We start from the raw sequence: 52,894 nt of genomic DNA on the forward strand, positions 1-52,894 counted from the left end.
ACAAGTCGTGCTTTCGCGAAACTGTGCATTGCCGTTGCCCTCAGTTGGTGAAGAGACTCTCCGAACTCCACTGCTGCCTCCACATAGAGAGCTAGCAGTATAGTTAACGGCTATCGAGATCGAGCGCAGCAACCCCTTCCCTACAGTTCATCACCCAGGGCTTGTCAGGATTATCCTACATCAATTACTGTATATCCAAACAGTATTGGTAGGTGGCACCGTGATTATCGAAGACGACAGCTTTGCGCTGGATATGCCCACGCGTGTTGAAATGCTGTACCACCGCTGGCTGGGCAGAAGGTGATCGAAGCAACGAGAGAGCGGAACCAACCGGCGGGTTCCGTTCTTTGTGTCCTCCAGCAGCGCATGCTTCGCCTTGACGTTCTCTCGACGCAATGTGAGAAGTTCGCTTCGTCACCACCAATGACTCGGGCCTACGAATGAGCTGGGAGATGCTGAGGAACCGCTTCAGCGAGGCGCGAGACAAGGCAGCGCGCAAGCTAATCGCCGATGGCAACGCGGACCTGGCCATCAAAGTTCGGCAGTTCCAGTTCCGCGATATTCGACCGAAGGCGGCGTCGGAGATTGAGGACATCAGCCATGCGAGCAGGCTGCTCGGGCACTCCAAGGAAGAGATCACCAAGCGCTTTTATCGCCGCGTTGGCGAGGTGGTCAGCCCGACCAAGTAAAGGCCTGATGCGGAAACGATGCCTAAAGATGCGGAAATGATCGGCTTTTTTAGCCCAAACGAAAAACCCCGCAGACGTTAATCTGCGGGGCTTTCAATAATGGAGGCCGAGGTCGGAATCGAACCGGCGTAGACGGATTTGCAATCCGCTATGCTATTTCTTTAATTTCAATAGCTTACAAGCTTTTAATTTCCGCACTGGCCTGGTTTTAGATGGCCTGCAACCCTTTAAAATAAAGGGGCGTGGGTGAAGTTGCGGAACTGATTTTCGCCATATTTCCGACCATAATCTGGCTTAGAGCGCTCCATCAATTCGCCATCATCTCGAAGGATTTGAAATGCCAAAGGATCCAGAAGTCGTTGTCACCAAGCAGCGCACCGTCCACACCTATTCCGAGCTGTGGCATGCGTCCAGGTGCGTGCTTGATGTAGGCCTGGCCGACCCCAGAGGCTGCTCGTGGCAGTTTCTCTCCAGCTCCCTCCTCACGGCATTTTGCTTCGAGGCGTACATGAATCATCTCGGCGTGCGCCACATGCCTGTGTGGAATGCTCTTGAGCGGCTGAGCCCGCTTGAAAAAATGGAGCTGCTGTGCCACGAGTTTGATGTGCACTTTCCACTTGGTTTTGGAGGTCGGCCACTGCAAACCGTGGACAAGCTTTTCCGTTTCCGGAATGCCATTGCACACGGGAAAACGATGGACTTGAGCTATAAGCCGAAGACCATGACAGTGAATGACTATCAGGTCGAGCACGAGAAAATGCTGCTTGCTGACTGGGAGGTGCTTATAGCCAATAGCGAATTTGCTCAGCGAGCTCGGGAAGATGTTCAAGCTGTCTTAACGAAGCTGCATGAGGCGTCTGGCGATGAGGATCATCTGTTTTCATATGGGGCTAGCCACCATAGCTCCACACTCGTCATCAGTTGATCAGCAGAATCCAGTAATGCAGCAGTATGGGTAAAGATCGTCTCTAAGCCTTTGAATACGCGGTGTATGCATCGCAAGTGTCTAATATGCATTCACCGCTTTCGACGGTTTTCGGCCAGCAAATAGGCCTCTTGCCACGGTAGTTTTAGACAACAAAAACCCCTCATCCGGTGCCCTATCGGCCGAACCGAGCGCCGTAACGTACACTGGAACCTAAATCATAGTTACCACTGGCAAAGCCAGTAAAATCAATACGTTGAGCCGCCCGCAGCCGTTCACGTTGTCTCAAAAGAAGTACAGAACTACACGCTGATAACCGGCGTAATTCACGTTCCGTACACGCTACCTCTCCGGCGTTCTGCCGACCGAACACAACCTGTCAATGATTCAGCGATTCAAAACCGCCGATGGCATTCAGCTGCAACTCCTCCAGTTCTTTCAGCAGCATCTCTGACTTTTGGCGCAGCCGCTCGACCTCTGCTGCAGGCGCGGATGAGTCCCTGGCTTCGTGATAACTGCACACCGCCTCCAATGCCTCCTGCAAAAGCGTGTCGCCATCCTCGATCATCTTGGCAATGTCCACTGCAATGCCCTCCCTTCAATCAACACGCGAGAGTATAGGCACGGTTTCTTTAGTCACCTCACGAACGTACGCCTGGCACGCCTGCAGCGCAATCAATCCCTGATCACCGTCTCCGGCGATGGCGACAATTCGTTGAGCAGCCGCTGGGACAAGTTCGCCTCTCGCGACTCCATGAACCACAACGCCGGCGCCGGTATTGACTGTCCCCACGGCCACCATCCCACGTTGAAATAGCGCAGCTGTGCTGGGTACCGACTTTCCATTGACGAGAAAGGTCAACTTGCGCCGCGGGTGACCGAGGTACCCAGTTACAAGACCACGACCGCACAACACGTTGTAGCCGTCATCACCGACATTGACAGCGGAGGCTCCTTCCGAAAAAGCGATCAGGTCCAGGAAGTGAAGCACATCCCCCACCTTTGCATTAGCGTTCCAGCTTAACCTCCAAGCCCCTGTTTGATGACCGGACTCCCTACAGCGAAGCCACCTCACAGCAGCATCTCGACAGGCTGGGTTCGCGTTGTTGTTGGTATCAAAAATAGAACGCTGCATCTCAGGTATTTCCTTTCTGCCACTACTGATCAAAGTGCAAAATGCACCTTTGCAAACAGGAGATTTACACGATGAAGAATACACAGAAAAGAAAAGTTACACTGACGTCCGGAGTGTTGACGGCACTACTTTTTCTCAATACCGCGCACGCTCAAGAATACCAAGCCAGCACAGCAGAGAAAGCTATCAAAATTGTCAACCTTAGCGTCCTTGAGTCCGACGTCAAAGCCACCATGGACAAAGGCGCCTTCGGTTACATCCGCGGCGGCGCCGAAGATGAAAACAACATGCGTAGCAATACTGCGGACTTCGACAAAAAGTACATCATGCCCCGCATCATGCAAGGCATAGAGCGTACGGAAATAGACCTGTCTACCGAGCTGCTCGGCATTAAGCTGAAAACGCCAATCATCCAAGCACCGATGGCAGCACAAGGCCTGGCCCACAAACAGGGCGAAATCGCTACCGCCAAGGGCATGGCCGAGGCTGGTTCGATATTCTCTCTAAGCACTTATGGAAATAAGACGATTGAAGAAGTGGCAACAGCCTCCAAAGGCAATCCTTTTTTCTTCCAACTCTATATGAGTAAAAACGAGAAGTTTAATGAATTCACTTTGGAGAAAGCCAAGCAATTCGGTGCCAAGGCGATTATCCTGACGGTGGATTCTCCAGTGGGCGGACACCGGGAAGATGACATCCGTAATAACTTCCAATTCCCACTAGGATTCGCCAACCTGGAGTTGTTCGCTAAACAGAACAGCGATGGCTCGAAGACCGGAAAGGGTTCTGGAATTAGCGAAATTTATGCCCAGGCGAAGCAAGCATTTACGCCAGCAGATATTGCTTACGTGAAGAAGTTATCGGGGCTGCCTGTCATCGTCAAAGGTGTACAGTCCCCCGAAGACGCCGATATGGCTATCAAGTCTGGCGCAGCGGCGATCTGGGTATCCAACCATGGAGGCCGTCAGCTGGATAGCGGCCCTTCGTCCTTTGAAGTGTTGCCTGCCATTGCCAAGGCCGTGAACAAGCGTGTGCCCATCATCTTCGATAGTGGTGTACGCCGTGGTTCCCATGTATTCAAGGCGTTGGCCAGCGGTGCTGACATCGTCGCGGTTGGCCGTCCAATTCTTTATGGCCTACACCTTGGCGGCTCTGAAGGTGTGAACTCCGTGATTCAGCACCTGAACAAAGAGTTGACCATCAATATGATGCTAGGTGGTGCGAGAAATATCGAGGCAATTAAAAGTACCAAGCTTTACACCGATAAGGATTTTGAGGGGTAGTTGTCCAAGACCGACCTGAACCCACAATACAAGCGTCCATTTATGGCTGAATGGGCGCTTTCGTTAATGGCTGCCGCGTAGCCCCCTTTGGCTTTTCTGCAGAACTCTGCTGATGCTGTGGTGCTTCGAGCTCCGTGGTAGTGACGTCCGCACCCATCCCCTGCTGCATCATAGGCTCGCTGGCGGCGATCTTCTTGACCAAGTCCTTTGTACTTTTCCCGTGTTCTGGCTAAGGCTCTCTAGGTTTCAATCACAGCCCTGTACGGCTATGGGCCACGCCATCCGCCTCTGAGTTACGACTTGAGTATCAGCTGATCCGATATGCCCAGCGTAGTGTAACCAAATGAATGAATTGGGAAATTTGGAAAGACATTTCGGCGTTCACCGCATAGAACTCTAAGGATCATCTGCTCAACCTACCGAACCCCGTGCGAGGGATCTATTGTTACTCGCTATTGGTTTTGGGAGGTAGGCAATGAAGAAGATTCTTGGCGTCTACACAAGCCCCAGACCTCATTGGGTGGGTGACGGGTTTCCCGTTCGTACATTGTTTTCTTACGACAGCCTGGGCGAGCACATCAGCCCGTTCCTATTGCTCGATTTTGCTGGGCCACAGGATTTCCCACCGACGACTGAACGGCGCGGCGTGGGAGAACATCCACATCGTGGCTTCGAGACCGTGACCATCGTTTATCAAGGTGAGCTTGAGCATCGTGACTCGACAGGCGCAGGGGGACGTATAGGCCCAGGCGATGTGCAGTGGATGACTGCAGCAGCAGGCATTGTTCATGAGGAGCTCCATTCCGAGGCTTTTGCGCGAAGCGGCGGGACCCTAGAGATGGTGCAACTGTGGGTTAACTTGCCAGCTCGGGACAAAATGTCAGCCCCCAGGTACCAAACCATACTTGACCAAACGATACCCGTTATCTCGCTAACCGGCGGCAGCACATTAAGGCTCATTGCCGGCACGTTCAAAAGCCAAATTGGCCCAGCAAAAACCTTCTCGCCGATCGATGTCTGGGATCTTCAGCTCAAACGCGAAAAGCCGGTTTCTATCCCTCTGGTAATGGGGCGCACGACGCTCTTGGTTGTGCTCCGCGGCACTGTTTTAGTCAACAGCACACAGCTAGTCAGGGAGGCGCAAACTGTAGTTTTTGATCAAACAGGCAACGAAATTCAGCTAGAGGGTAACAACGAAGCGCGAGTCATGCTGCTTTGCGGTGAGCCGCTCAATGAGCCCATTGTGGGCTATGGCCCTTTCGTGATGAATACCGACGCGGAGATTCGCCAAGCCGTGGAGGACTTCCAAAATGGACAGTTCGGCCAAATGAGTAACTAGAACACCAACTCCGGACCTGTTTTGTCCAGGTTCGACCCATCCCCACAAAGGATTTGTGGACCAGCGGTTTCAACCGTATTGGCCGGGACGCCTGATATCTCAACCGAGGAAACGAGCAATGAGCAACTTTTCCCAAGTCGCCAACTTCAATGGCCAGGTCCCGCGTATCGATCCTGATAACGCTGCAATGCTGCTGATCGATCACCAGAGTGGTCTGTTCCAGACGGTCAAGGACATGCCCATGACCGAGCTGCGGGCCAATGCCATTACCCTGGCCAAGATCGCCAGCCTGGCGAAGATCCCGGTGATCACCACCGCCTCCGTTCCACAGGGTCCCAACGGCCCACTGATTCCGGAAATCCACGAAGCGGCGCCACACGCCAAATACGTCGCACGCAAAGGTGAAATCAACGCCTGGGACAATCCCGAGTTCGTCGCCGCCGTTGAAGCCACCGGTAAAAAGCAGCTGATCATTGCCGGCACCATCACCAGTGTGTGCATGGCCTTCCCGAGCATCAGCGCCGTCAATGCCGGCTACCAGGTCTTTGCCGTGATCGATGCCAGCGGCACCTATTCAAAGATGGCCCAGGAAGTGACCCTGGCCCGTGTGATGCAGGCAGGTGTAGTGCCGATGGACACCGCTGCCGTCTGCTCAGAAGTACAACGTACCTGGAACCGTCCGGATGCCCAACAGTGGGCCGAGGCCTACAGCGCCGTGTTCCCGCACTACCAACTGCTGATCGAGAGCTACCTCAAGGCGCAACAGGTCGCCAAGGAAAACGAACAACTCGATTCATCCCGCTGATTCCTCATGACCGGCGTCTAGCGGCGCCGGAATTCCCACGCAAGGAGTTATGAACCATGAGCAAGCCCTACGTCCGTCTGGACAAGAACAACGCCGCGGTCCTGCTGGTCGACCACCAGACCGGCCTGCTGTCGCTGGTGCGTGATATCGACCCGGACAAGTTCAAGAACAACGTGCTGGCCGTCGGTGACCTGGCCAAGTACTTCAACCTGCCAACCATCCTCACCACCAGCTTTGAAACCGGCCCCAACGGCCCGCTGGTGCCCGAGCTGAAGGCGCAGTTCCCGGAGGCGCCGTACATTGCCCGTCCTGGCCAGATCAACGCCTGGGACAACGAAGACTTCGTCAAGGCCGTCAAGGCCACCGGCAAGAAGCAGCTGATCATCGCCGGCGTGGTAACTGAAGTCTGCGTGGCTTTCCCGGCACTGTCGGCTCTGGCCGAAGGTTTTGAGGTGTTCGTGGTGACCGACGCTTCGGGGACCTTCAACGCCCTGACCCGTGACTCAGCCTGGGACCGCATGTCGCAAGCCGGCGCGCAACTGATGACCTGGTTTGGCCTGGCGTGCGAACTGCACCGCGACTGGCGCAACGACATCGAAGGCCTGGGCACACTGTTCTCCAACCACATTCCGGACTACCGCAATCTGATCACAAGCTACAGCAAACTGACCTCATCTGAATAGGCAGCAGACAAGAAGCCTTGCCAACGCAAGGCTTCCTGCCCACGACTCCTCCAGAAGCAACATCTGCACATACTTGTATGATTTACTAATACCGCCGCTGTCTATTCTTCTGCTCAAGGGCATTGGTTCAAAGCAACTGGACGGCGGTCGTCTAAGTGAATTCTCAAGAGCTAGAAGGCCGTCCTAAACCTTAGACATATGATGATGTTAAATCATGCCCCTCGATGTTCCTGATGGACAGTGCCTATGTTTGATCTGAACGACATGTACCTGTACACCAAAGTTGTTGAGCATGGCGGATTCGCTTCCGCCGGCCGTGTGTTCGGCCTCCCAAAGTCACGATTAAGCCGCCGAATTTCAATGTTGGAAGAGCGTTTGGGTGTGCGCCTTATCCAGCGCTCAACTCGTCAATTTTCCGTAACTGAAGTTGGACTGGAGTACTACCACCTCTGTCAAGATATGGTGGCACAGGCTTGTGCCGCTGAAGATGCTGTCGAACGAAGCCGGTCCGAGCCAAGAGGAATTGTCAGAGTCGCTTGCGCATCGCCGTTGTTGGACACTCGAATTGCGCCAATGCTCGCGCATTACATGACACAGTATCCAGCAGTAGAATTGTTGGTAAAGAGCTTCAATCGACGCGTTGATGTCATTAGCGAAGGCTTCGACCTAGTAATAGGTGTTCACCATCAACCACTGGAAAACCGAGACTTGGTGATGAGGTCTTTGGCGCAAAGCCACTACAACCTGGTCGCGGCTCCATCCGTACTGGCTCCACGGCGCTCCCCACTAAAACCAGCGGATCTGGTCGACCTACCAAGCTTAAGCTGGGGCTTGGGCCTTCAGGACTACACTTGGGAGTTAGAAGGGCCTGGCGGGGCCGTCGCCTCAATTCACTACCACCCAAGGATGGTTTCTGATGATGTTGCTGTTTTGCGAGCAGCGGCTGTAGCAGGCGCAGGAATAGTACTGCTACCCGAAGAAGTGATAATAGATGACTTGAAGACTGGTAACTTACAAATTGTTCTGGAGGACTGGACTCCGAGGACAGGAGAGATTGTAGCCCTCTTCCCTTCCCGACGGGGCCTAATGCCGGCAGTTCGGGTGCTGATCGATTGTCTAGCGTTAGCATTTGAGCGAGACGCCCCGCTTGAACGGGGGCTCGCTCACCCAAGTGATCCCGTTCATCATCTATATAGAGACTAGGTAGCAATTAGGTGAAAGTGGCCGCTGGTGGCTGGTACCCCATTGCCACCACCCGGGGTGGTGAGTAGGACTGACCGCCGGAGATCAGGAGTAGCGTGGCGATCGCATAGACGAGCCTGGGTTACTTGAGTCAGTGAAGCGGGTGACAGGAAACCCTAGCGATCGCCGCTGGTACTCCTGCACTGCCCCAAATAATGACTCAGCTTCGATCCGCAAACGCTCCTCCACCTCAGGCGATGCATGGCGTTTGGACTCGTTGTAGCTGCGAAGCGCATCCATCGCCTGCCGCATCAGCGGCTCACCAGCGGCAACCTTCTCTTCTAGGTCTTTCATGCCCTGATCCCTACTATGTGATCAGGGCAGTATAAAGCCACTCTAAGACAAGGCCGCCCATTCGGGCTCAGACGTGCTACTTATCGCCCAAACATAGCAAGCGACATCATTCTTGCCTTCACTAAATCGACCCCATAAACGCTTACCTCGGTATCATTTTGATCTTCAAGGTAAGACAACCTATACGTCACAGGGATACTTTGGGGATTACCATTCAAATCAAATGCAAAATTTGCTGCACATGTATAAGAGTCAACTTCCTTATTATTTGATATTTCTTTGACACTAGAAATTTCAGAGTTAGAAACCAAGCCTTTATCGTACAGATCCTTACCCCACAAGGCTTTCTGGATATTCGACTCTATTGTTGACATAACTGACTGTTTAACACCACTATCATTACAATTTGCGGCCCCACCAGAACATCCCGCGAGAAAAAAACCGATTGAACCTGCCAATATTACTTTTTTCACTCATAACTCCTTTAGGGGTGTAAATGACGCTAACAAAGCCACAATAAGAAATCGAATGGTACGATCACGTTTTGCGCTTGGATGGGTAACATTCCTTGATCTGGGTTTGCGGCGGGTTGCTGGCAGAACAAGAGATTATGCATCTTGGACGAAAAACACGGTTACTAGATCGCCCTCAAATACTACTCTACTCGCGCTGAGCAAGCTTATCGCGAATAGCTACTTCTGTCTGATTCCTACTATTCGTGACAGAACCCATTGGGCCGAAAGCGACGTACGACATGCAGTTGTTGTGTGGGTCTGCTCTATCTGGCTCACTGGGCGATTGCACGCACATACGCCTGGCACGACGCCAGTGCAATCAGTTCTTCATCACCATCTCCGACAATAGCCACAATTCGCTGAGCAGCCGCTGGGGCAAGTTCGGCTCGGCGGCCCCATGAACCACGCCGCCAACGAGAACACCGAGCTGAAGAACAGCCAGATGAAAGGTTGCTCACTCGTCTGGGGCGGAATGCCACCGGAGCCATACCACTGATAGGTGTCGTAGAGCATCGATGACGTGCTCAATTTTCGACGAGCTGAGCCGCAATTTTAGGGCGTCAGCGCCTTCGTCGTGACCTTCAATGACTCTGACTTTCGATCTAGCTCGCTGATGCAATTATACAGAGCAGTCCCATCCAGACCACGACACGACGAAAAGCTCTCCACGACATCTTTGGAGCTATTGGCAAGGCTCCAGACCATCGTGCCGATTCCGCTGTAGAAAACCACGCCAACAAAAGCACAAGCCACGCTAAATAGGGTAAATGGATTCAAGAAATCGCTCCTACTAAGATGATGGCCCGATAGAATCACACATCATTGACACGCGGCAACTGCCACAACAAGCTGCCTCTCGTATCCGATTCGTTGCCGACGCTCCGCCAACAGTGCCCTCACTTTTACCTCCAAGCTGTCGCCCTTCTCCAATCCGGCGGCAGCCCACGGCGGCACTGCGACATCCAGAGCCCGACACGGCACCTGCACTGGAACCTCGACGCGCACGTAGCGAATCTCCGGTTCCACCTTCCCAGCACAGCCGGCCAGCGTCAGCACCAGCCCGCTCCAACAGATTAACCCCCGGATTACGAGGGCTTCAGCCCGAAAATACCTCGCTTCGCTCCTACAGGTGAGCAGATTCAGCAACAGCCTCATAGGCCAAGCTCCTTATCGATAATCGAGGTGGCAGCGGCGCACTGATCGCCACCGGTGCGCTCCTGCTGCAGGCGGTTTGCCGCAGCGAAATCATCCTGCGCCCTGGCGGCTGCCTCCTTCACTGCCAGCTCTGCCCTGGCTTGGCGCTCGTTCCCGGCCAAGACCAACTCGCCAAGCTTCAGGCCCTGCTCAGTGGCCAGCGCTTCGAGGTGGCCCCGGGCGCCTTTGCAGCTGACCAGCAGGCCATTGGCGTCATCGAGCTGCGGACGGTAGTACCCTGCCATCTGCCATATACCGAGGGCCGCACCCAGGCCGATCAGCAGCAGCGAGCCGAGCAGGTAGACCAACACCCGGCCTCCGCCGGCGGGCACCGGAATCACACTAGCACCTGCAGCGCTCGGTCATACAGCGCCTTGCGCTCATCTGCACCATGCGGCACCCGGCCGGGTTTTCCGGTGTTGATGATGCTGCCGATGTCTTGAAAGCGGCCGGCATCGGCTAGTTCATTCAGCCCGTGCTTCGCCCACCACCAGGCTGCGGACATGGCGGCATGCTCCGGCTGCTCGAGCAGTTGCGGTTGGTCTTCCAGCGGCAGGCCCAGGCCCGCGCCGGCGGCATCATAGTTTGCTCGGCCGGTGACCTGCAGCAGGCCACGCCCACGGAAGCGCCAGCCATCGCCCGGGTGGATGTTGCCCATGCGGGCGTTGTACACGACATTGGCAATGCGCTCCGGCTGGCGGGCGTACTCCTTGGCCAAGTCGGCATTGAAGCGGGTCGGCCACACCCGCATCAGTGCATCGGCGCTGTAGTTCAGGTTCTCCACCAGGTTGCGAAGGTGGCCAGATTCATGGCCGACCTGGGCCAGGAACGCCGCCTGACGCACCCGGCTGTCGATCTTGTAGCGCGCCATGGCCCGGTTTATTGCAGGCAGAAAAATGCCCGCGACTGGGCGGGCATTGGGAAGGATCTGCAGCAACTTCTGCTGAGTGATCGGCAGCATCAGGCTTCCCCTTCGATGGGCTCAGCCGTGACCGTGACCTCGGCGCTGTAGCGCTTGATCATTTTGGCAGTGAGCAGGCTTGCCGTGGGCTGTGCTTCGAGCAGTGCGCGAGCTGCCGCATCAGCGGCTTCCTCTGTCGCGTGCTCGATGTCCTTGATGGAGTCGAAGGCATTGCTGCGGTTGATGACAATGTAGGGCATGGGTTTCTCCGGGCAAAAAAATACCCGCAGTAAGCGGGCTGTTCGGTTCGGGCGGGTCAGCCCTTCAGCGTTTCAAGCTCAGTTTTGAGGGTGGCGACTTCCGCTCGTAGCTCCTTCACCGCGCCAATCAGGTCGGTAATGAAGGCCATGTGGTTGAGCTGTTGAATCCACGGGCGGCCGTTCTCATCGACAGCATCTTTCTCACCTGAGACGGCGAGCGGGTTTACCGCTTGGGCCTCATGGGCAATAACCCCCTGAAAAACAGTACCGTCGCCTTGCCACACATCAAAGTTGCCTATCTCGTAGTGGACAATCCGATATCCCTCAACTCGATCCAAGAAGGAGACATTTTCAACCGTTTCAATGTTCTTCTTGATGCGGTAATCCGACGCCGTGACTTGAAGCGAGCCCAGGCGGGTTATGTCCACCCACAGATCGCACGTGCCCGACCCAAAGCTGATGTTGAAGCAGTTTGCTGAGGCGGCGGCACTCTCACCAGACTTGCAAGAAACACCAGTAGGCGAGAATCGACTAGAGCAAGTGAGAAGGTTGCTGCTGAACGTGGCAAGGCGGGTTGTATAGTCTGACGCCGAGTTAGCATGGTGAAAATCGATGAAGGGAAGAGTGTTTACTAGCTCTAACCCTCTAAATGTCGGAGTGCTGGCTTCACCTAGCCCCAATCCGTTCCTGGCTGTCGCTTCAGAAGTACCCCCGGTACCGCCGCGCGCCAAAGGCAAGGTCGTTGGAAGTGCGGTTGTTTGATCATCCGTGTTTGACGTATTCGCCAGCCAGTTGTAAAGCTCGGTGAAGTTTGATTTGGCTTTCAGCCAGGCGCTGCGGCGATCATCACCGCCGGCGCCAGACGGCGCCGCGCCCAGGTTGATTACTTGTTTTGACATAACGAATCCTTAAAGGGGTTTCATTGGCCTGGATGCAAACAACGTTCTGCCATTGGCAGTCAGCGGATTAATACCCGAGCCGTTATCGCAGTACATCTGCAGGATGGACCGATTTCCTGGAAGAAAGCCGCCGAAGTTCGCACGGATGGGTTGGGTAGTCTGAATAATGTTTGTGCACGAAAACAGTGCATTGGCCAGCACATAGTCTTCGTAGCTTCCGGTCCACGGCATCTGCTGGCTGGGCGCGTAATAGCCAGTGCCCGTAATGGGGTTGCCGGTATTGGCAAAGGCGTTGGTTGACGGCTGGCTGTTCAACAGCGCTAGGTTGGCCGTGGTGACAAAAGTCCGATTGCCAATCGCATCTCGTACCGAAGCGCCATATGCCCCGGGCGGGGTAATTGGAGGCATATAGCTCGCACAAAACCAACGAATACGCTGCGGCTGAGACCATGATGGACCGTGAGCAGCGTTTCCATATTGAGCTAGCCTGAAACCGGTCCAGTTGCCAGGACTGCCGGCCACGCGGAATTTGCCGACCATCATATAGTCGTCAGCATTGATGAATATCAGCGGCCTTTCATAGGTAGTAATTGGCGCCGGGAATGTGTAGTAGTTATCACCTTCAATGTTCGGATTCCCGCCGCCAAATATCAGCGAAAACTTGCCTGAGTACCGAATAGACAAGACCTGATTGATCGAGTCGATCTGGGTCCGGACGTTGTTGTTGAAGGTCCGAATGCCGTATGAGCCAGGTGCAGAGAACGGCTCGCCACCCTGCGACAGAATCATCACCTGCCAAGTGAGGTTCTGCGGCTGCCGGAGCTGCAACTGACCGGGCGAATACCAGGCTTGCGGGGAAAACGTGTTCTCCCCGCGGTCCTCCAGGGTGTCAACGACCACGAACGACTGCGCCTGGATCTCGGGTATCGAAATGTACTGATCGAAGGCATCGTTTCCAGTTACCTGCAGCATCTTCAACGAGCGGATCGGTGTAATCGTCGTATCAAGGGTGACGACCCCAGACGCATCACGCGTCCGGAGCCCGTACTGAGCTGCCATCAGGTCATCCTCCCCACGGCCGTACGTTCAACGCCATTGGCGTCGTACACGTACAGCCCGCCGTTATTGAGCAGCGTCGAGCCGTTAGCGTCCTGCCCGCGGAGCGTGAATGTACCGGCTGCAAAATTGATCTCCAGCAGCGGCAGTCCTTGCGAGTTAAGCGCGGCTGATCGGATGGTCATACCGGCCACGATATTCTGGATGAACGCCGTGCTGATGAACGCCTGATTGAGAAACAATTGACCATTCTGGAAAACGAACAGATTTCCCTCTGCTCCATTAATCCCGTCGATGATCGCCACTCTCTGGGCGGACAACAGAATCTCGCCGATCTCGCCATCGCTTCCCTGAACAATGCCGGTGGCAACCTTCTTACCGTTGACGTTCGTTTCAGTTTTCCATGACGAGATCGCCGAAACTTTTCCGTCGACACCTGCAACAGTCTCGCTGACGATTTGTACTGACGCGCTGACTTCGCCGACCTGAGACTGTACGGTGTCAATTTTCTTGCCCGTGGCCACGCCATCCTCGACCCGGGCGGATTGCTCGGTCCAGACACCCACAAAGCTTCCCGTTGCCCCAGCCAGCCCGGACGTGTCTCCTTCCATCTCCGGATTCACCTGAACATAGAGCCCGTCAAGGCGCGAGGCCTGAGCGGTGATCGCAGTTCCTTGCTGGTTCACCGCGGTGTTGAGCTGACTGATCGCCGTGGCTTGGCCTGCAATCGCCCTGGACGAAGGCCCCGGTGAAAAATCGCTGGGTGCTGTTGCGGTACCGACCTGGCGTTCAACCATCAATGCATCGAGCCACGTTGTCCCTGCTGCTACTGGCTGGGGAATGAAGAAAAGCAGCAGCCCCCTATCAACCACCGCTGCAGGCATCGTGGCTACAAAGCTGTATCGACCAACACCAGCCGCAACCGAGACGTCAGAAAGGGTTGTCTCGATCGCAACACCCGCCGAGTTGGGCGCTCGAACCCTCACCCTGAGTACTTTCGCGACGTCGGATTTCACCGTGAATGACACGATGTACTTCACACCCGGCTCGACACGAAGGTTGTAGTCGGCTTGCGCCGATGCCATGTAGATGTGGCTTTGGCCACTTGCCGGTGACACGACCTTCAACATGGAGCCCGAGTAGGCACCCGCCTCCGCTTCCGTCGAGACAGTAATGCCTCCCGCCTTGTAGAACACAGGAACGGTTTCGCCGAAGGCGCAGTACTCGGCAGGAAGCAGGTTCGTCCCGCTCCCGCCGATACCGCCCACAGTGCTCTGCAATTTGGTCACTGCAGTGCCCTGGGCATTGAGTGTGTTGCCCTGCTGAGCAACGGTCGAACCCAGCGACTGCAAAGCAGTGTTGTCCGCCTTGCCAGCCACCGCATTACCTAACTGGATCAGTTGGCTGCTCTGACTGCTCAGGCCCTGCTCCGTTTGAGTAACGCGACCATCAAGCGACTGAGTAGCCGTCGCTTGGGAGTTCTCTTGGCCCGACCTTTTACGCGCAACAGGAGAGGATAAGAAAACATCCGTTGCATCCCCCAGCGACATGCGGAAGGTTAGCGCCATACGGACGCAGCCAGCAGGCACCGTCGCCTGTCCAGTCAACTTGCTCCAGGTCCCCGCTGTCGTGGTGATACGAACGCCATCACCAGCCGCAGCCGCCCAGTTGTGCCCAACGCTCGCACCAGCGCCATCGTAGAACTGAATCCACAGACCGTGTTGGCGGGATACCGTGCTATAGGCATACAGCTCAAAGTCGTAAATTTCACCAGCAGCAACAGCTATTTGCGAGGCGACTCCATTCTCAGGTGGCCGCATGTTGAGCGCCGAACTGAAACCGTAATAAGTGTTGCCGGTGCTGGTCGCAATTGCCGCCTTCAACACTCGAGGTGACGGGGCACCTGGTGGGACAGACGCATCATTTCGTGTCAGCACGATGACCGGCGGAGAGCCACTCAACCCATTACCGTTCGTGAACGTAGGATCAAACAGCAGGTTTTCACCGGCCACGCTACCCACGGACACCTTGATGCTGGTGATCTCAGCGCCCTGAGCGGTAATGCTGTTTCCCTGCTGCGTGACTTCGTTACTCAGCGCCTGAACAGTCGAAGCCTCGGCCTTGGTCGCTACTTGGGCCAGTGCCGATGCTGCCGCCGCAGCTGCATCCGTTGCAGCCTTGTCGGTCACCGCCGCCCACGCCGAGCCGGTCCAGCGCTTCGGGGTGTTGGCGTTACCGGTGGTGTCGATCCACAGGTTCTGTACCAGCCGGTCAGCTGCTGCCGGAGTAGCCGGCTGAATGATCACCTTGCCCTTCCCGCCCGCCAGCGCATTGGCCGCATCCGCTGCCTGCTGCGCTGTCGTGACGTTCTGGTTGGTGGTGGTCAGGCTGTTGTTCAAGCCAGTGAGGGCCTGGCCCTGGCTGGAGATCGTCCCTTCTGCCGCGGTCACCCGGGCGCCAATGCTATTGACTGTCGAGGCGTCCGCTTTGGTGTTGGCGACCGACAAGGCATTGGCCGCAGCCGCGGCCGCATCCGTGGCGACCTTGTCCGTGACCGCAACCCAGGTGGACCCATTCCAGCGTTTGGGCGTGTTGGCGTTGCCGGTAGTGTCAATCCACAGGTTTTGCGCCAGGCGATCAGCTGCGGCCGGAGTGGCCGACTGCGTCAGCACTTTGCCCTTCCCGCCCGCCAGATCCGCTGCAGCCTGCGCGGCGTTCTGCGCGGTAGTCACGTTGCCGTTGGTGACCGTCAGGCTCGACTGCACACCGTCGATCCGCTCGGATTGGGCGGTGAGCTTGCCGTCCTGCTCGGTGACTTTGGTTTCCACCGTGGTGACGCGCGCTGCGATGCCGTTCGACTGGGACACCACCTGACCAACATCAATCCAGTAGGCGGTGTTCGGCGGGGCCTTGGCTCCGGTCAGGTCAGCAGGCACAGCAATCTTGGCCTGGTACAGACGATCGTTCAGACGCGTCGAGGCGCCAGCAGAATAGGCCTTTTCCCTCTGGTACTCGGCCGATTTTGCGACTGTGCTCACTTGGTCGATCTGTTGCTGCAGGTCGACCTGCAGCTCATCTACCTGGACCTTGACCTCCTCTACTCGCTGGCTGACCGAACCCGGCAACGATGGCGGGCCATCAATCAAGTCGATGCGTTCCTGCAGCGCCGGGTACAGCGCACCCTCGGTGATCTTGTCCTTGAAGTACTCCTCGTACTCAGACTGGTCTGAACTCGACTGACCGTTGACGCCTAAGCCGGTCGGATACCACGGGCCGATGTTGCCGGTGCGATCGATCAGGCGCGCCCAGAAGAAGAACGACACGCCAGCGGCCAGGCCGTGAATCTCGTGCTTGGCCTGCGGATAAGCGAAGTCGCCCAGTTTGATGGCGTCGTTGCGTGAGTTGGTTTTGCTGTACCAGATCTCCGTCCGCTCGGTGTCCTCGGCGCCAGCAGGAAAGCCCCAGGTCAGGCCGATGCCATAGACCAGAGCTGCGGTATTGAGAAACGAAACCGCTGGTGGCAAGCCGACCTTGCCCGTCAGTTGGGTCAGGTTAGAACTCTTCCAGATCGACGAAATATCGAACGCACTCACGGCACGAACACGGGCAAGGTAGGCGCCAGCGTAGATGCCGGTCACGTCAACAGAGGTCGAGCCGGTACGCTGCAGCTTGATCCAATTGCCGTTGTCTTTGCGCCATTCCACGTCATAGCCCACAGCGCCAGCAACGGCTGGCCAGGCAATGGTCATGGTGCTGATTGCAATGCCCTGGCTGACCGCAGAACTCGAAGTCAGGGTGACACTCGCCGGCGGCGGAACCACAGTAACGGGGATAATACTGATCGGCCGCTCTTCCAGACGCGCGCCAGTGTCGATTGCCGCAAATTTGCTCGGGTTGAACTCGAGCGCGGTGATCTCGTACTGACCTTCCTGGGTACGTGAAGTCTTGAGCACCCGGAACAACTGGATGGCAAGATCTTCATAGTCAATCGCCCATTGCAGCTCAGGCTCGGGCTGAACGCTGTAGGCCGTGGTCACAGTCACTGCCCGACCTTTTACCGACTGCACGGTGCGCGCCTGGGCGCTGCCGTTCGGCAGGTTCAGTATCAGGCGGTCACCAGCCTTGATCGGCGTATCGCGGTCCAGGGTCACCGCCCGCCCAGCGGCGGACGATATACGGCCACCATTCGGACGGCCGGCCACCAGCTCGTCAGCCACAGGAATGACATAGCCAGGCAGCGGAATGCGCCCCTCCATCCCGGTCTTGAAGGTGACCGTACGGTCTTGGCTGTTGCTGAGTAGCGCCCACTTGCCGCGGCGCTGGGCTTCAGATGCGCGGGTGCAGCCGATAGCCGATAGCTCGATTGGGCGATCGCGATACCGGCGCTGAAGCGCCAGGTCGGTCACCGGAATCACATCGGTGTCGTAGTTGTTGGCCGGGTTGTCGTAGCTGACCAACGCGCGGCTGTAGTGAGTGCTTCGCTCGGCACCACCGTAAACGAATTCGCCGTCAATGACGTTCGACCGAGTGAAGACGTAGTCGATGTCTTGAGCGCGAGGCATGTCCGCCTGCATAAACAACGAACCGTGGGCCCAGTACACCATGCCCCGGTAAATCGCCGACAGGTCACGCAGCAGGGTCCAGGCTTCGGAACGGCCCTGCAGATTCAAATCGCACAGGAAACGCGGCTCCTGGCCACCCTGACCATTGGATACCAATTGGTCGCAATACTGGGCAATCCGGTACATCTCCCACTTGTCGACCATCCAGGACTTGATCCGCTTGCCCAGGCCGAAACGATCCTCGACGCAAAGCCCGTAAGTCACGAACGCAGGGTTGTTGGTCCAGGCCTGTTTGAAGGTGCCGTCCCATACCCCGGTGTAGGTGCGTGCTACCGGATCATAGTTGGTAGGCACCGGCCAGCGCTTGGCCTTGCAATCCACAGTAACCGACGGGATGTTCTGGAACTGTTGAGCGTCAAACTCGATGTACAGCAGTGCCGTGTTCGGGTACCGCAACTTTTCGTCGATGATCTCGGTGTAACCGGCAATGGTCATCGTGTCGGCGATGGTGCCGCTGTTGACGTTCGGAGTGATCCGCCGAACGCGCATCATCCAACCTGAGGTGGCTGCAGGCAGGTTTACGCGTACAGAGCGCTGGTAGCCATTGGTAGTCTTGCCATCCACCGCGCCAAGGTGAGCTTCAACGTATGCCCCGCCGTCAGTAGCGATGTCGATTGCGTACTCAATGCGGTAACCATTGGTGTTGCCGCTGCTGTCCTGGCTGGCCAGTCGGGGCCAGGACATGCGAACTCGCATTGCAGATAGCTGGGTATTACTCAGAGCGCGGGTGAATGGATTGTCACTGCGCAGTTCAACGCCAACCGTGATCTCATTTTCCACGGCAGGAATGCCCTGGATGTAGTCCTGCTCGACGGAACCCTGACGCCACTCCCATTTCACACCCGGGAAGTTGATGTTGCCACTGGCATCCATGATCGGTGTGTTGTCGAGGTAGATGTCTCGGTCGGTTGGTATCCCGTCGAACTCACCCTCACCCACGGCAATCAGGAGCTTGGCGAGGTTCGTAGACTGTAGGCTGTCCGGTGCCTCGACTGGCGATTTAGGTTTGCTGTCGCCGCCCTTGGCGCCAGTGACATTAAGGTGAGCTGCTGCGCCCATGCTTTCCTCCGGGCAAAGAAAAGCCGCCCGGAGGCGGCTTGTTCGATGAGTTGGCTTTACGCTTTGTCTTGCGCCTCGATAGAGGCAGAGATGATCGCGCCACCCCATCGGCGCTTACCGATGCAGATCGGGACAGGGTTGCCGCTGGCGGTGGTGTTCTTGGCGCTGCCGAAGGCATAGCTCGGCAGGTTCTCCGGCGCGCCACTCTGAGATAGCCCTTTGGCTTGTGGGCTGAGCATCTGGATGACCCCTCCCAGCACAAGTGCACCACCAGCTTGATACAGAAACGGCGAAGCAGCTGCAAATGGGGTAAATGATAGAGCGAATGCGGCCGCGATCAGCACAGCCCCAATTACTGTCTGGAGCGTACCACCCCTCTTGCTACCCTCTGCGATGGGTACAATCCGAACCTCCCGAACACCGCTCCGGTCAAACTCATCCTCCCCGACGTTATGGCCGTTTCGGAAAATGGCAAACCTCATGCCGAGTCGATCTAGGCGTTTAACTTCCTCATCGAAACCTGGCAGCGTGGCACTAAGCGCATTGCATGCATCCCTGAAGCTTTGAACATCAAGTAACCGACGATGCGTCCTGCCGAAACGTCTGGCCAAGGGGCCAGACAACTTGATGATTGTCATTGGTTCATAGTGCGCTGCGGTGGCTGCCATGCTTTCCTCCAGGCAATAAAAAACCGCCCAGAGGCGGTTGAAGGTTACGTTTTGGTCAAAGGCAGCTGCGCGCTTCGTTCACCCAATTCGACCATGTGCTGTTTCTGGTAAATACGCGTACCCCAGCGCCTTCAGCCGAATCATTGACCAAAGCCATTACGGGCGTTCCGACCATATCGATGTCCAGGCGGATGCGGTAGCCACTCTCCGTCTCTGTTGATGCGACCCGTGCATTGAGGTCCTGCCACTTGGGAGTCAGGCACCTCGAGTAGTCTTTTGCCGACTTCGTGGAAGTGACATCAAGGGCGGGGCCTTTTTCCTCAAGGTCTGAGGTCGATACGCACCCCGCTAAAAACGCCAGCCCCACCGTACCAATCAGGATTCGCATGTGATCTTCGTCCATGGAAAAAAGGCACCTTAACCAAGGCGAGGCTTACATGGCCATCTCTAGGATTCGTGACTCCAGAGTGCCCTTCGCATAGCAGGTCAGCGCTTGGGATTCGTGTGGGCTCTTCGTAGAGAAATCAAATGTGCTCGAGTCTCCACCGCCAGGATTACCATCAAATCCAACGGCGTTGAAACGGACGGAGAAAACGTACTTTGTGTTTACTGATACGTCCGTTCCACCTTGGGCTGGAGCAACATAGATATTGACACGACCCTCGAGCTTGGTAGTTCGAGTGGCGTTGAACGCCACGTGCTGAGCATTGGTGACGGCGAACTGCGAAGAGTCAGCTGCCATGTAGTTGTATACCTGCTCGCCCCGCGCGTTACTGAACTTGCGCACGGTCGATCCACAATCAACGTACTCGGATGGCCGTGATGTTGAGAAACTCACGTTTATCAATCGTGAGCTTTTGTCGATATTGTTGATCACGAAGAAGTCAGAGCTAAGCTGACGGACCAGGTCATCCCAAGTCCTATCGAAGTCTTTGGTAACCTTTTTGCTGTTGACTACAGCTGTGCTGGAGGGCGGCGTGTAGTTCATGGAAGAAGTTGCGCATCCGGCAACCGACACAATTGCCAGAAAAAGACCTACTTTCTTGTGCATCTTGCAGCTCCTTTGAAGATGGTGCAAAAGTATCACAAGGCCACCATCAGGAGTTAGCGACACCATATTCTGCTCAGTCGGCCGGTCAGGACAACTCACTCTCACTTCGCGTCCTGATGACGCAACACAAGGCGGGTGCGGTCGAGCCAAGGTCCGCCGAACACGATTATTTCAGATGGCCTCCCAAGTAGGTGATGCAACATGAACGGGCCAGGGCCGAAGACCTGGGTGTTCTCCTCGGACAACTGCGCATCGGCGCCCAGGTAGATTCCGGCATGGTTCGGGTGAGCAGTGCGCCCCACAGTCATGACGATCATGTCGCCGCGCTGCGGCTGGCTCACCTGGTAGAAGCCTGCAGCCTCATAGGCTTGCTCGTACAGGCTCGGGCCTTCGGCTTTCTCCCACCACCCCTCCTCCCGGGGATACTCCGGAAACTCCAGCCCCCACTCGCGCTGGTACCAGTCCGCACAGGCCTGCCAGCAGTCCCAGGCGCCATGTACGAACGGCCTGCCCAACAGCGGTGTGTGGCCGGTCGGGGTGATGGTGCGCAGGTCGCCCTCAGGCCAAGACAGGATGTACCAGGGCAAGCCGGTTGCTTCGCACATGGCTAAATCTCGCGGGGAAGGCCTGCTGGTGGCATTGGGATGGGAGTGAACGATGCCGATCACATCACCCTGGTCCTCCGCTGCCGCGTACTCCTCTGGAGCAATCCGGAACTCTTCTTCCGGGTATCTCGCGGTATTAGTGCACGGGACATAGACCTGCTTGCGGCCGACGGTCAGGACCAGCCCGCAACACTCACGCGGATACTCTGCCGCGGCGTGCACTCGCACGGCAGCCAGGATGTGTTTGCGCATGATCAACTCCGAACGATCAGTGATACGGCCGGGAAGCCGCCGAAGGGTATCTGGTTGCCCAGCCCCCAGCGGACGATGCAGCCGGAGTCCAGGCAGCCATTGCATTGATCCTTTTCGGGGTCATTCGTGGGGTTGCCCTCGAGGTCGAAATAGGGACCGGTATAGCCGCAGTTCGGCCCCCGGTAGCCGGCAGTCATTGCCCAGTGACACAGTTGAGTCATTTGCCGGCCAATAGTCTCGCCACCTACATCGCCAGGACTGGCCAGCTCCCACGCCACCATGGAGCCGTTTTCCGATACCTTCTGGTCGATATACCAGACCTCGATCGCTTCCTCGGCCGGGTCGGCCTCCGGGTTGCCATCTTGGTAATTGGCGGCGTCCAGGTACTGCGCCAGGGTATGGCGTATCGTCAGCTTGAACTCGAGCAGGTTGTCGAACGCAAGGCACAGCGCAGTGATTCTGCCGTTGACGTTGCCAACCGTCAGCGTCGGCCGAACGGCGGTACCGTCCGAATTAGCCTCGATGCCCTCGACTTGCATCGGCCAAGCGCCATATTCATTCCCCTGCCACCAAATGGGTTTGGCTGGCAGCTGATCAGCATTGGCGCCAGCCGCAGCCAGTTCTTCGGGTGTGTGGGGAATCGCATGCCCATGGAAGCGAAGGACATCTGCGCCGAAGTCGGAACCATCCAGCTCGAACAGCAGGATCTCGGCTCCCGGCTCCAGCTTTTGCAACTGCGTGATTAAACTCATGGGTGGTAAGCCCTCTCAAAGGTTGCCGCCACCACAACAATGCCGCCCGGCTTTCGTTGCTGCCGGAACGTCTCGCAGCGGTACATTCCCAAGGCGCTACCTGGTGGCGTCCACAGGAACGACCTCGCGCCACGGTGAGAGCGAATGAAGTCGAGGATGGGTTTGACTTCTTCCGCCAGTCCCCCGAACGACAACGTCCAGCTGTCGACCTCTGCGTTCAAGCCATCGCTAGCCACTTGGGCATAGCCATCACCAAACTGCGATTTTCTTGTCCTGAAGGTGCTGTCCGAACTGGCCTCGTCATCAGGCACCCAGTTAAACGTCGCAATTGCCATCAATTTCTCCGGGGGCTGTTGCGGTGGCTTGTGCCACCTGGTCGCCAAGAGTCGGCGATTGCTCGTTCCGCCACCCCACGCATCTGCATTTGCATGTTCTGCTGCAGAGCGGCGCTATCGAGCTCCATGCCCTCTGAGCTTCGATCTGGAACCGAAACCGACACCGGGGCGTTCACCTGCACCACCGTGCTGCCGCCAACATTGCCACCCACCATCTGCACACCCAGCGAGCCGTCGGCGCCTCGGGCCAGTGGCATGATCGCCTCCGGCCCCGCCTCTCCAGCGACACCAACCTTCCCGCCGGCCATACCGAAGGGGGTCGGAGCATTGAGGATGCTGTTGGTGAACGCCTCGCCCTTGGCAAACATCTGCACGCCGCCGCTCCAGGCGCCACCCTTGGCCTGGGTAACGCCTGACCAACCGTCCATGTATTGAGGGCTGTAACCTGCTTGGGTAGAACCAAGCGAAGAGGAGCCGCTGCCGAAGTAATTACCCGCAGCAGACACCCCCATACCGACCAGTCCGCTCAGAAGCGAACTCGCCGCTTGCTGACTGGCGATCCTGGCCATGTCCGAAATCACGCTGTTCGCGAAGCTCCTGAAGCTACCCTTGCCCGTCATGGCGAAGTCCGTCAGGGCATCGCGCGCTGAGTTGAACCCCGTGGTGAGCATGTCTTCCGTCGCGCCGGCAAAGTTAGCAGCATCGGCCTGAATGTTGTCCCACGCACGGTGGGCACCGTTGCTGTAGTCACCCTGGGCCTGTAGCCGTGCGTCATAGCCGTCGACTTCCATCTGCAATTCGCGGGCTTGGTAATCTGCCAGGTCAGCCAGGCGTTGCTCGTAGGCCGACTGGCTGAGTCGCCGGGAAACATCCTCCTGTTGCTCCTCCAGCTGACGACGGGCTTGGGCGTACTTCTCGCGCACGGCATTCAAGCGGTCGGCTTGCTCGCGCTCGTTATCACCCATGCCCACACCGGCAATATCCGCATTGATCGCGTCTTGCCGAGTCTGCAGCACCACCTCCATGGCTTTGCGATAAGCGTCAGCACTATTACGCCGCAGCTCCGCAAGCTTCTGCTCTTCCTGTGCCCGCTTCTGGATAGTGGGGTCTGCGTAGGCTTCGTTCAGGTTCTTGATGCCGAGCTCCATCTCGGCAGCCGTGATCTTGCCGGCGGCCTGGGCCTTGCGTAGTCCCCTAACACCTTCGGCGAGGTCTTCAAGTCGTTTTTTCTCCGGCAGAGCCCTGTCGATGATGGCATCCAGCGCCTTGAGCTCATCTTGCAGCGACTTGGTGCGGTCCTTGCTGCTGTCAGTCGCGTCCTTGTTGGCCTTCTTCTGCGCTTCGATTGCGCTGGCAGCCGACAGAATTGCCAGCCGGTCGGTCTCGGTTAGGTCGGTGTTATCCGCGATGTGCCGGTTGGCTATCTTGATCGCATCGCCGTTGTCCTTCAGGCCGGCCAACTGCTTATGGAGTGTTTCCAGGTAGGTCTGACCCGCGCTGCTCATACCGGCCTTGGCGGCGTTGTTGGCCTGGGTCGAGGCGGTGTTCTCCTCGGTCACTCCGGTGAGAACGCGCAGGGTTTCAGCTATCAAGCTGGATCGCTGGTCGGCATCACTGACCGCACCGGCCTGGGTGATCCACTGCTGCACCGTCGCGGGCGGCAACTTCAACCGGTCGCCAACCTCGCGCAGGATGGGCGAGAGGTCGGCACCGGCGGCGCGAGCCTCCTTCAGTTGATCAACAACCCCCTGATAGAGGCGTAGCTGTTGGTTGTATTGCCCTCCGGAGTCTCTGGCCGGGGCCGTGACCGTCGCTGAGCGGATGGACTGGGAAAGGTCGCCGTAAGCATCCTTGACCTTGTCCGTGGCATTGATCTGCTCCTGTTGCCACTTCAGCAGCGAAGCTTCGCGCTGATCCTTGTTGAGCTTGGCGAATTCCTCTCGCAGCTGAGCAACGGGCTTGTGCATGTCATCCAGGCTGACCCCGGCTTGATCCGCACTATCACTCAGCAACAGAAAACTAGCTGCGGCGGTACCGGCCAACAGTGCCAACCCCATTGGCCCGCCCAGCGCCGCAAGCAGCCCGCCGGTGGAGGCGCGAGTCAGGTTAGTCTGCGCAATTGCCAGGGCATCCGTAGAAGCCTTCAGCGCCGCTTGTTTGGGGATGAGTTGCGTCTGCACCAACGACAGCCGCTGCAGCCCGCTGGCAGCAGCCACAGAAGCCTGGGCCTGCTGGAGTTGCGCCTGCGCATAGATCCTCTGTGCGTCAGCCGCGCGCAAGGCGGCCTGGGCGTTCTGGATCTCGGCAGTGCGCTGGGCCAGCGCGGCCTTCAGCGCCAGGCCTGAATTGACCACATAGTTGGTGAGTGCTGCAGCCCCAGCCCCGGCCATGGCCACCGCGACCAGGTCTACGTTGTCGGCGAGGGAAATGAGAACTTTCGACAGCCCTGCCACCGCGCCGGTACGCTCCTCCATACTCCCCAGGAACGTCCCGATCGCGTTACTGATGTTGACCATGGCGTCTTGCACGCTCGTGGACATATCAGCGGCAGCCTTGCGGTTCGCCTCGACGGTTTGCAACAGTCCAGTGTTGATGTCGTCGAGAGAAAGTTTCCCTTGAACACCAAGCTTGCGGACTTCGTCTGCACCTTTGCCGGTTGCATTGGCAATGGCGTCAACGATGGTCGGCATCGCGCTCTGGATGGACACCCAACCATCAGCCTCCACCTTTCCTGTTTGCAGAGCCTTTGAGTACGCATCGAGGGCCGAGCCCGCTTTATCGGCCGCTGCGGCGTTGGTCACCAGCAGAAAGCTGAAGCTGTCAGTGATGTCGAGCGTCTGCTGAGTGTTGAAGCCCAGGCTGCGCATCACGTCGGCCGTGCGGATGTACAGCTCTTGGGCTTCAGCCAGCGGGCGGTATGTTTCTTGGGCCGTGCGCAGCAGGTGCTCCTGCACCGCTTGATACTCACCTGCGCTACCCGCCGCTGCTTTCATCCGGTCGGCCATCTGCCCATAGGCATCGACCTGCCGGATGATTCCACCGATCAGGCCAGCGCCAGCCACGGCAGCAAAGGCCCCGCGCATCAGTGCCCCAGCCTGCTGAGCCGCACCGCCAGCGCTGTCGAACGCAGAGTCCACAGTAGCCAGGCTGCGGTCAATCGACTGAGAGGTGCGTGCGACCACTTGATCCGCGCTGGCCAGTTCCCGACGCAACTGCGCCGTGGTGGCCTCGATCTGGACCAGCATCCCCTGGACTTGTTGGTCGGCCATGAAAATCTCCAAGCACAAAAAAACCGCCCGGAGGCGGCACGCTATTTACTGTTTCGGGCGACCTCGCAGGAAGTTCTTCAACTTGTCCGCCACGCTTTCACGCTTCTGAGGCGCTGCCTGGGTGCGCCCTTGACCATGGCCGCACCCCGTCCAATCAAGACGGGCATCGAGTGCGAGCATGATTTGCGGAATCGGCGTGTGCCAGGCGGTGTCGGGCGGCCAGCCAAGCCAGCCGGTGGCCACGCCGAACAGGTAGTCGACGTAGCTCCCGTTCTTCACTGCGCTGTGCTGACCGCCTCGTCCTTTCCCCGAGCAACCACGCTAGGCGGCACAGGGTTGAGCAGGGTCGTGATGAAGTCAGTCAGTTGGCCCGATACCTTGGCAACGCCGGTGTGAAATACCTCAGCGGCAATTACTGGGTGCTGCTCGGGGGCCAGGGCCGCGCCGGCGACAACAATGTCAGCACAGGCTGCAATGCTCATCAGGCGCATCGACTCCAACGCACCGCGCAAGCCACCAAAGCGGGCTTCAATTCGCAACGCCGCGTCCAGCGTCGGCTTCAGGATGTAGGTGCGCGCACCGATCACCAGGGTGACAGTGCCATGCAAGGCTTCGCTCATTTGGGCTCTCACAGTAGAAAGGCGCAACCCCGTCAGTTACGGGGCAGCCGGACCGGCCAGGACTTCGAGAATTGCGGTGTTGATGGCGAGCGTCATGTTGCGTCGCACGACGTTGTCGGCCGCACCCGGAGCTACGGTGTTGTTCATCACCTTCACGCCAAAGTAGAAGGTGGTCGGCAGGATCGCCGGGGTAGCATCAGGATCACCATCATTCAGGGTGACCTTGATGTTGTAGTTACCCTTAGTACGGTCCTTATGCGCCACCGCGACCGCTTTCTGGCCGACGTCTCCGCTGTCCAGGCCAACAGTCAGGGTCATGTTGCCCGCGTCCGCAGTGCCCTTGTATTTGCGCACTCGGCCGTCGCTCAGGGCGGTGAAGTTCACCGCGCTGAAGGTATCGCCGAACTCGCCCAGGTCCTCGATCTCGCCCACATCAACGTAGGTGTCAGCCTTGTACTTGGTTTCGGTGTCGGCAGCGGTTTTGCCGCCGATAGCGAGGCGGCAGCCGGCGGCTGTATTGAGGTTGTCTTCGGCCATGGGGGTTCCTCCAAAGGCACATTGGATAAAGGCCGCGACGCGGCCAGTGGTGTGGTCAGTGGGTGGTGATCACGCGGACCGTGATCGAACCCTGATAGGTGATGCCGTCGGCATCGCGCTGGGCGTCGGCCTGCTCGACGCGAACGGAGACCGCTCGGCCGGTGGCCAGTGGTAACTTGCGCTCGTCCAGGGCATTGATGATCTCGCCGTTGATGCGCTTGACCTCGGCCTGGCCGATGGCGTCGGACCACACCGACAGGTAGATCAGACGCTGCTCACGCTTACGGCCCGCGATCGGACGTGCGTTCGTCGAGACTTCCCGGTCAATGGAGACATAGGGTTTCGGCGTGTTCATCGGTGCGCCGTCGTGGACGGGGCAGCTGACTTCAGCCACAAGCCTTGCGAATAAGGCTTCTTGAAGTGCGACAGATGGATCAGCCATTCCCTACCCCCTGGCTTGCTTTGCGCAGCGTGCGGGTGATCGCCGCCTCGATCTCTGCCAGAACGAACTCCCGGTTGACCTGCATCGCAGGCCTCAGCCAAGGGTGTGCCGGACGTGCAGGAATGTCGGGGTACTTACCGAAGAAGTGAGTGCCGTCGCTTTTGTTCTTCGTGTCGCGGCGCCCGAGCCGATTCTTGCCACTGAGTTTGGACCGGTCACGATTGGTGGTATGGGTACCCGATACCGCGCTGGAGTCAGCACGGTGGTACAGCTTGCCCGAGTAACCCTTTGTGCCGTACTCAATGAAGCGAAGGTAAAAGTAGCGCTGGTTGTTGAGCTTGCCCCGTAGGCCAACCTCAGCGTTCAGGCCGCTGGACGACACAAACGCCGTCAGAGCAGCTGCGGCATCGCCCGTATCTTTGGGCACCAAGTCCTTCATCGTTTGCAGCACACGGTCAGCAGACTTCTGCATTGCCGGCTTCAGCTCGTTATCCATGTTTTTGTGGATGTTGCGCAGCAGTCGGCGAAGCTTGAAGTCTCCTGACATCCTGGAGCGGCGAGCCATGTCCTACTCCTTGGCCTGATCGCTCTTGGCTGGCTTGGTCGCCTTTTCGAGGACTTCCTCGGCGTAGCCACGGACGATCAGACCCTTGCCGTCTTCAGCCGACACTTCAAACTCTTCGCCCTTCGTCCGCTCACCGACAGCGCCGGAAAGTGGTCCCAGTGCACGAATCTTCATTTTTTCACCTCATGGATTTGGCACGGATGAGCAAAGCAGCCTCATCAGCGTCCCGAAGTTGTCGATAAGGACTGCTTCGACTTTGTAGGTCACACCGCGCCTGGTCAGCCGCCAGCCGGCGACAATGTCGCTTCTGGGCCTGGCAAGAATCTCGGCGGTAACGACAGCCTCCAACTGCTCGGCGACGGCTGAGACGCGACCACTAGGCAGCCTGATTTCGGCCCACAATTCCGGAGGAGTCGCCGCCGCCCAAGTCTCGTCGGCACCACCCGAGCTGTTTCGCACTCGCTGCGGAGAGGTCAGCAGGCAACGGTGACGAAGGGGACCGGCCCTCATACACCCCACCCGATTCGATGCGGTGTCAGGAGTGCCACCGATCCTTTCGGAAGCACGGTGGCAATTGTCCCGATTACAACGTCCTCACGGTTTGCGTAAAGGTGCCCAAGAATCAACAAGCAGGCCGCGTTGATCTGCTTGTTGCTCACGATGGGGGAGTCGCCAGCATCACCGGCGGCGACAGCCTCATCCAGCGCCTGCTGGTCGGTGTAGAAACGACGGTTCAGGTAGTCCATCGCCTGCCCTTCAGCCGCCTCGATCAGGAGCTCCAAGTATTCGTCAGCATCGTCAGGGTCTCGAAGGTGGTGACGGGCGAGGGTCAAGCTGATAACCGACATACCTCTACTCCTTCAGCGGGTCGAGCGATGCCAGCTTCCGTTGCACCAGCTCTTCAGCGTGTCGACGCGGGACCGAGTAAGCTGGACCACCACGACGACGAAGCTCGCCTTCATCCATGTAGGATCGGAGCGGGTATATCTGAAGAACCGCAGGGTTGGGACTGACCGCTGGACCTTCCCTGCCCGTAGGTTGATCAGAGTCATTGCTGCCCTCAGTTGCCACCGATCCGTCGTGGCCGGCACATTCGGGCGTGTCTAAGTCGATTGCAGCGGTATCGGTTTCGGCAGCCTGTGTGATCGCAGCCGGCTCCAGTTCAACGCTCGAACCTGCATGGCCTACTGGCAGTTCCTGCACCGGGCTCTCCGGCATGCCTGGATCCGTGGCCGCCGGTCCGCCCTCGCCGGTGGTCGGCAAGGCCGCAGTGTCAGCCGAAGCGGACAAGCCACCTTCCGGCTGAAAAGCATTGGCCTCAGTGGGCGAGGCAGGATCTTTCACTCCTGCCGTGGGTGCTGGTGTTTCCTGTTTACGCGCCATAAAAGTACTCCAGTCGGGCGCCATTACTGGCGCCGCAACGCGGAAGGTTTAGGGGGTGACCGTGGTCAGGGGGCCAGTGACGAATGCTTCTTCGCGGTAGATGGCGAACGCCAATCGCTCTTCAGCACGGATCGTCGTCATGTTGTTCTCAAAGTCTTTGTCGTTCTCGGTCGAGATCAGCACTTCGATTTCCATCCGATCGAAGATCTGCGCGCCGAGCTTGAAGGCGCCGACCAAGAAGTCGTTCTGAGTCATGGCCTGGGTGGACACCACTGGACGATTCCAGAGACGAGCATCGGTGCCACTCTGGGGCTGACCGATGATGTAGCGCCCCTCGCCATCCTTCGTCAGTTCGATCGCCGCCCAATCGATGGGGTTCAGCACGATGCCGTCCGAAGGGAACTCGGCCAACTCGGCCTGCAGTAGCGCCAGACGCAGCCGATCAATTCGCTGCTCGCCGACCACCGCTACGCCAGCGGGCGCCGCGTACAGCTGTGCAACGGTCATGAGGCCCTGAAGATTCGCGCCGGTACCGCTGCCGTAGAGCAACTGAGCTTCTTCGGCCATATTCAGGCCGTAACGCGCTCGACCGTCGATATAGCTTTGCAACGCTTTTGCATCATCGAGCATCTGGCGGCTCGCTTTGAACAGGTGAGCGATGGTTCGGACGTTCGCGGTGGCCAGAGCAAAGGTCAGGTCGGAGTACGGCTTAGCGGTGGTCTCCGCGACGGTTCGCGCATTGTTGGTGAAGCCAGTCTCCCGGATGTACTCGATGGAGTTCGATTCCGTTTCACCGGGCGCCACCAGGTCGCGAATAGTCAGTCGGCGCTGAGGTGGCGCGACGATACCCGCTAAGCGCTGAGCAGGGACAAGATCACCACCAGTTGCAGTGGTGATCGCTGCACGCGGCACAGAGACTCGACGCGAACCACGGAAGGACGAATTCATGTCCTGCATTTCTTCGCTGCCGATCACCAGTGCACCGACCGACTTCTGCGGTTCGTCCTGTTCGGAGCGGCCCCTGTTTGCGTTCACGAGTTTCTGCTCGGCTTCGCCCATTCGCGCCTGAAGCTCGCCCTGCTTGGTCAGCAGTTCGTCTACCTTGGCACGGGTCTCAGCGGTCATCTCGCCGGAGGCCTTGATCTGCTTATCGGTCGCCTCAGCCTGGGCTTTGATCTGGTCGCCAATGCCTTTCAGGCTGGCGTTGAGTTCCTTGACTTGGGCTTCAAAGTCCATGGTCACTTTCCTTTCAGAGAATTGAGGAGATTGGTTGCCGCGCTCAGAGAGGCGGAGAGGTCTGGCGCGACAGCGCTGGGCTTGTCGGTCGGGACAGCGCGCGGCGTGTCCCCGCCGGCAGCGCGAGGCGTACCGGTCTTGAAGCTGGCGAAGAGTTCGCGGCGCTCGGAGCGCGGCATGCCGGACTTGGCCAAAGCAATGTCCATGGCCTTGAGCGCATTGGCCTGACCGGTTTCTTCGGTTTCGCGCTCGGTGATCTCGGCGGCTGATAACAGGCCGGTGGCCAGGCCCAGCTCAACGGCACGCTTGCCGCGGATGAAGGTCTCGTCGTCCATCATCTCGGCCATATCCGGAACTGGTTGGCCGCTGGTTTCGGCATACAGGTCGGCCATCGCCGCGTCGAACTCTTCCATGTCATCGGCCACGTCGCGCAGGTAGTGGCGATTGCCGGCAAGAAAGGTCCAGCAGTTGTGGATCATCAGGAAAGCGCTGCTAGCCACTGCTCGCTCACTGCCAGCGAGGTAGATCACAGACGCGGCACTGGCGGCCATGCCCAGTACCTTGGTGGTGACCTTGTGGCTGTGCTCGCGCAGGCGGTTGTATATGGCGATGCCTTCAAACATGTCGCCGCCCGGGGAGTTGATGTAGACGGTCACATCACGCTCGCCGATAGCGCGCAACGCTGCGTCGATACGCTTGAGGGTCACGCCCTCGCCGTACCAGTCTTCGCCAATCACCCCATACACAGTGATCGTGTCGGAGGTGTTCTCGACGGCAGCCTGGATTGCCGGGTTCCATTTATCGAGCGCGCGCGGGCTCAGCTCGCTGCGCAGGCCGCGAGACTGGATCTTCAGTTTCATGGGTTACTCCCGAGAGGTGCTTTCTGACTCTTGCAGCCAGTTCTTCAGGGCGGCCCGTGCGGCTTGCCCATCGCTTTGTTTGCCCAACTGGTCCAGGGGAACAAGGTTGGATTGAACGGTGAGAACATCACCGCCGGGCATGCTGGGCAGGTTTTCCTTCCGACGGCCCTCATTGCGGGTCATGTACCCGTTCTGACCCATGGTGCTGAGATAGGCGGCGCGGCCGGTGCTGTCTGCCCGCAGGAATGCTTCGAGCGAAAACTCGGCGTAGAAGTTGATTCGATCCACGGCAGTCATACAGCGCTTGTTCACGCACTGCTCGATTGGCGCCGTATAGGACATGATGCAGTAGGTGAGGAAAGCGATTTGCTGCTGCTCCAGGCCGGTGCCCCAGTTGCTCCCCTTGTCGGTCTTCATCACCATCCATGGCGGTACACCGAACCAGCGACAGATCTCCTCGATGCTGTGCCCTCTCGACTCCAGCAACTGGGCGTCAGCTGGATTGATTCCGATCATCTCCGGCTTCACCCCAGCCTCAAGCACTGGGCTTCGACCTGCGTTGAGCGCGCCGGAAATGGTCTTCACGTAATCACGAAACTCGACACGCTGCGCAGGGTTAAGCGTCTTGTCTACCGAGAACGCTACAGTTGGCATCATCCCGTTCTTGAACGTGTTGTTCGCGGCATCGTCCGCCGACATCGCCGCCCCAAACACATCAGCGCCATAGCGGATTGCAGACAGGCCAACCCGGCCATCCAGAGTGAAGGCCGGAATATGCAGCATGCTCTCGCGCTGAATCTCCCGCTTGGGCCCTTTGCGGGGCTTGAAGAAGTACCTCAAGCGGCCGTCGTCATCGACTTCCAAGTCGACCCGCGACGGCATTAGGAAATCCAGCGCGATGACCCGTCCTGCGGCGCGATGGATCTCGCAGTATGCGTTGCCCCACAACAGCATGGATGCCACGACAGACTGCCAGAAATGGAAGGCCGCCATGTCTTCGTTCGGGCTGGTATGCACCACGTCGTACAGAGGGAAGTCCCGGGCACTCTCTCGGCTGCCGTCGGGTAAGCGGCGGTAGATGCTCAGCGGCAAACCGGCAACAGAGGTCGAGATGATTCGCACGCATGCCCAAACAGTCGATAGCCGCATGGCGTTGTCGACTGTGACAGATTTGCCGCTACTCGATTGCGCCCCGAAAAAGCTGCTCCAGAAGCCTCCGTCCGAGAGCCGAATGGACTTGCCGAGGCTGGCAGATGGCTTTGTCGCGGCAGCACCCAGTGCCTGGGATAGCGATTTAATCACTGCTCAGCCCTCGGAGAATGAACGCTGCGATGCTGAACAAGCTCAGCGCTCCCGCGAGCAAGGCCCAGCCGGTACCGGCCAACATCCAGACGCCAGCACAAGCCATGCAAAAGGCCACCAGTGAGGTGACGATGAAATAGTGGAATGCGCTCATGCGATCAAAGGATCCCGAATGCCAGCCATGAAATTGTCCATTCCGCCCCTCCCTTCCGGGTTCAGACTTAGCAGTGAAACAGCGTTGAATGTGGCCATGAGCGGGTCGATCTTTGCGGTACCCGAGGCCTGCTTCGTGATGAGGAACGCGTTGGCAGAAGGAACGCCCTTCGCATTGCCGCAGGCCCAGGCCATCAACGGCTGACCGCAGTGCAGAAAAGCGCCCTCGGCAAGTTTGCGCTCGGTCGTCTTGATTGCGCCGGTCAGCTTCCAGCCCTGGGAGATACCCACGATCTTGTCTTCCTCGACACCGGCATCTGCCAGAGCGTCGAGCACCGCGCCGATACCGGCTGGGTCGAGACCGACCTTGTCCAGCAAACCGGTGGCATTGACGCGGGCAACAATGGCCGCCAACTGCTCTACGTCGTCACCGATATGCTCAACGATCGTCAGATCGCCGGTCGCCTCAAGGTCTCTTAGGCGGGGAGCTTCGGACTTGCGCCGCTCCAGAACGGATGGGTGCGCCCAGGCATGGGCCCAGTGCAGCCACTTGCGGGTACCAATCTCGCGGCCGAGAACGGCCAATCCGAGCAAGTCATCGAGGCCGCCGCCGTCACCACCAATATCCACCACCTCGCACCGGGCGAGCAGCGCATCGAGCGTCAGGCCAGGAAGCGACTGGGGCTCCCAGAATTCAGCACCGACCCAGCTGTCGGACATCAGGGCCAGGCCAATTTCGATATTGAGGTGCTTGGCCAGGAAGCCTCGCAGATCTGCCTCGCCGTCGAGCTCCGCCTGCATGAAGAGGCGTTCCAGCGTGGGGCGGTCGACCGAGTAACCCATGTTCGGGTTGACCAGGTGGAAGTTCTCGGGCTTCCGTGCCTCGCCGCTTTTGATCATCTCTTGCGAGAATTCGTAGATGATCGGAAGGAACCGGTTGTCCTCAATGCGCCCGTCCCTAACGCCGCGGGCATAGGACAGCTTCGACCTGAACACGCCCGCCGGTGGTTCGTTCGACTGGGTTGTCAGCCAGATGATGAAACCTTCCGGCCTGGACAGCAGGCCGCCGGTAGCCTCGCGGATCATGTCCGCTGCTTTCGGGTTCTTCCCGAACAGCCAGGCTTCGTCGATCAATACGCCGACCGCTTTCTTGCCGCCCACCACGTCGCTGTCAGCGGCTACCACCTTCAGCGTGGCGCCCGTCTCACGATGGGTGATCAGCCGTAAGTGCGGCTGAACATGCAGAAGTGCTTTCAGCTCCTCATCGTTGTTGACCATGTCTTTGGCCGGGACGAACGAGTTATCCGCAATCTCCTTGGTGGGCGCCAAGATGATGAATTCAGCCGAGAGGCGCCAGTTGCGGATCAGCGCCGTCAGCATGATGCCCGCAGCGATGGTCGACTTACTGTTCTTCTTCGGAATACAAAGCATCACCTCCCGAATCAGTCGCTCGCCGGTCTCGCTGTTGTAGCTGCCGAACACCGCACCGGCGAAGGCCAGCACCCATGGAGCGCAAGATGCTTCGATTGTCGGACTGCCAGGGGCGTCGACGATCTTCAGTCCCTTGAACACCTCAAGGCTGGCTTCGGCCTCATCAGGAAACAGCGGCTCTGGAATGATCGACTCGCCCGCAGCCAATCGCCGCCACCAGTCTGGGCAGGCGGTAGTCCATTGCATGAGTTACCCCTTGACGACAGAGAGCGGCGGTTTGCCTTGTGCGTAGCGCCCCTTGCCCACCTCCTTGGCGGCATCCTGGCGGGCTTCTTTCTTGCCTTGGTCGGCGACTTTGCCGTGCATGTAGGGCATGAGTGCCTTGGCAGCGTCGACCCTCAGCCTTGGCTCTGCAGACTGCTCGTTCATCACTGCAGTCAGGAAGTCGCGAGGGTCGTCGAACTCGGCGAAGACCAGGCCGTCGTCAGCCGACGCAGCCTCCGGCGGCGAGTTAACTTTCCGCGCAGTTTTAACCTCTGTCGGAGTAGCGGTTTTGGCCCGTAGCTTTCTGCCGATTGCAGCTATAACATCAGGGTCCCTCGCCAGCTTGGAGCCCGCTTGTGACGCGGTTTTCTCGGAATATCCGGCAGCAATTGCCGCCTCGCGATTGGTGGCCCCCGACTGCAAAGCGTCAGCAAACCGTCGCTTTTTGTCGGTTAAAGCCATGGTTAACTTTTCCGTTAATTGGGAAAAAATGTGCGAATGAGGTCGAGGGCGGTCTAGCTAGATGAGAATCCCTCGCTTTTAACCCCCCTACCCCTTTAGCAGCACGCCATTGACGTACCTCGAGGCGACGTGAGCCGATCTGCGACGATTCGCTGACCCATCAACCAATCAGACCTCCAGCCTCCTCAGCCTGCTTGACCGAGTCATGGCAGGGCTTGCACAGCGACTGCCAGTTCGATTGATTCCAGAACAGGTCCTGGTCTCCTCGATGTGGGATCTTGTGGTCAACCACACTGGCCGCAGCGGTGAGACCGTGCCGCGCGCAGTACACGCACAACGGATGATCAAACAGGTAGCGCTCTCGCGCCTGCTGCCACTTGTAGCCGTAGCCTCGTTGGGTGCTGGTCTTGTCGCTTCGCCAACTGCCTGGTGTCACGACCTTAACCCGTGAGCTGGTGCTTTCCTTGATGCGGGACCCAAGGGTCTTGAGCCTGACCATCAGTCCACCCTCCCTATCTTGGCCACATTGCCCTTTGCCCGGCAAACCAGGATGGCGACCAGTAGATAGAACGCAGTGTTGAACCAGGAAGCGTCAGCAAAGTCATCGTGCAGCGCCATGCGCCCGATGAGACTAACGAACTGCATGCCAGTGATTGCACATGCTGCCCAGGCCATCAGGGAAACCCCTAGCTTGTAGCGGGCATTAGGATATGGCCGATAACGCAAACCGATCATCACGAAGATGAGGGCACATAGAGCAGCCTGGATAACGGCAACCATTCAACCCTCCTTCCTAGCCCGAAGGCGGAAGACCCATTGCAGCCAGGTCGGCATGCGGCCGGTCTGCATCCACTCCAGCAAACCAGAGAACGTGACGACGCAAAGCACGCCGCATACGAAGGCGCTGAAGCCAGCGGTTTGGGTCCAGGTTCTGCCCATCAACTCGGCACTACCGAAGTAACCACCGATCCATCCCGTCAGCAGATAACCGACACGCCGCCAGGTACTGATGTCTTTGGCGAACACCACATAGAAGAAAGCCCCGCCGAACGCGCCGACCAGTGCGGCGAGATCCAACTGGGGAAAGGCAGCACCTAGGCCGACGCTGGCAAGTACGCCGGTCACTGCAAGGGCGCCGGTGCTCGGCTCGGCCATAAGTGATACTCCAAAAAAAACCCCGATTATCGGGGTTTAGTAATAACTCAACGAACTTCAGCGCACTCGGTTATCACCGCCTAAAAATATCGGACAACACCGCCTTAACCGCGAACGTGATAAGCGCACCTTTCAATTCTGACTTCAAGGAGGTTGAGCGTACTCCTTCCTTCGACTCTGCGACTCCAGCAGATTTTCCGCTAGTTGCAGCCGGGGCCGGGGTGGAGGTCGCGCGCGCAGAATTTTCCTTGCAATACGCTGCTTGCTCAGTACCGCACGAGACTGGCGCCTCACTTGTTTCTATCTTGGATTGGCCGCGTTCGATAATGCCGGAATCTGTATGGCTGATACCGTTTTCAGCCTTACCCTCCACACCCATTCCCAAAGCGTACTTCGCTTTTGAGCGTCGAACAGAAATAATTGGATCGCGCTTAACGCCGCTTTCTTCTAACAAAGGGGGCGCCGAAAAAGGAGTCTGCTTCCTTTCTAGCAGCGATATGAGTGCGTCTGCAGTTTCAGAGTAACGATCAAGATTTTTCTGAGAAATCTCGAACGTTGACTCATGCACCGCACGGTTACGGACCACATAGACTTTCCGAACGAGGTTTAAGGTCTCATCATCTAACAAATAAGCCACATTGGAACTGAGCTCTTTTAGCCCTTTTCCTTGCCCGCCCAGCTCACGCAACAAAGCCTCAATTCTCGACGCCTTCGCAGCGATTAAGCCGCGCGCCTCATTTTGATTTGGCATCTCATTTCCTCCCGAGTCGCCCAATAATAGCGAATCAATGGCTCTTCAGAAACGAGAAAGCCCGACACAATGGTCGGGCTTTTGGGTCACTCCTCAACACGCGCAGGAATGACAGGATGGGAATAATTTCTCTCACTCTCTCACTGATGTCAACAGGCAATCACGCTGCCTCTTTGATCAACAGATCCTCAGCCTCCAGAATTCTTCGGACCTCAGCGAGTGCATCACTGACCATGCCGTTGAGTTTTTCCTTAATCCCATCCTTCCAGCGATAGCGCGTCGACTCGGGCGCTGCATCCACATCCCAGGTGTTCATGTCGTAAAAGCTGTCGGGGAGAATTATCAGATCCTCTGCCAAAGCCTCTGCCTTCTTCCGTTCGGACTGTCCGGCAGCCAGCGCAGCGCTCACCAGGTTGTCACGCCGCCAATCAGATACATCCAGCGGAATATCCACCGACACCGAGTGCGACCCCTTCCGGCGAGCCCCTTTCAGTTTCGGGATCGCCCACGCCGTGGCCGCCTTGTAGATGAACAGCTGAGGCGCCGGGCTGGCGATCAATGGGACCACAGCGGAGATACCCTGCAGCTTCTTCGCCTTGTTGGTGGCGTACTTTGCATTCAGTGCATCCCAATGCCGCGGGATCAGTAAGTGATGCAGGCGAGCCGACAACCAGTAATCCACCTGGGTGCGGTCCAGCCCATGCGATGAGCCCCTCAGCGACGCCAGACACCCGCCCTCCTCTTCGGCCGACTTGTACAGCTTCTGCCACGCCTGCCCCTTCGCAGCACCCTTCTCGCCTGCTGCCAACGCTGCAACTACCGCCCCCGATACGCTGCTATAAACCATGTCCTTCCCCTTAGTCCCCGGTGTAGTTAATGCCACCGGCGCCCAGCCGGTTGCCGTCCTGGTAATTCGCCTCCGGCCCGGTGGCCTGAGGATTCTTCAACTGCTCAACCTGCTTCAGTACTGCGCGCAGATTCATGCCCAGCTGAGCTGCCAGCTCCCCCAGCGGCAGCTTCTGACTGGTCCATCGATCAATCCACCCCGATGCGTCGCATGCGTCACAGTCCAACTCATGGAAAACGCCCTGTACTACACCGCGGCCGCGGCAGCTTGGGCATTCGGCCAACTTGATCATGTGCTTCTTGAAGGTCGGCCCGTGGCACTTCCCTGTCATTTCAAATCCTCGCTAATAACTAATTCGGTAAGGTCGCCCGAAGCCCTGTCATTCGTGGCCTGTGGTGCATTCTGTGAAATTTCAAATAAGGCCTCTGTAAGGCGGTGAATGACTTTGAACCCGATCTGATCAAGCCAGCCGTGCCACTTTTCCAGTGCTACCCGACGCTGCTGCATGGCCTGGGTGTGGATGTAGGTGCTGGCGATCTTGCCGAGCGTGTGGTTGAGCAGCATCTCGCCGATGTGGCCGTCGATGCCAAGGTCAGTCCAGGTGCTGCGGGATACCTTGCGCAGGTCGTGACTGGTCCACTCGCCCTGCCCCAGCCGGGTGAAGACGGCACTGGCCTGGCTCTCGCTCAACGAGAAGCCGCGGCGGTTCGGGAACAAGTAAGCACCCGCATACCCTTGGGCTTGTTGGATAGCCCGGTACCGGACCAGTAGCGCCTTGAGCTGGTTGGTCAGTGGCAGGCGGTGCTCGGTGCGAGTCTTGGTGTTGGCCGCTGGGATGAACCACTCAGCAGCGGACAGCGAGATCTCGCTCCAGCGCGCCATGCGGGTCTCGCCGATCCGGGTGCCGTGGGCCAGCATCATTAGGGCCAGCATGGCGTCATCTGGTGTTGCCTCGAAGGCATGGGTCAGCTGCTGCATCAGCTCGGGCAACTGCACGTCACGCAAGCGCGCTGCCTTGGGCAGGATCTTGGCCTTGGTGAAGTCACTAAAGCGCATCCCGGCCATGGGGTTGCTGTCGATCAAGCCCAGCTGCAACGCCTGACGAAAGCCGGTCAGCAGCAGCGCGAACATCTGCCGCAGGTAGGACAGCGACACCTCGGCCTGACACGGCCACATCAACTGCTTGTCCAGTGATTCGCCATTCACCTCGGCCAGGGCCAGGTCATCCAGGCGCGGCTTCAAGTGCTGGGCGACAGCCGACCGGGCGGCGGCCTTACGCTTCGCGGACAGTGAGCGGTCGCGCGTCATGCGTTCGATGTACCAGTCGAGCAGCTGCCCCACGGTGGTTATGCCCGAAGCCACCGGTGCGGTCGCGGGGCTGCGCATCAGCCGCTGACGCAGTGCAGGCAGCTCAGCCAACATCGCCGCCACGCCCAGCTCCGGCCAGCGGGCAATCGGTACCCAGCGCTTGCCACGCACCAGATGCCAGGTACCGCGGTCCCGGGCGCTCCAGAACCGCAGGTACAGGCCCGGGTGACGTGGGTCACGCAGATCGCGCACCGACACGTCAGCGGCCTGGCGGCGCACTTCGGCCTCGCTGAACTTCACCGCCACCGTTGCGCTCATGCCGCCACCTTGGTCTGTGGTAGCAGCAGGTAGGCGCGGATCGCTTCAACCGCATCGATGGAGCCCCGGCAGACAATGGCCAGGTAGCCTTGAGTAATCAGCGCCTGGATGTAAGCGTCTTGACTGGCCGACACTGGCGCGTCAAACGGCGGCTTGGCCTTGAACTCGATGTACAGACCGAAGTACCCGCCGCGCGCCATCGGCAGTACCAAATCAGGCACGCCGGCCTTGACGCCCTGCTCTTTCAGCTTGGCCGCAACCAGCTTGTACCGGTGCCCGCCATTCGGGACGTGGTAGATCAACTTCGCAGCGGCCGGGAAACGCAATGCGAGCTCAGCCATCAACGCGGCCTGCTCCTGCCCTTCCCGGTCTACCGGCTTCTTACGCTGCGGCCTTGCAGCGAACACGCGGGGCTTGGCAGCTTTCAGCATCCGGCGACCACTCCCTCGCTGATCAGCACGGCCTGGGTGCGCATGACACCCTCCGCGTGGTACTGGCGAGCTTCTTCACGGCTGATCAACCGGCTGCGACTATCGCAAGCGTCATGGCAAGCGCTGCACGCCCAAGCGCCCTGCAGATCGTTCGGTTTCATGCCGACGCCGCAGGTCCCGGACATTCGGTAGTGAGCCAGCACGGTGGTTTCAGGATTGCCGTTGCACACACCGGGTATACGCACTTGGCACTCCCGGCCGCGCGCAGCTTTGGTCAGTTTGGATTGCTTCATGGATGCTCGTCCTTGTGAAGATCAACAACGATCCAGGTGGACGGCCACAGTCTGCCGCCATGGGCCCGGGCAACCTGCTCATCTCGGTAGATGGCAACAGGCGGCTCAGGCTTGTCAGAGAGACCGAACAAGTGGCTGCGGCAATACAGCGCCCAGCGATATTCGATAGGGTTGGGTGGCAGCAGCATTTGGTCGCTCATACACCCTCCATGCCGCGGTGCGACTCCCAGGTGAACGGCAACACGAATCCACCACCCTCACGGAGGCGATCAGCCGAGCGCTCGCCCATCGCGGCGGGCAGCTCGCTGGCGTCGAGGTTGGAGATCACGATGGTGGGCAGCATCCGTTCGTAGCGGCCATTGATGATCGAGAACAGCCGGCTCAACTCAAACTCGCCCGGCGATTCCTTGCTGGCACCGACCTCGTCCAGGACCAGCAACGTCGGACGGATCAAGGCGTCGAGGATGCTCCCTTCGCTCTGGCCAGAACTGCCGTCGAAAGTCGCGCGAATAGCTTGCAGGACACTGCCCAGCGTCCGGTAAGCGGCAGTGTGTCCGGTGGTGGCCATGACCGCTTGGGCGATGGAGACGCCAAGGTGCGTCTTTCCGGTCCCGGGGCGTCCGACCATGATCACGCTGCGGCCCACCGCAAGGTTCTGCTCGAACTGCTCGACGTAGAGCTTGCAGCGCGCCAACGCCTTGGCCTGCCCAGAGTTGCTGGCCTGGTAGGTATCAAACGTCTTGCCCTTGAAGCGCTTGGGCACCAGAGAGTCACCCAGCTTCCACGCCAGTTCCTGACGCTCGCGCTCGGCTGCTTCGACCTTCGACTTGGCCTGCTGCTCGGCCTTGCACGCTGGGCACTGCGAGCGGAAGGTGCGGCTAAGCACTTGGTGAGTGGTGGCCTGGTACTCGCCGTGCTCTTCGCACACCGCGATCGAATTGACCTGCGGGCCAGCCATGCTGGACAGGTGAACCACGTTTTCAGAACGCATAGGTACCATCCCCCCGCTCGGTCAGGCCGGCGTGATAATCGCGGTCGGCAAAGCCATGGTGGTTGGAGGCCGGAGCGCTCTTGCCCTGGGTCGCGAGCCGCTTGGTGACCCAGTCGACCTCGAAGCCCTGCCAGCCATTCTCGATCGCCATAGCCAGGGCTTTCGCCGGTTGAATACCGAAGGCCTTGCACTGTTCGAGCTTTGCATTCAGCCCGGACCAGATGCCGGCGCTCATGGAGGCCCGCTTAGCTTTGCGGAGAGCGAGGTAATCAGCGATCAGCGACTCGTCCAGAGCGTGCGGATTGTCGGCCAGCATCGCGGCTCTCCCGAACGGAGCCTTGCGCTCGTCTTTGGCCGGGGCCGGCACGCTGGGGGGAGATGTAATATCTTCCGAAGGAAGATTTACATAGGGGGTTTCTTTCTTGGAATAGAGAAGGGACTCGTCGGTTTTGGTCTGTTTGGCCTGCTCGCCGATTCGGACAACTTCAGCCGAATCAGACGATTTGGTCTGTTTCGGATCAGGGACGTAGACCCAATCTTTAGGGTCATTGACCCCGATGTCACCACGGGCCCCGCCCTCACGGTACAGCACGCGACGGCGCAGCAGGCTGGAGATCGCCTTCGACACGGTGTCAGGGTGAGCGTGAATAGCCTTGGCAATGTCGGTTGCCGGGATGCGTTGAGCACCGGCGCCGAAGTTGATGGTGGCCTTGGCCACGTACAGCACGATCTTCATCTCCCGGGCTGAGAGATCGATAGCCAGCAGGCCATCCATGAGCTGGTTGTCCATCCGGGTAAACCCCCTGGACTTGTCAATTTGGACGATGTTTGTCATGCTTCAACTCGTTCTAAAGCTGTAGAGAAAGCCGCCCTGCCAGGCGGTTTTTTTATGTCTGCGATTCAGGTACTGGACGAATGAACAGCAGGACGGTCTCACTACTGGCGCAAAGCCAGGTCACGCATAATTCTTCGTGTCAGGCGCCGGCACGGTGCAGAACCGGCCGACTCGGGAAAGGGCGAACTTCCTCGCCAGACATGGTCCCGTCGTCGTTTTCAATTACAAAAATGACTCGGCGCGTTTTCATGGCTTTGGCAATTGCGGGGGCGCTCACGTCGAGCCCCTTAGCCACAGCGGTCTGACCAATTCGCTCAACGAGCTCGGGCAGCAGTGTTCTGTTCATGACATTGCCTCGGTATTGAATGGCCTCGATATTAACCGCCGGTTACCGTTTGTTCAATACCGGCGGTTGAGGCGAATAAGTTAACCTCCGGTTAAATTTCGCGCATGACGAAAAAGAAAGATCTCTCCCCAGACCTCAAGGCCGAATGCGAAGCAGCAAAAAAGCTGTTCATGCAAAAAAAGAACGCCCTTGGGCTTACGCAGGCGAAGGTTGCCGAAGCTGCTGATATTTCTCCGGCCGGCGTAGCCATGTACCTGAATGGCACCAATCCGCTGAACGCCAAATTTGCTGCGGTTCTGTCTCGGCTGCTTGAAGAGCCGGTAGAACGATTCAGTCCTCGGCTCGCCTCGGAGATAGCACAGATGCGAGGCGCTCCAGCCAAGGGTCAGGTAGCCTCAACTGGAGCCGCTGAGAAAGTCTTGGAGATGCTTCGCAAGCATGGCGGCAAATCTCTGGATGCCGCTGCGCAGGACAAGATTGCGAAAGCCGTGGCGGACAGCCTTGCCGAGTCCTCACTACCAACTCCAGCGGGTGAGCATATGCCGGTTGCGGATGCGGTGGCGGCATGCCCTGGCGATATCTCAATCCCTCAGTACGACATCCGCGCCGCGATGGGGCACGGCCAGGTGCCGGCCGAGTACAGCGAGGTCATCCGGAATGTGGTGATTCGCGAGGAAGTGCTGCGGGAGAAAGGTGTAACCTACTCCGCGGCCCAGGCCCTGGCGATGATCACTGGATGGGGCCAGAGCATGGAAGGAACGATCAACGACAAGGATCCAGTAATCGTCGATCGAGGGGTAAACGACTATCAGGGCGAAGGCGTGTATGTGCTCACCTGGCATGGGGATCTGCTCATCAAACGACTACAGCGCCAGGATGAGGATCATGTCTGGCTGATATCTGACAATCGAAACTATGAGAAGCAGTCTGCACGGATTGATGACGTGACGATTCACGCCAAAGTCCTTCTCGTATGGAACGCAAGAAAAGTTTAAATAACAAGGAGTTATGCACATAGATGCGTAACATTTCGGGGCAGGAGCTTCCTAAAAGCTGCCTCAGTTTGAGAAAGTCACGGGGAGTTTATGCAACACAACGTACCGCCTTTGCCAAACGGGTTGATACCTGCACCTCCACCTCCAGTGCCTGTACCGCAAGTATTGAAAACGTTCGAGGTGGCGAGTGGTATCGCCAAATGGGCTGTGCAGCGAGGTCTGCTCCCCCAACTTCCTGCCGATGTTGATCAGGCCCATTTGGCAGCAGTCCAGCCAATAGCCCTTTCTGCAGATGCGGAACAGATCCTTCGGCATCGAGGTCTTGATTCGATTACCTTCAACGAGGTGAATCACACCGTTTACCTTTACACCACCCGAAAAGTCACTCAAAAAGAACTCAAGTCACTACCCCATGGGATCTATCGGAAGGGCTTGGCTTATCCGCACGGTGTGGTTGAGACGGTCGGAAAGGATCATCTGCGCAGCCAGGGTGCGACCTTTGCCATCCATCAAGCTGGCGGCCAAGACCGCTACACGTGCGGTTCTTCGATATCCCCAGGCAATGACGCATCTGCCGGCACACTGGGTGCTTTGGTCAAGCTTCCTGATGGACAGATCTACGGCTTAACCAACAACCACGTTAGCGCGTTATGTAGCCATGTTTTGCCAGGCACGCCAATCCTAGCTCCCGGTGTGATTGATGTTGGCCCCACCAGCATCCCGCCATTTACGCTAGGCTTCCATACTCGAGCGCTGGAAATGCACGTTGGGTCTGTTGGTAACGTAGACATCGCAGCGAACACGGATGCCGCACTCTTTTTGATCAGGAGTCTGGCTGATGTCTCATCGATGCAAGGACAGGCTTTTGACACCCCGATCGCGGTAGCTGACCCGGTTGAAGGTATGAAGATCGAAAAGGTTGGGCGAACGACAAGGCATACGAAGGGTCAAATAGTTAGTAGAGGCCTCCGCCCCACCGCCGTAAACTATTCAGCTCAAAGCTACGGTTTCAGCGGCACGATCTGGTTCGGGAGTGTTTTCACAGCTCACGGCATCGGTGCTGAGTTTTCTCTCTCAGGCGATTCGGGATCACTAGTGGTACAGGTGGACGACCATGGTAGAGCTATCGCCGCAGTAGGTATTGTCTTCGCGGGAGGTAACGACTCTTCGGCTCCTGGTGGAGCGAAGTCGCTAATTTTACCCATTCGGCCTATCCTTCAAGCGCTGGGAGCGACACTGGTAGGAGGACACAATGTCTAACGATGCGAGCCTGATGGTTGCCGCCGAGCATCTTCTCGAAGCTCTGGATGCCCCATCTGATCGCGCGATTTCCATCTCGACTTTTTATCGCCCGGGCCAGCCTCTGGCGATTAAAGTTTTCATATCTCCAGCTTTCAAACACCTTGCAAGCAAGGTGCCTAGGCAGGTGGATGGTTTTGATGTGCTCAGCGAGGTGGCGCCGCTGCCATCCGCATCTGGTTTTTGAAACGGCCCGCCTCGGCGGGCATTTTCATGCCTGTCAAAAAGGTACCTCCTCTTCCCGCTCCACCAAGTCGACATCCTCTCCCCTATCGATCACCCGATCGTCATCTGTCGGCGCATCCCATTTTAGGAAAACAGAGCCGTCATCGCAGAAGGTCATGTCTAGGCCGTCGGTTTCCAACAGTAACTCCATAATCGTCCCCCAATCCTGATCGCTGTCCGTGTCCAGACGGTGGATCAGCACCCTCCTATCTAGCTGCGCAAGCGGCGAATTGATCATCGCCGAAACGCGTAGCCCTAGCTTCTCCAGGCTTGTTAGCTCCTCTCTCTCAAATGGCGCCATGACTTTTTGTGCTGCTCCCATTTCCTACCCTCATAACTGTATATCCGTACAGCGTTGCGCGAGCTTAGCTGAACCGATCAGAAAAATAATTAACCGCCGGTATTGACGTAAAAAATACCGCCGGTTAACTTTGCCCCATCGCCGGATCACCACCGGCCAGCAACAAAGGCAGCGATGGACAGGCCTCAACTGTTCAGAGGGTTGGCAACTGACCCAGGCGTGCAGCGTAAAGCGCGAAATCAGTTATCCGGCGGACTAGGGTCGCGGTCGGAGAGAAAGAAACACCGGATTTCACTGGCTGGCCTTGGTGACAGGGCCAGACGGGAAATCAACCGCCCTGGAGGGCAAGACGATGCGCAACATCAACCAGTTCCGCAAACCAGGCGAAACCACAGAGCAGTTCCGCTCCCGCCGCGCTCGCGGCGTCTGCATGAACATTCAGGGCTGGATACAAGAGCAGCGCGAGCTGTTCGGTCTCTCGAAGGGTTACGCGGATCGCCCGAGCATCCGTGCGCAGTGGGAGAAATATCGCGCCCAGTACTTCGATCGCCTGGCCCTCGCCAACCCGCTTCCGTAGACAACCAGCGCCACGTCAGCCTGACGTTAACTGCCCGGTCACCTGCCCCGCAGGCCGCATCGGAGTGGGATCGGATGAGCTGCAAGCAAACAGCGGGGCGGCCACCTCGACGCGGATTAACCGGTCGATTGCCCAGCCTTCACGATCCCACCCCGATGCGGACGAGTACACACCGCGCAAGCGGCCCCCTGCATCACTTCTGCCAACTTGAGACGAAGTTGGGGCATTGCTGGATTTGCCATAGGACTCCAGCCCGATCACCTGGCACTCCCTACCACCAGGCTACATCGGTCGTGGCTCTCGCCCTCCCCTGGTCCGGGAGGTAACGGCAGCGAGTGTCACGACCAATGCAGCCACCCCGAGGATTCATCATGGAAACGATCACTGAGGGCTCATGGATAGGCCGCCTCGGCCTCGGTCTCGCACCCCGTGAGCTGCAATGCGTTCTCGCGGTCGCCCAAGGCATGACCGCAAAGGAAATCGCCAAGCTGCTCGGGATCGCCCCGGGCACTGTCGAGAAGCGACTGTCGGCCGCCATGTTCAAGCTCGGTGTGCTGCGGCGCACCGCCATGGTTGCCGAGGCTATGAAACGCCAGATCATCAGCCCGCTGTGCATCGTGCTCGCTGGCTTGATCGCCATGCACGCCGTAACTGGCGATGCCGACCCAATGCGCCGCGATCGCCGCGTTCCTGAGCGACGAATTGCCCAGGTCCGAATCATCCGCAAGGCCGAATCGTTCGACCTGCACGCCTGACACCTACCCGAGGAGTTCCCCATGCACCCAGCCATGCATCAGCGTGTGGAAGGCTTGGCCGCCCTGCGCGAACGCGCCATCCTGGCCACAGCCGACTTTTACGCCAAGATCAACCGCCCGGCACCAGCCCAGCAGGTCCGGTACCAGATCGTCACCAAGGGTAAGGCTTACCACATCGTGGACCTGGCCAGCGGGCAAACCAAGGGTTTTGCCTTCTCCTACCGCGCGGCAGTGAACTTCGCCCAGGCCATGGAGGCAGCTGCGAAGTGCAAGCTGGTCGGACGGCAATGATCGGCGACCCTATCCCACACCCTCGCATCCAGGCGCTTGAGCAACTGAACGCGAGCGTCGACAAGTTCTTCGCTGCCGGCGGCCAGGCCACAAAGGTCTCAGGGTTCCAGAACACTCCCCCGCCGATGCGATCCACGAAGGTTGATCCCGAAACCATCCTGAAACGTCGGCGCCGTCGGCCAAGCACCGCAGAGCGCGCCGTCCTGCGGAAGCTCGCGGAGGCTCTATGAGCAAGCGCAAACCGCACAACATGCGAGCCCGGATGGAGCGTGCCTGCCGGGCGCTGCTGGGCACCAACCATGTAGCCGTGGTGAATATCGACCCCAGCGGCCAACAGTGCCTGGTCAACTGGAAAAGCTGCAGCCGCATCCGGAGTCGCCAGATCGTCGACGCGATGTGCGATATCCCTCATCGCTGGACCATCTACCTGAGCGTCATGTGCGTTGGCACCAGCGGCGAGCAGTACTGCAAGTCTGTCGAGGTCGCGCCCCAGGGTAACTACCTGGCCTCACATCTCACTGACGTGATCGAAGCCACTTACACGGACCTGCGCGCTCAGTGCAATCCGCAGCATGTCGTGGCTTCCGGCTGGATCGCTATTCCCGCAGACCTGACGCTTGAAGAGGCTCAGGCCGCTGCAGTGTTCGAGGCCGTCGGCGCCTGGCGACAGCAGAAGGTCGCAGCATGAAAGGCATTTCTAACCGCGTTCGGCACGGCCGGCGCCAGCAACACATCAATCTGCCGCCCAGTGGGCTTGCAAAAGATCGAGGAGACGCGACGCATGAAAGTCGACCTTCCGGGCCAGTTCGACCTGCCTATCCAGGTGGCCCATCAATCGGCGCCAATGCCAACCGGTAGCAAGGAAGAGCTGGCCATGCGCATCGCCAAGGCTCTCGTCAAGTACGAAGCACGGCCTTCGGCGGCGATCTGGATCGAAATACAGGCCTGCGCCAGCGCAATCCTCAAGTAACCACCATGCCGCATCCGGCCACGGAGGGCGGCGCATGCATGGAGAAAGCCATGAGCAACTACAACTGCGACTACGTGCGCCGACATTACGGTGTGCCGGCCGAGATTGGCCGCCGAGTGATCGCCAACGGCGAGCCAGGTTTGATCCTGGCTGATCGCGGGCACTACATCGGCGTCATCCTCGACACCGACCCGAAGAAGCGCATCCGCAACTACCACCCGACTTGGGAGATGCAATACGGCGAGATGGCCGAGAAGCTGCCGCTTAAGCAGTGGGAAGTCCTAACCAACGGCATGTACGACTGGGACGACGTGAAGTACATGCTGGGCGATGCGCGCCACTACGTGAAGTACATGCTGGGCGATGCGCGCCACTACGTGCAGCGCATTTGGGCAGCCACTCGCAGCCAGGCCAAGTACCGGGCCTATCAAGAGCTGGCCGAGTGCTTCAACGACGACGCGACTGCCATGCTGACCTTCAAGGTCAGGGCCGCAGCCTGACTATCTGCCGCTAACAGCAAGCTTTCAGCGCTTAAAGGAAGAAGCTGCGGAAGCAATAATACCTAGCGTAACGCCAGCAAGGGCGATAGCCGCACCAGCGATAACCTGTCCATTCTGCTCAAACCATGAGTCGAACGTCTCCTGCGAAGGGGATGGCGCCTCAATCTCAATATCGCGCCATTTGAAGCGCATCTTGTCACCAGTTTTTGCGACAGAAATGTCATCTAGCTGAACCAGTGTGGGATCGATTCCTAACTTCACTGCCTCGGTTCTTAGCTTTTCAAGCATCGCCTCATTCGCATTTGTAGACATTGAATTGACTCCAGTCGAAAAATCACAGCGCTTATATGGCGGCAGGATGCCATCAGTCGTTGCCATGCGCAATCAGCCAACGCCTTCCCCTTGATCAACGATATGGTGGGGGTTGGTTATTTTTTCGATCCGCTCTCGAAGCTCCCAGAAACAAATGGCCAGCCTCCACGGTTCTTCTTTCCGGATTTCGCCATCGACTCAGCAACTCGCTCCCGCTCTAGCTTTTCGTAGAGCTTAGCCCGGTACTCGACCGGGGTTGACTCAAGCAATGCAGCAAGATCGTCGAACTGTTGCTTTTTCTTGAGCCGCTCGGCCCTGGTACGCCGTTCCTTTTTTGCCATCACGAATCTCCGTATCCGGCTCCATGCCGGGCTCTTCACCAAGACCCCACTTCAACGAATCACGCCACCCCGGTGAGGCATCCGAATGCCAGTCGCCTGGCGGAAGTCGCAGAGGCGGCGCCCTACGAAATTCACACCCCAAACCACAAAGGAATGACCATGAACAACTTTGGAAACATCACTGCGCACGGCACGCTTTATCTCTATCCAGAGCGACCGCCGCAAGACCTCTTCTGGATCGACCAACTGGGCCACACCAACTACTGGTGCTCAGTCCAGGGCGGCACATCGGGTACCTCTAAGACCCCACGTACAGAAAGCCGCCAGACACTTCCTGACTCCCCTGTTTCGTTCAACTGGATTCGCGGCAGCGCCAAGCACTCTATGGCAGGCCGGGTACGGGTCGAGAGCGCTCCATCCAGCGGTAAGGTTATCGTCGGTCAAATCCACGGACTGAACGCCCCGAACCCATTCCTGATGGTGATTTGGTGGAACGGCTTTGTCCGGATTGACGCACGCGATAAACCAAGTAGCACAACCCGAACGCTGTTGAAGAAGGCAATCCCACTGGGCCAGCCCTTTGAATACAGCGTCCAGGTTGATGCCTCCGGCGAGTTGAGTGTTCAGCTCGACACGTTGTCCGGCAGTGCAACAGTGAACACGGCCTGGGATAAGTTCCCGTTCTACTTCAAGGCCGGTTCCTATGTGATCGACAACGAAGGTCCGGCAACGGAAGGCGGCTGGGTGGTGTACGAGTCTTTCGACGTGTTCAACGGCGCGTTGCAACCCTAAAACTCAGTCAGCCGTAAAACCCAGTCATCATTGAGCTGACTGACCAGATCCTGGAAGCGTCCGAGTCAGGCCTCCCTGGCCGACTCTTCCAACTGGCCTAATCAACAAATCCACCATGCCGCACCTGGCCACGGAGGGAGGTGCATGGTGCGGCTACCCCTTTCGCCGAACGTCTTCGACTGCAGCGTGGTTGCCGATTACTGCCGTAAAGCTCCCTGTGAAACGGTGGCGCAGCTCTTTTGGCATCTCGAAGGAGAAGTGCACAAGCCAAGAACCATCGCCCAGTTGAATGGTTTCCCGGCGGTATCGCTCCACCTCAGCCACTTCGATTCCGACTTCAACTGCAACCTCTTGATTGGTTGGTTCGGTATCCATCGACTTCTCACCTCCGCTGCATTAAGTGACCTCTCGCAGATTTAGCGATAGCACATAGGCATCACAACCACCAATTTTCACGCCACTCCAGCGAGGGCGGTGCCTGCACGCAAGGACCACGACATGACTATTACGGAATACAAGCTGGCTCAGAAACAGTGCGGTCCATGAACTTTACTAAAAGCGCAATACATGTAGTGACAATCGGCGAGTGAGGATGCTTTCCCCATGGGTCAATAAGCCCAACGGCTGTAAGCAAAATTGCGACTTTTTCTAATTGATGCGTAATAAATTGATCCACATTTCCTTCGGGAACAGGCAATCCTTTAGAAGAAGCATAAAGCAATTCATTTCGATAAGTCGCCGCTTTCTCGATCATTGACCTAACCCTGTCAACCTCGGTCGTCTTCAAAAACTCGGCCATGTGTTCAATCAATACCGACTCCAGAGAGCTCGCACCTTCAACTCTTAAATTAAGTGGTGGATATGGGGTGACGGCGAAAGGGTGCGCCTTAAATGGAAGTACTATGTGCAACGCCAGTCGCTTACCCTCCGGCGCAATCTTGAGCACTAAGGATCTAAACGGCCAGTCCGGTATCTGTTGATGCGACTGGTACCACTCAACGACAAGTCTCACGAAAACGAAAACTGCATGTTTATGGGGGTGTGAAGTGAATTTAATTTTCTTTGCGCCGGGATACCTCAAAGTCTTAACGGAGTGAATTAGTGCGGCAGCTGCTTCTTCTTCAGCACAGATTGCACTAAATGCAGCCAGATTTGGGTGGGAGGTAACTAGGTCATTGGCTGATTTCAAATACTCAAAAGCATTCATCCCTGACCACTTTACCTGTGCCGTACAAGTTTCAATCACTTTACGCAACTCCGGCAATACATCCTCATTTGTTCTACTCACTTTCCCTCTCCACCACAGAACAGTTTTCCCGAGATTACCATGCCCACAGCAATCGACCTGTTCGCCGGCCTCGGCGGATGGAGCACCGGCGCGCGCGCCGCAGGCGTCCAGGTACTCTGGGCGGCAAACCACTGGCCTGAGGCCGTGAAATGGCACGCAGCCAACCACCCGCATGCAGAGCATGTTTGCCAGGACCTGCACCAGGCCCGGTGGGAGCAAGTTCCGAAGCATGACCTGCTGTTGGCCTCTCCGTGCTGCCAGGGCCACTCGAAGGCCCGGGGCAAGAAGTCAGGTAACCCGCAGCACGACTCATCGCGCTCGACAGCTTGGGCAGTGGTATCTGCACTGGAATTTCACCGACCCGAAGCTGCACTGGTAGAGAACGTCGAGGAGTTCACCGACTGGGCGTTGTACCCGGCCTGGGTGTCGGCAGTGCAGGCACTGGGCTACCAAGTTGCCCCGCACGTCGTGGACTGCGCCGACCTGGGCGTGCCGCAGCATCGAGTGCGGCTGTTCCTGGTCCTGACTCGCAGCAAGGCGCCACTGATGCTCGAGCTGCACCGGCGTCGACATGTGCCGGCGGCCAGCTTCCTTGACTTCGACGCCGGGCGATGGTCGCCAATCGAGAAACCAGGCCGGGCCCAGGCCACCCTCGACCGTGTACGCAACGGGCGGCAGCGATTCGGCGATCGATTCATCATGCCCTACTACGGCAAGGGCTCCGGCACCACAGGGCGCGACATCAACCGCCCGATTGGCACCATCACCACCCTGGACCGTTGGGCCTTGGTCGACGGCGACCGCATGCGGATGCTCAGCGCCACCGAAGCCCTGGCCGCGCAGTCGTTCCCAGCCGACACCCTGCGCCCGGATAGCCACCGCTTGACCATGCACATGGCTGGCAACGCGGTACCGCCGCTGGCCGGCCAGCGAGTCATTGAAGCGCTGCAGAAGTCCGCATAGTTACTCCGCAGTTTGAGCTGTGCCGGCAGATTTCAAATACGCCTTTACCCAGAAAGCAATCAATCCGATCGCAAGCAAAGGCCAAATTATAAGCGGGGCGCCGTCGGCAGGATCAAAAAGCATCGTGATGATCATCTTAAAGATCGTACTGATACCTACATCCACTGAGATCAACCTGACGCTTAGTAAGATCACCAGAAACGCCCAAATTGAAATAAATGCCGTACCCACCCATCCAAGGGTTTTTTGTACAAAAAGACTCTGCCCTGCGTTCATCTACAAATATCCAAGTCTGAAAAGCGGGAATCATACCGACGAGGTTTCTCCATGCCCACAGAAAACCGATCCAGCAACACCGAACAGATGGTCAGCGCCCGCGTGTGCGCTTACACACCAGGCCAATCGAAGGTCGAGCTTCAATTGATCCCACCCAGCGCTCTGCCATCTTGGCTTGAGCTAGGGCAGCAAGTCATAGCCCGGCCAGCCGCCCAGCACCAGGCAGACGGTTACAGCGCCGGTGACATGGCCGACCAAGGTGCCAAGGCGTTCGCTGCGCGTGATCCGGAAGTCAATGAGCTGCGCGCTCAGCTGGCGGAAGCTCAAGAAGTACTTCGGGATTGCATTGAAGTCGGCGAGCTTGATGCAGAAACACAGTGGAAGGCCGAGCGGGTATCGAAGGGGCGGCGGCTGTACGTTGATGACCGAGCCCTGGCATCCATCGCAGATCCGAGTGAGCCAGTTGAGCGCGACCAAGGCGTCCCTGGCACCTCCTTCCAGCGCCTAAACATGCTGGCCAATCAGGGCGAGTGACCATGACTCACACATGCTACCGCCGCGACCCGAACGTCAACGCCGTAACCGACATCGTGAGCGATGAGCAGGTGCAGGGCGTTTTTCAGGGAACGAACTTCGGCCACACCGA

At 58.1% G+C, this 52,894-nt stretch carries 72 protein-coding genes and 1 pseudogene (1 of these 73 only partly in view); 22 read left to right on the forward strand and 51 right to left on the reverse strand.

Features of this window, described 5'->3' with window-relative positions:
• Positions 1-440: 440 nt before the first annotated feature.
• Entirely contained in the window at positions 441-689 is a 249-nt protein-coding gene (locus U9R80_RS16705; RefSeq protein WP_442964914.1) for an integrase, read from the forward strand.
• Between the two features lie 337 nt (positions 690-1,026).
• Positions 1,027-1,614 carry a hypothetical protein gene (locus U9R80_RS16710; RefSeq protein ID WP_301842745.1) on the forward strand — a complete coding sequence of 196 codons (588 nt, stop codon included), beginning with the start codon at positions 1,027-1,029 and terminating at the stop codon, positions 1,612-1,614.
• 379 nt (positions 1,615-1,993) lie between these two features.
• Here the strand turns inward: U9R80_RS16710 and U9R80_RS16715 are convergent, their stop codons facing one another.
• Both U9R80_RS16715 and U9R80_RS16720 read right to left on the reverse strand, forming a co-directional pair.
• On the reverse strand, positions 1,994-2,197 hold the full coding sequence (locus U9R80_RS16715) for a hypothetical protein (RefSeq protein WP_301842744.1): 204 nt from the start codon (positions 2,195-2,197) through the stop codon (positions 1,994-1,996).
• A 15-nt stretch (positions 2,198-2,212) separates the two neighbouring features.
• The gene (locus U9R80_RS16720; protein WP_301842743.1) at positions 2,213-2,749 is read right to left on the reverse strand and encodes a hypothetical protein; all 537 of its coding nucleotides are present in this window, start codon (positions 2,747-2,749) and stop codon (positions 2,213-2,215) included.
• Between the two features lie 71 nt (positions 2,750-2,820).
• Here U9R80_RS16720 and U9R80_RS16725 point away from each other — a divergent pair, with 71 nt between their 5' ends.
• From U9R80_RS16725 to U9R80_RS16745, 5 genes are all read left to right on the forward strand, one after another.
• The gene (locus U9R80_RS16725) at positions 2,821-4,032 is read left to right on the forward strand and encodes a lactate oxidase (protein WP_301842742.1); all 1,212 of its coding nucleotides are present in this window, start codon (positions 2,821-2,823) and stop codon (positions 4,030-4,032) included.
• Between the two features lie 475 nt (positions 4,033-4,507).
• Entirely contained in the window at positions 4,508-5,371 is an 864-nt protein-coding gene (locus U9R80_RS16730) for a pirin family protein (protein ID WP_301842741.1), read from the forward strand.
• A 118-nt stretch (positions 5,372-5,489) separates the two neighbouring features.
• A complete protein-coding gene (locus U9R80_RS16735; RefSeq protein ID WP_324803316.1) occupies positions 5,490-6,176 on the forward strand; it encodes a hydrolase in 687 nt (228 codons plus the stop codon).
• Positions 6,177-6,232: 56 nt separating this feature from the next.
• Positions 6,233-6,859 (forward strand): isochorismate family cysteine hydrolase YcaC, encoded by a 627-nt coding sequence (gene ycaC / locus U9R80_RS16740; protein WP_324803318.1) that lies wholly within the window; start codon positions 6,233-6,235, stop codon positions 6,857-6,859.
• A gap of 246 nt (positions 6,860-7,105) precedes the next feature.
• Positions 7,106-8,062: a LysR substrate-binding domain-containing protein gene (locus U9R80_RS16745; protein WP_301843440.1), complete on the forward strand. Its 957-nt coding sequence runs from the start codon at positions 7,106-7,108 to the stop codon at positions 8,060-8,062.
• An 84-nt stretch (positions 8,063-8,146) separates the two neighbouring features.
• On the opposite strand, the gene U9R80_RS16750 is transcribed toward U9R80_RS16745, so the two are convergent.
• The 29 genes and pseudogenes from U9R80_RS16750 to U9R80_RS16895 form a co-directional block, all read right to left on the reverse strand.
• On the reverse strand, positions 8,147-8,395 hold the full coding sequence (locus U9R80_RS16750; protein ID WP_301843439.1) for a hypothetical protein: 249 nt from the start codon (positions 8,393-8,395) through the stop codon (positions 8,147-8,149).
• 80 nt (positions 8,396-8,475) lie between these two features.
• A complete protein-coding gene (locus U9R80_RS16755; RefSeq protein ID WP_301843438.1) occupies positions 8,476-8,868 on the reverse strand; it encodes a hypothetical protein in 393 nt (130 codons plus the stop codon).
• 314 nt (positions 8,869-9,182) lie between these two features.
• Positions 9,183-9,305 (reverse strand): annotated as a pseudogene (locus U9R80_RS16760) (lysis protein); the annotation flags it as partial.
• 424 nt (positions 9,306-9,729) lie between these two features.
• The gene (locus U9R80_RS16765; RefSeq protein WP_442964980.1) at positions 9,730-9,984 is read right to left on the reverse strand and encodes a hypothetical protein; all 255 of its coding nucleotides are present in this window, start codon (positions 9,982-9,984) and stop codon (positions 9,730-9,732) included.
• A gap of 77 nt (positions 9,985-10,061) precedes the next feature.
• A complete protein-coding gene (locus U9R80_RS16770) occupies positions 10,062-10,445 on the reverse strand; it encodes a hypothetical protein (protein WP_301843437.1) in 384 nt (127 codons plus the stop codon).
• Positions 10,442-11,062, reverse strand: coding sequence for a glycoside hydrolase family 19 protein (locus U9R80_RS16775; RefSeq protein WP_324805235.1), 621 nt, complete (start codon positions 11,060-11,062; stop codon positions 10,442-10,444). The genes U9R80_RS16770 and U9R80_RS16775 overlap by 4 nt, the downstream gene beginning before the upstream one ends.
• 2 nt (positions 11,063-11,064) lie before the next feature.
• Entirely contained in the window at positions 11,065-11,265 is a 201-nt protein-coding gene (locus U9R80_RS16780) for a hypothetical protein (RefSeq protein WP_301843443.1), read from the reverse strand.
• A gap of 56 nt (positions 11,266-11,321) precedes the next feature.
• Complete coding sequence (locus U9R80_RS16785; RefSeq protein WP_301843444.1) at positions 11,322-12,164, reverse strand: tail fiber domain-containing protein; 843 nt, start codon at positions 12,162-12,164, stop codon at positions 11,322-11,324.
• A gap of 9 nt (positions 12,165-12,173) precedes the next feature.
• Positions 12,174-13,223: a hypothetical protein gene (locus U9R80_RS16790; RefSeq protein ID WP_301843445.1), complete on the reverse strand. Its 1,050-nt coding sequence runs from the start codon at positions 13,221-13,223 to the stop codon at positions 12,174-12,176.
• On the reverse strand, positions 13,223-18,901 hold the full coding sequence (gpJ, locus tag U9R80_RS27355; protein ID WP_442964915.1) for a TipJ family phage tail tip protein: 5,679 nt from the start codon (positions 18,899-18,901) through the stop codon (positions 13,223-13,225). The genes U9R80_RS16790 and gpJ overlap by 1 nt, the downstream gene beginning before the upstream one ends.
• 56 nt (positions 18,902-18,957) lie before the next feature.
• A complete protein-coding gene (locus U9R80_RS16805) occupies positions 18,958-19,569 on the reverse strand; it encodes a tail assembly protein (RefSeq protein WP_301843232.1) in 612 nt (203 codons plus the stop codon).
• A gap of 55 nt (positions 19,570-19,624) precedes the next feature.
• A complete protein-coding gene (locus U9R80_RS16810; protein ID WP_301843231.1) occupies positions 19,625-19,972 on the reverse strand; it encodes a hypothetical protein in 348 nt (115 codons plus the stop codon).
• 30 nt (positions 19,973-20,002) lie between these two features.
• The gene (locus U9R80_RS16815) at positions 20,003-20,620 is read right to left on the reverse strand and encodes a hypothetical protein (RefSeq protein WP_301843230.1); all 618 of its coding nucleotides are present in this window, start codon (positions 20,618-20,620) and stop codon (positions 20,003-20,005) included.
• A 101-nt stretch (positions 20,621-20,721) separates the two neighbouring features.
• Positions 20,722-21,477, reverse strand: a complete 756-nt coding sequence (locus U9R80_RS16820; protein ID WP_301843229.1) for a C40 family peptidase — start codon at positions 21,475-21,477, stop codon at positions 20,722-20,724.
• Positions 21,478-21,479: 2 nt separating this feature from the next.
• A complete protein-coding gene (locus U9R80_RS16825; RefSeq protein WP_301843228.1) occupies positions 21,480-22,229 on the reverse strand; it encodes a phage minor tail protein L in 750 nt (249 codons plus the stop codon).
• On the reverse strand, positions 22,226-22,564 hold the full coding sequence (locus U9R80_RS16830) for a phage tail protein (RefSeq protein WP_301843227.1): 339 nt from the start codon (positions 22,562-22,564) through the stop codon (positions 22,226-22,228). Before U9R80_RS16830 ends, U9R80_RS16825 begins: the two co-directional genes overlap by 4 nt.
• A complete protein-coding gene (locus tag U9R80_RS16835; protein ID WP_301843226.1) occupies positions 22,564-25,833 on the reverse strand; it encodes a phage tail tape measure protein in 3,270 nt (1,089 codons plus the stop codon). Before U9R80_RS16835 ends, U9R80_RS16830 begins: the two co-directional genes overlap by 1 nt.
• Before the next feature lie 45 nt (positions 25,834-25,878).
• Positions 25,879-26,112 carry a hypothetical protein gene (locus tag U9R80_RS16840; RefSeq protein WP_301843225.1) on the reverse strand — a complete coding sequence of 78 codons (234 nt, stop codon included), beginning with the start codon at positions 26,110-26,112 and terminating at the stop codon, positions 25,879-25,881.
• The gene (locus U9R80_RS16845) at positions 26,109-26,453 is read right to left on the reverse strand and encodes a hypothetical protein (protein WP_301843224.1); all 345 of its coding nucleotides are present in this window, start codon (positions 26,451-26,453) and stop codon (positions 26,109-26,111) included. The genes U9R80_RS16840 and U9R80_RS16845 overlap by 4 nt, the downstream gene beginning before the upstream one ends.
• A gap of 36 nt (positions 26,454-26,489) precedes the next feature.
• Positions 26,490-26,990 (reverse strand): hypothetical protein, encoded by a 501-nt coding sequence (locus U9R80_RS16850; protein ID WP_301843223.1) that lies wholly within the window; start codon positions 26,988-26,990, stop codon positions 26,490-26,492.
• A gap of 55 nt (positions 26,991-27,045) precedes the next feature.
• Entirely contained in the window at positions 27,046-27,432 is a 387-nt protein-coding gene (locus tag U9R80_RS16855; protein WP_301843222.1) for a DUF3168 domain-containing protein, read from the reverse strand.
• Positions 27,425-27,997 (reverse strand): HK97-gp10 family putative phage morphogenesis protein, encoded by a 573-nt coding sequence (locus U9R80_RS16860; RefSeq protein ID WP_301843221.1) that lies wholly within the window; start codon positions 27,995-27,997, stop codon positions 27,425-27,427. Before U9R80_RS16860 ends, U9R80_RS16855 begins: the two co-directional genes overlap by 8 nt.
• A gap of 3 nt (positions 27,998-28,000) precedes the next feature.
• Positions 28,001-28,171, reverse strand: a complete 171-nt coding sequence (locus tag U9R80_RS16865; protein ID WP_301843220.1) for a hypothetical protein — start codon at positions 28,169-28,171, stop codon at positions 28,001-28,003.
• Between the two features lie 9 nt (positions 28,172-28,180).
• Positions 28,181-28,507 (reverse strand): phage head closure protein, encoded by a 327-nt coding sequence (locus U9R80_RS16870; protein ID WP_301843219.1) that lies wholly within the window; start codon positions 28,505-28,507, stop codon positions 28,181-28,183.
• Positions 28,504-28,845 carry a head-tail connector protein gene (locus U9R80_RS16875; protein ID WP_301843218.1) on the reverse strand — a complete coding sequence of 114 codons (342 nt, stop codon included), beginning with the start codon at positions 28,843-28,845 and terminating at the stop codon, positions 28,504-28,506. Before U9R80_RS16875 ends, U9R80_RS16870 begins: the two co-directional genes overlap by 4 nt.
• A 4-nt stretch (positions 28,846-28,849) precedes the next feature.
• The gene (locus U9R80_RS16880; RefSeq protein ID WP_301843216.1) at positions 28,850-29,380 is read right to left on the reverse strand and encodes a hypothetical protein; all 531 of its coding nucleotides are present in this window, start codon (positions 29,378-29,380) and stop codon (positions 28,850-28,852) included.
• A 48-nt stretch (positions 29,381-29,428) separates the two neighbouring features.
• Positions 29,429-30,616, reverse strand: a complete 1,188-nt coding sequence (locus U9R80_RS16885) for a phage major capsid protein (RefSeq protein ID WP_301843215.1) — start codon at positions 30,614-30,616, stop codon at positions 29,429-29,431.
• A 2-nt stretch (positions 30,617-30,618) separates the two neighbouring features.
• Positions 30,619-31,476, reverse strand: a complete 858-nt coding sequence (locus tag U9R80_RS16890; RefSeq protein WP_301843214.1) for a head maturation protease, ClpP-related — start codon at positions 31,474-31,476, stop codon at positions 30,619-30,621.
• 3 nt (positions 31,477-31,479) lie between these two features.
• On the reverse strand, positions 31,480-32,778 hold the full coding sequence (locus tag U9R80_RS16895) for a phage portal protein (RefSeq protein WP_301843213.1): 1,299 nt from the start codon (positions 32,776-32,778) through the stop codon (positions 31,480-31,482).
• A 17-nt stretch (positions 32,779-32,795) separates the two neighbouring features.
• Here U9R80_RS16895 and U9R80_RS16900 point away from each other — a divergent pair, with 17 nt between their 5' ends.
• A complete protein-coding gene (locus U9R80_RS16900) occupies positions 32,796-32,918 on the forward strand; it encodes a hypothetical protein (protein WP_324805286.1) in 123 nt (40 codons plus the stop codon).
• A 10-nt stretch (positions 32,919-32,928) separates the two neighbouring features.
• Here the strand turns inward: U9R80_RS16900 and U9R80_RS16905 are convergent, their stop codons facing one another.
• The 15 genes from U9R80_RS16905 to U9R80_RS16975 form a co-directional block, all read right to left on the reverse strand.
• The gene (locus tag U9R80_RS16905; protein WP_301843212.1) at positions 32,929-34,608 is read right to left on the reverse strand and encodes a terminase large subunit; all 1,680 of its coding nucleotides are present in this window, start codon (positions 34,606-34,608) and stop codon (positions 32,929-32,931) included.
• Positions 34,609-34,611: 3 nt separating this feature from the next.
• Positions 34,612-35,088 (reverse strand): terminase small subunit, encoded by a 477-nt coding sequence (locus tag U9R80_RS16910; RefSeq protein ID WP_301843211.1) that lies wholly within the window; start codon positions 35,086-35,088, stop codon positions 34,612-34,614.
• A gap of 160 nt (positions 35,089-35,248) precedes the next feature.
• Complete coding sequence (locus tag U9R80_RS16915) at positions 35,249-35,587, reverse strand: HNH endonuclease (RefSeq protein WP_301843210.1); 339 nt, start codon at positions 35,585-35,587, stop codon at positions 35,249-35,251.
• Positions 35,587-35,868, reverse strand: coding sequence for a phage holin family protein (locus U9R80_RS16920; RefSeq protein ID WP_301843209.1), 282 nt, complete (start codon positions 35,866-35,868; stop codon positions 35,587-35,589). Before U9R80_RS16920 ends, U9R80_RS16915 begins: the two co-directional genes overlap by 1 nt.
• A complete protein-coding gene (locus tag U9R80_RS16925; RefSeq protein WP_301843208.1) occupies positions 35,869-36,243 on the reverse strand; it encodes a putative holin in 375 nt (124 codons plus the stop codon).
• Positions 36,244-36,316: 73 nt separating this feature from the next.
• Positions 36,317-36,994 carry a hypothetical protein gene (locus U9R80_RS16930; protein ID WP_301843207.1) on the reverse strand — a complete coding sequence of 226 codons (678 nt, stop codon included), beginning with the start codon at positions 36,992-36,994 and terminating at the stop codon, positions 36,317-36,319.
• A gap of 160 nt (positions 36,995-37,154) precedes the next feature.
• Positions 37,155-37,841: a hypothetical protein gene (locus U9R80_RS16935; protein ID WP_301843206.1), complete on the reverse strand. Its 687-nt coding sequence runs from the start codon at positions 37,839-37,841 to the stop codon at positions 37,155-37,157.
• A 10-nt stretch (positions 37,842-37,851) separates the two neighbouring features.
• Positions 37,852-38,172, reverse strand: a complete 321-nt coding sequence (locus U9R80_RS16940; protein ID WP_301843204.1) for a hypothetical protein — start codon at positions 38,170-38,172, stop codon at positions 37,852-37,854.
• Positions 38,169-39,467: a tyrosine-type recombinase/integrase gene (locus U9R80_RS16945; RefSeq protein WP_301843203.1), complete on the reverse strand. Its 1,299-nt coding sequence runs from the start codon at positions 39,465-39,467 to the stop codon at positions 38,169-38,171. Before U9R80_RS16945 ends, U9R80_RS16940 begins: the two co-directional genes overlap by 4 nt.
• Positions 39,464-39,898: a VRR-NUC domain-containing protein gene (locus U9R80_RS16950; protein WP_301843202.1), complete on the reverse strand. Its 435-nt coding sequence runs from the start codon at positions 39,896-39,898 to the stop codon at positions 39,464-39,466. The genes U9R80_RS16945 and U9R80_RS16950 overlap by 4 nt, the downstream gene beginning before the upstream one ends.
• Complete coding sequence (locus U9R80_RS16955; protein ID WP_301843201.1) at positions 39,892-40,191, reverse strand: DUF1364 domain-containing protein; 300 nt, start codon at positions 40,189-40,191, stop codon at positions 39,892-39,894. The genes U9R80_RS16950 and U9R80_RS16955 overlap by 7 nt, the downstream gene beginning before the upstream one ends.
• Complete coding sequence (locus U9R80_RS16960) at positions 40,188-40,391, reverse strand: hypothetical protein (RefSeq protein WP_301843199.1); 204 nt, start codon at positions 40,389-40,391, stop codon at positions 40,188-40,190. The genes U9R80_RS16955 and U9R80_RS16960 overlap by 4 nt, the downstream gene beginning before the upstream one ends.
• On the reverse strand, positions 40,388-41,182 hold the full coding sequence (locus tag U9R80_RS16965) for an ATP-binding protein (RefSeq protein WP_301843197.1): 795 nt from the start codon (positions 41,180-41,182) through the stop codon (positions 40,388-40,390). Before U9R80_RS16965 ends, U9R80_RS16960 begins: the two co-directional genes overlap by 4 nt.
• Positions 41,172-42,017 (reverse strand): replication protein, encoded by an 846-nt coding sequence (locus tag U9R80_RS16970; RefSeq protein WP_301843195.1) that lies wholly within the window; start codon positions 42,015-42,017, stop codon positions 41,172-41,174. Before U9R80_RS16970 ends, U9R80_RS16965 begins: the two co-directional genes overlap by 11 nt.
• 139 nt (positions 42,018-42,156) lie before the next feature.
• The gene (locus tag U9R80_RS16975) at positions 42,157-42,363 is read right to left on the reverse strand and encodes a Cro/CI family transcriptional regulator (RefSeq protein WP_301843192.1); all 207 of its coding nucleotides are present in this window, start codon (positions 42,361-42,363) and stop codon (positions 42,157-42,159) included.
• Positions 42,364-42,467: 104 nt separating this feature from the next.
• On the opposite strand from U9R80_RS16975, the gene U9R80_RS16980 reads away from it, so the two are divergent.
• From U9R80_RS16980 to U9R80_RS16990, 3 genes are all read left to right on the forward strand, one after another.
• Complete coding sequence (locus U9R80_RS16980) at positions 42,468-43,358, forward strand: LexA family transcriptional regulator (RefSeq protein WP_301843191.1); 891 nt, start codon at positions 42,468-42,470, stop codon at positions 43,356-43,358.
• Positions 43,359-43,448: 90 nt separating this feature from the next.
• Positions 43,449-44,618 (forward strand): hypothetical protein, encoded by a 1,170-nt coding sequence (locus U9R80_RS16985; protein WP_301843189.1) that lies wholly within the window; start codon positions 43,449-43,451, stop codon positions 44,616-44,618.
• On the forward strand, positions 44,611-44,844 hold the full coding sequence (locus tag U9R80_RS16990; RefSeq protein WP_301843188.1) for a hypothetical protein: 234 nt from the start codon (positions 44,611-44,613) through the stop codon (positions 44,842-44,844). The genes U9R80_RS16985 and U9R80_RS16990 overlap by 8 nt, the downstream gene beginning before the upstream one ends.
• A gap of 33 nt (positions 44,845-44,877) precedes the next feature.
• Here the strand turns inward: U9R80_RS16990 and U9R80_RS16995 are convergent, their stop codons facing one another.
• Entirely contained in the window at positions 44,878-45,204 is a 327-nt protein-coding gene (locus U9R80_RS16995) for a DUF1654 domain-containing protein (protein ID WP_301843186.1), read from the reverse strand.
• Between the two features lie 331 nt (positions 45,205-45,535).
• Between U9R80_RS16995 and U9R80_RS17000 the strand changes: the two genes are divergently transcribed.
• From U9R80_RS17000 to U9R80_RS17025, 6 genes are all read left to right on the forward strand, one after another.
• Positions 45,536-45,760: a hypothetical protein gene (locus U9R80_RS17000; RefSeq protein WP_301843184.1), complete on the forward strand. Its 225-nt coding sequence runs from the start codon at positions 45,536-45,538 to the stop codon at positions 45,758-45,760.
• Positions 45,761-46,131: 371 nt separating this feature from the next.
• Positions 46,132-46,515 carry a response regulator transcription factor gene (locus U9R80_RS17005; protein ID WP_324803339.1) on the forward strand — a complete coding sequence of 128 codons (384 nt, stop codon included), beginning with the start codon at positions 46,132-46,134 and terminating at the stop codon, positions 46,513-46,515.
• A gap of 21 nt (positions 46,516-46,536) precedes the next feature.
• Positions 46,537-46,806 carry a hypothetical protein gene (locus U9R80_RS17010; protein ID WP_301843449.1) on the forward strand — a complete coding sequence of 90 codons (270 nt, stop codon included), beginning with the start codon at positions 46,537-46,539 and terminating at the stop codon, positions 46,804-46,806.
• Positions 46,807-47,032: 226 nt separating this feature from the next.
• Positions 47,033-47,494: a hypothetical protein gene (locus tag U9R80_RS17015; protein WP_324803341.1), complete on the forward strand. Its 462-nt coding sequence runs from the start codon at positions 47,033-47,035 to the stop codon at positions 47,492-47,494.
• Between the two features lie 93 nt (positions 47,495-47,587).
• Positions 47,588-47,776 carry a hypothetical protein gene (locus U9R80_RS17020; protein ID WP_301842938.1) on the forward strand — a complete coding sequence of 63 codons (189 nt, stop codon included), beginning with the start codon at positions 47,588-47,590 and terminating at the stop codon, positions 47,774-47,776.
• Between the two features lie 50 nt (positions 47,777-47,826).
• Complete coding sequence (locus U9R80_RS17025; RefSeq protein WP_301842939.1) at positions 47,827-48,276, forward strand: hypothetical protein; 450 nt, start codon at positions 47,827-47,829, stop codon at positions 48,274-48,276.
• 24 nt (positions 48,277-48,300) lie between these two features.
• On the opposite strand, the gene U9R80_RS17030 is transcribed toward U9R80_RS17025, so the two are convergent.
• Both U9R80_RS17030 and U9R80_RS17035 read right to left on the reverse strand, forming a co-directional pair.
• On the reverse strand, positions 48,301-48,654 hold the full coding sequence (locus U9R80_RS17030; RefSeq protein ID WP_301842941.1) for a hypothetical protein: 354 nt from the start codon (positions 48,652-48,654) through the stop codon (positions 48,301-48,303).
• A 50-nt stretch (positions 48,655-48,704) separates the two neighbouring features.
• On the reverse strand, positions 48,705-48,929 hold the full coding sequence (locus tag U9R80_RS17035) for a hypothetical protein (protein ID WP_301842942.1): 225 nt from the start codon (positions 48,927-48,929) through the stop codon (positions 48,705-48,707).
• Between the two features lie 159 nt (positions 48,930-49,088).
• Here U9R80_RS17035 and U9R80_RS17040 point away from each other — a divergent pair, with 159 nt between their 5' ends.
• The gene (locus tag U9R80_RS17040) at positions 49,089-49,721 is read left to right on the forward strand and encodes a polysaccharide lyase family 7 protein (protein WP_301842943.1); all 633 of its coding nucleotides are present in this window, start codon (positions 49,089-49,091) and stop codon (positions 49,719-49,721) included.
• 144 nt (positions 49,722-49,865) lie between these two features.
• Positions 49,866-50,141 (forward strand): hypothetical protein, encoded by a 276-nt coding sequence (locus tag U9R80_RS17045; RefSeq protein WP_301842944.1) that lies wholly within the window; start codon positions 49,866-49,868, stop codon positions 50,139-50,141.
• 85 nt (positions 50,142-50,226) lie between these two features.
• On the opposite strand, the gene U9R80_RS17050 is transcribed toward U9R80_RS17045, so the two are convergent.
• Positions 50,227-51,009, reverse strand: coding sequence for a hypothetical protein (locus tag U9R80_RS17050; protein WP_301842945.1), 783 nt, complete (start codon positions 51,007-51,009; stop codon positions 50,227-50,229).
• A 39-nt stretch (positions 51,010-51,048) separates the two neighbouring features.
• On the opposite strand from U9R80_RS17050, the gene U9R80_RS17055 reads away from it, so the two are divergent.
• Positions 51,049-51,972, forward strand: a complete 924-nt coding sequence (locus U9R80_RS17055; protein ID WP_301842946.1) for a DNA cytosine methyltransferase — start codon at positions 51,049-51,051, stop codon at positions 51,970-51,972.
• On the opposite strand, the gene U9R80_RS17060 is transcribed toward U9R80_RS17055, so the two are convergent.
• Entirely contained in the window at positions 51,973-52,248 is a 276-nt protein-coding gene (locus tag U9R80_RS17060) for a hypothetical protein (RefSeq protein WP_301842947.1), read from the reverse strand.
• 51 nt (positions 52,249-52,299) lie between these two features.
• Between U9R80_RS17060 and U9R80_RS17065 the strand changes: the two genes are divergently transcribed.
• A complete protein-coding gene (locus U9R80_RS17065) occupies positions 52,300-52,782 on the forward strand; it encodes a hypothetical protein (protein ID WP_301842948.1) in 483 nt (160 codons plus the stop codon).
• Positions 52,783-52,784: 2 nt separating this feature from the next.
• A protein-coding gene (locus U9R80_RS17070) for a hypothetical protein (protein ID WP_301842949.1) crosses the window boundary here: on the forward strand, positions 52,785-52,894 show its beginning. The gene runs 187 nt beyond the window's last position; the window shows 110 of its 297 coding nt (coding positions 1-110); the start codon lies at positions 52,785-52,787; its stop codon lies off the right edge, out of view.

It is taken from the genome of Pseudomonas sp. JQ170C (assembly GCF_035581345.1).
Taxonomy (GTDB): Bacteria; Pseudomonadota; Gammaproteobacteria; order Pseudomonadales; family Pseudomonadaceae; genus Aquipseudomonas.

Bases quoted from the DNA above. Each gene is read 5' to 3' on its own strand.
- U9R80_RS16705 (WP_442964914.1), top strand. From the start codon at position 441: ATGAGCTGGGAGATGCTGAGGAACCGCTTCAGCGAGGCGCGAGACAAG.
- U9R80_RS16710 (WP_301842745.1), top strand. From the start codon at position 1,027: ATGCCAAAGGATCCAGAAGTCGTTGTCACCAAGCAGCGCACCGTCCAC.
- U9R80_RS16720 (WP_301842743.1), bottom strand. From the start codon at position 2,749: ATGCAGCGTTCTATTTTTGATACCAACAACAACGCGAACCCAGCCTGT.
- U9R80_RS16725 (WP_301842742.1), top strand. From the start codon at position 2,821: ATGAAGAATACACAGAAAAGAAAAGTTACACTGACGTCCGGAGTGTTG.
- U9R80_RS16730 (WP_301842741.1), top strand. From the start codon at position 4,508: ATGAAGAAGATTCTTGGCGTCTACACAAGCCCCAGACCTCATTGGGTG.
- U9R80_RS16735 (WP_324803316.1), top strand. From the start codon at position 5,490: ATGAGCAACTTTTCCCAAGTCGCCAACTTCAATGGCCAGGTCCCGCGT.
- ycaC (WP_324803318.1), top strand. From the start codon at position 6,233: ATGAGCAAGCCCTACGTCCGTCTGGACAAGAACAACGCCGCGGTCCTG.
- U9R80_RS16745 (WP_301843440.1), top strand. From the start codon at position 7,106: ATGTTTGATCTGAACGACATGTACCTGTACACCAAAGTTGTTGAGCAT.
- U9R80_RS16750 (WP_301843439.1), bottom strand. From the start codon at position 8,395: ATGAAAGACCTAGAAGAGAAGGTTGCCGCTGGTGAGCCGCTGATGCGG.
- U9R80_RS16780 (WP_301843443.1), bottom strand. From the start codon at position 11,265: ATGCCCTACATTGTCATCAACCGCAGCAATGCCTTCGACTCCATCAAG.
- U9R80_RS16785 (WP_301843444.1), bottom strand. From the start codon at position 12,164: ATGTCAAAACAAGTAATCAACCTGGGCGCGGCGCCGTCTGGCGCCGGC.
- U9R80_RS16790 (WP_301843445.1), bottom strand. From the start codon at position 13,223: ATGGCAGCTCAGTACGGGCTCCGGACGCGTGATGCGTCTGGGGTCGTC.
- gpJ (WP_442964915.1), bottom strand. From the start codon at position 18,901: ATGGGCGCAGCAGCTCACCTTAATGTCACTGGCGCCAAGGGCGGCGAC.
- U9R80_RS16805 (WP_301843232.1), bottom strand. From the start codon at position 19,569: ATGGCAGCCACCGCAGCGCACTATGAACCAATGACAATCATCAAGTTG.
- U9R80_RS16810 (WP_301843231.1), bottom strand. From the start codon at position 19,972: ATGGACGAAGATCACATGCGAATCCTGATTGGTACGGTGGGGCTGGCG.
- U9R80_RS16815 (WP_301843230.1), bottom strand. From the start codon at position 20,620: ATGCACAAGAAAGTAGGTCTTTTTCTGGCAATTGTGTCGGTTGCCGGA.
- U9R80_RS16820 (WP_301843229.1), bottom strand. From the start codon at position 21,477: ATGCGCAAACACATCCTGGCTGCCGTGCGAGTGCACGCCGCGGCAGAG.
- U9R80_RS16825 (WP_301843228.1), bottom strand. From the start codon at position 22,229: ATGAGTTTAATCACGCAGTTGCAAAAGCTGGAGCCGGGAGCCGAGATC.
- U9R80_RS16830 (WP_301843227.1), bottom strand. From the start codon at position 22,564: ATGGCAATTGCGACGTTTAACTGGGTGCCTGATGACGAGGCCAGTTCG.
- U9R80_RS16835 (WP_301843226.1), bottom strand. From the start codon at position 25,833: ATGGCCGACCAACAAGTCCAGGGGATGCTGGTCCAGATCGAGGCCACC.
- U9R80_RS16845 (WP_301843224.1), bottom strand. From the start codon at position 26,453: ATGAGCGAAGCCTTGCATGGCACTGTCACCCTGGTGATCGGTGCGCGC.
- U9R80_RS16850 (WP_301843223.1), bottom strand. From the start codon at position 26,990: ATGGCCGAAGACAACCTCAATACAGCCGCCGGCTGCCGCCTCGCTATC.
- U9R80_RS16855 (WP_301843222.1), bottom strand. From the start codon at position 27,432: ATGGCTGATCCATCTGTCGCACTTCAAGAAGCCTTATTCGCAAGGCTT.
- U9R80_RS16860 (WP_301843221.1), bottom strand. From the start codon at position 27,997: ATGGCTCGCCGCTCCAGGATGTCAGGAGACTTCAAGCTTCGCCGACTG.
- U9R80_RS16865 (WP_301843220.1), bottom strand. From the start codon at position 28,171: ATGAAGATTCGTGCACTGGGACCACTTTCCGGCGCTGTCGGTGAGCGG.
- U9R80_RS16870 (WP_301843219.1), bottom strand. From the start codon at position 28,507: ATGAGGGCCGGTCCCCTTCGTCACCGTTGCCTGCTGACCTCTCCGCAG.
- U9R80_RS16875 (WP_301843218.1), bottom strand. From the start codon at position 28,845: ATGTCGGTTATCAGCTTGACCCTCGCCCGTCACCACCTTCGAGACCCT.
- U9R80_RS16880 (WP_301843216.1), bottom strand. From the start codon at position 29,380: ATGGCGCGTAAACAGGAAACACCAGCACCCACGGCAGGAGTGAAAGAT.
- U9R80_RS16885 (WP_301843215.1), bottom strand. From the start codon at position 30,616: ATGGACTTTGAAGCCCAAGTCAAGGAACTCAACGCCAGCCTGAAAGGC.
- U9R80_RS16890 (WP_301843214.1), bottom strand. From the start codon at position 31,476: ATGAAACTGAAGATCCAGTCTCGCGGCCTGCGCAGCGAGCTGAGCCCG.
- U9R80_RS16900 (WP_324805286.1), top strand. From the start codon at position 32,796: ATGAACGCTGCGATGCTGAACAAGCTCAGCGCTCCCGCGAGCAAGGCC.
- U9R80_RS16905 (WP_301843212.1), bottom strand. From the start codon at position 34,608: ATGCAATGGACTACCGCCTGCCCAGACTGGTGGCGGCGATTGGCTGCG.
- U9R80_RS16910 (WP_301843211.1), bottom strand. From the start codon at position 35,088: ATGGCTTTAACCGACAAAAAGCGACGGTTTGCTGACGCTTTGCAGTCG.
- U9R80_RS16915 (WP_301843210.1), bottom strand. From the start codon at position 35,587: ATGGTCAGGCTCAAGACCCTTGGGTCCCGCATCAAGGAAAGCACCAGC.
- U9R80_RS16920 (WP_301843209.1), bottom strand. From the start codon at position 35,868: ATGGTTGCCGTTATCCAGGCTGCTCTATGTGCCCTCATCTTCGTGATG.
- U9R80_RS16925 (WP_301843208.1), bottom strand. From the start codon at position 36,243: ATGGCCGAGCCGAGCACCGGCGCCCTTGCAGTGACCGGCGTACTTGCC.
- U9R80_RS16930 (WP_301843207.1), bottom strand. From the start codon at position 36,994: ATGCCAAATCAAAATGAGGCGCGCGGCTTAATCGCTGCGAAGGCGTCG.
- U9R80_RS16935 (WP_301843206.1), bottom strand. From the start codon at position 37,841: ATGGTTTATAGCAGCGTATCGGGGGCGGTAGTTGCAGCGTTGGCAGCA.
- U9R80_RS16940 (WP_301843204.1), bottom strand. From the start codon at position 38,172: ATGACAGGGAAGTGCCACGGGCCGACCTTCAAGAAGCACATGATCAAG.
- U9R80_RS16945 (WP_301843203.1), bottom strand. From the start codon at position 39,467: ATGAGCGCAACGGTGGCGGTGAAGTTCAGCGAGGCCGAAGTGCGCCGC.
- U9R80_RS16950 (WP_301843202.1), bottom strand. From the start codon at position 39,898: ATGCTGAAAGCTGCCAAGCCCCGCGTGTTCGCTGCAAGGCCGCAGCGT.
- U9R80_RS16955 (WP_301843201.1), bottom strand. From the start codon at position 40,191: ATGAAGCAATCCAAACTGACCAAAGCTGCGCGCGGCCGGGAGTGCCAA.
- U9R80_RS16960 (WP_301843199.1), bottom strand. From the start codon at position 40,391: ATGAGCGACCAAATGCTGCTGCCACCCAACCCTATCGAATATCGCTGG.
- U9R80_RS16965 (WP_301843197.1), bottom strand. From the start codon at position 41,182: ATGCGTTCTGAAAACGTGGTTCACCTGTCCAGCATGGCTGGCCCGCAG.
- U9R80_RS16970 (WP_301843195.1), bottom strand. From the start codon at position 42,017: ATGACAAACATCGTCCAAATTGACAAGTCCAGGGGGTTTACCCGGATG.
- U9R80_RS16975 (WP_301843192.1), bottom strand. From the start codon at position 42,363: ATGAACAGAACACTGCTGCCCGAGCTCGTTGAGCGAATTGGTCAGACC.
- U9R80_RS16980 (WP_301843191.1), top strand. From the start codon at position 42,468: ATGACGAAAAAGAAAGATCTCTCCCCAGACCTCAAGGCCGAATGCGAA.
- U9R80_RS16985 (WP_301843189.1), top strand. From the start codon at position 43,449: ATGCAACACAACGTACCGCCTTTGCCAAACGGGTTGATACCTGCACCT.
- U9R80_RS16990 (WP_301843188.1), top strand. From the start codon at position 44,611: ATGTCTAACGATGCGAGCCTGATGGTTGCCGCCGAGCATCTTCTCGAA.
- U9R80_RS16995 (WP_301843186.1), bottom strand. From the start codon at position 45,204: ATGGGAGCAGCACAAAAAGTCATGGCGCCATTTGAGAGAGAGGAGCTA.
- U9R80_RS17000 (WP_301843184.1), top strand. From the start codon at position 45,536: ATGCGCAACATCAACCAGTTCCGCAAACCAGGCGAAACCACAGAGCAG.
- U9R80_RS17005 (WP_324803339.1), top strand. From the start codon at position 46,132: ATGGAAACGATCACTGAGGGCTCATGGATAGGCCGCCTCGGCCTCGGT.
- U9R80_RS17010 (WP_301843449.1), top strand. From the start codon at position 46,537: ATGCACCCAGCCATGCATCAGCGTGTGGAAGGCTTGGCCGCCCTGCGC.
- U9R80_RS17015 (WP_324803341.1), top strand. From the start codon at position 47,033: ATGAGCAAGCGCAAACCGCACAACATGCGAGCCCGGATGGAGCGTGCC.
- U9R80_RS17020 (WP_301842938.1), top strand. From the start codon at position 47,588: ATGAAAGTCGACCTTCCGGGCCAGTTCGACCTGCCTATCCAGGTGGCC.
- U9R80_RS17025 (WP_301842939.1), top strand. From the start codon at position 47,827: ATGAGCAACTACAACTGCGACTACGTGCGCCGACATTACGGTGTGCCG.
- U9R80_RS17030 (WP_301842941.1), bottom strand. From the start codon at position 48,654: ATGGCAACGACTGATGGCATCCTGCCGCCATATAAGCGCTGTGATTTT.
- U9R80_RS17035 (WP_301842942.1), bottom strand. From the start codon at position 48,929: ATGGCAAAAAAGGAACGGCGTACCAGGGCCGAGCGGCTCAAGAAAAAG.
- U9R80_RS17040 (WP_301842943.1), top strand. From the start codon at position 49,089: ATGAACAACTTTGGAAACATCACTGCGCACGGCACGCTTTATCTCTAT.
- U9R80_RS17045 (WP_301842944.1), top strand. From the start codon at position 49,866: ATGGTGCGGCTACCCCTTTCGCCGAACGTCTTCGACTGCAGCGTGGTT.
- U9R80_RS17055 (WP_301842946.1), top strand. From the start codon at position 51,049: ATGCCCACAGCAATCGACCTGTTCGCCGGCCTCGGCGGATGGAGCACC.
- U9R80_RS17060 (WP_301842947.1), bottom strand. From the start codon at position 52,248: ATGAACGCAGGGCAGAGTCTTTTTGTACAAAAAACCCTTGGATGGGTG.
- U9R80_RS17065 (WP_301842948.1), top strand. From the start codon at position 52,300: ATGCCCACAGAAAACCGATCCAGCAACACCGAACAGATGGTCAGCGCC.